Origin of the sequence: Escherichia sp. MOD1-EC6819 (assembly GCF_002965765.1) — a bacterium.
GTDB classification, from domain to species: domain Bacteria; phylum Pseudomonadota; class Gammaproteobacteria; order Enterobacterales; family Enterobacteriaceae; genus Escherichia; species Escherichia ruysiae.
Window position 1 is genome coordinate 171,881 of sequence record NZ_PTRG01000004.1, and the last position, 57,671, is coordinate 229,551.

Genomic DNA, 57,671 nt, shown 5'->3' on the forward strand with positions numbered 1-57,671 from the left:
TTCGTCATCAGGATCTTTTGGCAGCAAGAGAACCTGAAGTTGTTGTTCCAGTTGTTCGCTTTTTTCTTTAGCTTCACGCAGTTCATCCTGCGCCATCTCACGCATTTCAGGATCGTCGAGCATCATCTGTGCGGTTTCGATATCTTCCTGAACCTGTTGCCAGTCGGTGAAACAGCGCGAAACATCACTTAACTGCGCATATTCACGAGATAATGCGCGAAAACGTTCCTGGTCAGCGATGGTTTGCGCATCACCCAGCAGCGCCTGAACTTCTTCATGGCGTTCATGCAGGGCTTCCAGTTTGGCAACGATAGAAGGCTTCATAGGCGTAAATGCACCCTGTAAAAAAGAAAATGATGTACTGCTACTCCAGCCCGAGGCTGTCGCGCAGAATATTCAGGCGTTCGTTATCCCCGTCACGGGCAGCCTGTTGAAGTGATTTCGTTGGCGCATGGATCAGGCGGTTAGTCAGTTTCCATGCCAGATCCTGCATAATGGCTTGCGCGTCGCCGCCCTGTTCAAGGGCTGCTAACGCTTTGGCGGTTAACTCATCGCGAACCTGCTCTGCCTGACTGCGATAATCGCGAATAGTTTCGCTGGCGCTTTGTGCGCGCAGCCACGCCATAAATTCGCTGGTTTCCTGAGCGACGATAGTTTCCGCTTCAACTGCGGCGGCTTTACGCTGCGCCAGGTTATGCGAAATGATGCTTTGCAGATCGTCAACGCTATAAAGGTAGGCATTCGCCAGTTTTCCGACTTCCGGTTCGACATCGCGCGGAACGGCAATATCCACCAACAGCATCGGTTGGTTGCGACGGCTTTTTAATGCGCGCTCCACCATACCTTTACCGATAATCGGTAACGGGCTTGCAGTGGAACTAATGATGATATCGGCTTCGCGCAGACGTTCGTCGATATCGCTCAATGCAATCACTTCTGCGCCGACTTCATCTGCCAGGATTTGGGCTCGTTCGCGAGTACGATTGGCGATAATCATCTTCTGCACTTTGTGTTCGCGCAGATGACGCGCCACCAGTTCGATGGTTTCGCCCGCACCAACCAGCAATACCGTCACCGTAGAAAGCGATTCAAAGATCTGCCGCGCCAGCGTACAAGCCGCAAAAGCGACAGACACAGCACTGGCGCCAATATCCGTTTCAGTGCGAACGCGCTTTGCTACAGAGAAAGATTTCTGGAACATGCGTTCCAGTTCGCTGGCCTTCATATGGCCTTTTTGCGAATCGGCAAACGCTTTTTTAACCTGACCGAGGATCTGCGGCTCCCCCAGAACCAGTGAATCCAGGCCACTGGCAACACGCATTAAATGGCTAACCGCGTCGTTATCCTGATGCCAGTAGAGGCTATTACGCAGATCTTCTTCGTTGAGATTGTGGTAATCGCACAACCAGCGAATGAGCGCCTCTTGCAGGTTATCCTGCTCTTCAACGCTAAGATAAAGTTCTGTGCGGTTACACGTCGACAGCACCACGCCGCCCTGCACCATCGGCTGCGCGAGCAGGCTGTCAAGCGCCTGATCGAGCTTGTCCGGCGAAAACGATACACGTTCTCGTAGCGATACAGGTGCCGTTTTATGGTTAATACCGAGTGCTAAAAGGGTCATGTCTGCGGGAAATAATACCAACGTTGATATGGTTAGTCTGCTCGCATCATACAGGATGCGTGAGATCAATAAAAGAGAGCGCCCCCTTTTGGAGTAATTGCCAAAAGCCGTTAGATTCTGGCAATTAAGACAACTTGAACATAGACGATAGCGGACGGTAACGCTAGCATTAAGGGTTATAACTGCAACGTATCTCAAGGACTTGTCATTATCATGCCCCTGCCCGATTTTCGCTTTATCCGCCTGCTACCGCTGGCTGCCCTCGTGCTCACTGCCTGTTCCGTTACCACACCAAAAGGCCCCGGCAAAAGCCCGGACTCCCCGCAGTGGCGTCAGCATCAGCAAGAGGTTCGTAACCTCAACCAGTATCAGACACGCGGTGCATTTGCGTATATTTCTGACCAGCAGAAAGTGTATGCCCGCTTCTTCTGGCAGCAAACTGGCCAGGATCGCTACCGTCTGCTGCTGACCAACCCATTGGGAAGCACCGAACTGGAGCTGAATGCTCAGCCGGGTAACGTGCAGCTGGTAGATAACAAAGGTCAGCGTTACACCGCCGATGACGCCGAAGAGATGATTGGCAAATTGACAGGAATGCCGATTCCGCTCAACAGTTTGCGCCAGTGGATTTTAGGTTTGCCTGGTGATGCAACCGACTACAAACTGGACGACCAGTACCGCCTGAGCGAAATCACCTACAGCCAGAACGGCAAAAACTGGAAAGTCGTATACGGTGGTTATGACACCAAAACGCAACCTGCGATGCCAGCCAATATGGAACTCACCGACGGTGGTCAGCGCATCAAGTTAAAAATGGATAACTGGATAGTGAAATAATGCGGACACAGTGGCCCTCTCCGGCAAAACTTAATCTGTTCTTATACATTACCGGTCAGCGAGCGGACGGTTACCACACGCTGCAAACGCTGTTTCAGTTTCTTGATTACGGCGACACCATCAGCATTGAACTTCGTGACGATGGGGATATTCGTCTGTTAACGCCCGTTGAAGGCGTGGAGCACGAAGATAACCTGATCGTTCGCGCAGCACGGTTGTTGATGAAAACAGCGGCAGACAGCGGGCGTCTTCCGGCGGGGAGCGGTGCAAATATCAGCATTGACAAGCGTTTGCCGATGGGCGGCGGCCTGGGCGGTGGTTCATCGAATGCCGCGACTGTGCTGGTGGCGTTAAATCATCTCTGGCAATGCGGGCTAAGTATTGATGAACTGGCGGAACTGGGTCTGACGTTGGGCGCAGATGTTCCTGTCTTTGTACGCGGTCATGCCGCGTTTGCTGAAGGGGTTGGCGAAATATTAACGCCAGTGAATCCACCGGAGAAATGGTATCTGGTGGCACACCCTGGTGTAAGTATTCCGACACCGGTGATTTTTAAAGATCCTGAACTCCCGCGCAACACGCCGAAAAGGTCAATTGATACGTTGCTAAAATGTGAATTCGGTAATGATTGCGAGGTTATCGCAAGAAAACGTTTTCGCGAGGTTGATGCGGTGCTTTCCTGGCTGTTAGAATACGCCCCGTCGCGCCTGACTGGGACAGGAGCCTGTGTCTTTGCTGAATTTGATACAGAGTCTGAAGCCCGCCAGGTGCTAGAGCAAGCCCCGGAATGGCTCAATGGCTTTGTGGCGAAAGGTGTTAATCTTTCCCCATTGCACAGAGCCATGCTTTAAGCCGGGCAAGCTGAGTTTCGGTGACAACGTCACCTTGTTCCAGACGTTGCATCGCGCTCTTTAATACACCGCCTGGAAAGAATATTGCCTGGCCCGCACAGTTTTCGGCAGATTCTTTCCACCAATGGACGCATGCCTGAGGTTCTTCTCGTGCCTGATATGAAGCTTTTTGCTGGTAACGCCACCCCGGAACTAGCACAACGTATTGCCAACCGCCTGTACACTTCACTCGGCGACGCCGCTGTAGGTCGCTTTAGCGACGGCGAAGTCAGTGTACAAATCAATGAAAATGTACGCGGTGGTGATATTTTCATCATCCAGTCCACTTGTGCCCCTACTAACGACAACCTGATGGAATTAGTCGTGATGGTTGATGCCCTGCGTCGTGCTTCCGCAGGTCGTATCACCGCTGTTATCCCCTACTTTGGCTATGCGCGCCAGGACCGTCGCGTCCGTTCCGCTCGTGTGCCAATCACTGCGAAAGTGGTTGCAGATTTCCTCTCCAGCGTCGGTGTTGACCGTGTGCTGACAGTGGATCTGCACGCTGAACAGATTCAGGGTTTCTTCGACGTTCCGGTTGATAACGTATTTGGTAGCCCGATCCTGCTGGAAGACATGCTGCAGCTGAATCTGGATAACCCAATTGTGGTTTCTCCGGACATCGGCGGCGTTGTGCGTGCCCGCGCTATCGCTAAGCTGCTGAACGATACCGATATGGCAATCATCGATAAACGTCGTCCGCGTGCGAACGTTTCCCAGGTGATGCATATCATCGGTGACGTTGCAGGTCGTGACTGCGTACTGGTCGATGATATGATCGACACTGGCGGTACGCTGTGTAAAGCTGCTGAAGCTCTGAAAGAACGTGGTGCTAAACGTGTATTTGCATACGCGACTCACCCGATCTTCTCTGGCAACGCGGCGAACAACCTGCGTAACTCTGTAATTGATGAAGTCGTTGTCTGCGATACCATTCCGCTGAGCGATGAAATCAAATCACTGCCGAACGTGCGTACTCTGACTCTGTCAGGTATGCTGGCCGAAGCGATTCGTCGTATCAGCAACGAAGAATCGATCTCTGCTATGTTCGAACATTAATCGAACCCGGCTCAAAGACCCGCTGCGGCGGGTTTTTTTGTCTGTAATATCCATTTGTATGACCTATGCCTCCTTCACCTGCCATTTAGTTGACAGATGATGCGCTCACGGATGAAACATTATTGTGAACAAAATATTCTCCTCACATGTGATGCCTTTCCGCGCTCTGATCGACGCTTGCTGGAAAGAAAAATACACTGCCGCACGGTTTACCCGTGACCTGATTGCCGGGATTACCGTCGGGATTATTGCTATTCCGCTGGCGATGGCGTTGGCAATTGGTAGTGGCGTGGCTCCACAGTACGGTTTATATACCGCTGCTGTTGCAGGGATTGTCATTGCTCTGACGGGGGGGTCGCGCTTTAGCGTTTCCGGTCCGACTGCGGCATTTGTAGTAATTCTCTATCCCGTTTCGCAACAGTTTGGACTGGCAGGCCTGCTGGTTGCGACGTTGTTGTCGGGGATCTTTTTGATCCTGATGGGTCTGGCGCGCTTTGGTCGTCTGATTGAATATATTCCGGTTTCCGTCACCTTAGGTTTTACCTCAGGTATCGGGATCACCATCGGTACCATGCAGATTAAAGATTTTCTCGGTCTGCAAATGGCTCATGTCCCGGAACATTATCTACAAAAAGTCGGCGCATTATTTATGGCGCTGCCCACCATTAATGTGGGTGATGCTGCCATTGGCATTGTGACGCTTGGCATTCTGGTTTTCTGGCCGCGTCTGGGCATTCGTTTACCAGGTCATCTTCCGGCCTTGCTGGCTGGTTGTGCGGTGATGGGCATTGTTAACCTGCTCGGTGGACACGTTGCTACCATCGGCTCGCAATTCCACTACGTTCTGGCCGATGGTTCCCAGGGTAATGGTATTCCGCAACTGCTGCCGCAACTGGTACTGCCGTGGGATCTCCCCGATTCAGAATTCACACTAACCTGGGATTCTATTCGCACACTGCTGCCTGCGGCATTCTCAATGGCAATGCTCGGCGCAATCGAATCTCTGCTCTGCGCGGTGGTACTGGATGGCATGACCGGGACGAAACACAAGGCGAACAGCGAACTGGTCGGTCAGGGGCTGGGGAATATCATCGCTCCGTTCTTTGGTGGTATTACCGCTACAGCTGCCATCGCGCGTTCTGCCGCTAACGTCCGTGCCGGTGCAACTTCCCCTATCTCGGCGGTGATCCACTCTATTCTGGTTATTCTCGCTCTGCTGGTACTGGCACCGCTGCTCTCCTGGCTGCCGCTTTCCGCCATGGCTGCCCTGCTATTGATGGTGGCGTGGAACATGAGTGAAGCACACAAAGTGGTCGACTTGCTGCGCCATGCGCCGAAAGATGACATCATCGTCATGCTGCTTTGCATGTCGCTGACCGTGCTGTTTGATATGGTTATTGCCATCAGTGTGGGTATCGTACTGGCATCGCTGCTGTTTATGCGCCGTATCGCCCGTATGACTCGTCTGGCACCCGTGGCGGTAGATGTTCCTGAGGATGTACTGGTTCTGCGCGTTATTGGTCCGCTGTTTTTCGCTGCGGCTGAAGGCTTATTCACCGATCTTGAATCACGTCTGGAAGGCAAACGAATTGTTATTCTGAAGTGGGATGCAGTTCCGGTTCTTGATGCCGGTGGCCTTGATGCGTTCCAGCGTTTTGTGAAGCGCCTGCCTGAAGGATGTGAACTGCGGGTGTGTAATGTGGAGTTCCAGCCACTGCGCACCATGGCTCGTTCTGGTATTCAACCGATCCCTGGACGCCTGGCATTCTTCCCGAATCGCAGCGCAGCAATGGCTGATCTGTAAGAAAGGCATTAAATTGACCAGTCAGCACAAACTGACTGGTCAGCAAACTGCATTATGCGTTAGCTATGACGACGATTATCGTTACGGCGGCAACGTTTGTCATAATGACGAACCCACCAGTAACGGTCGCACACCTGTTCATGCCCGCCAACACGGGCCCCCGCCAGCCAGAGAATAGCACCGACGAAAATACTCAGCACTGCACCATGTGCGAAATACTGGGGCATATTAAACTGTGGTAACTGGTTGAGGATTGAATACCCCACGCCGACCACCATGACCACCAGACCCAACCCCATGAGCACGTTACCGAGTAACGAAGCGTTTTTGCGTTTCATGTGTCACCTCCGGAACTTTCTGGGTTGTAACAGGGAATACCCCTCTTCCTTATGTGTAAAGTATAGACAACACCCTGTAGGTTATGTGCGGGCGTGATCACAATTACAACCCTTATTTCAACAAAACTTTACAAATAAACGCCTGAACATCCTGACTTTCTAATAGTTCGCAGAGGCAATTATTATGTTGTCTGCGTATAAGGTGCTGTTTTTTGTCAAGCGAGGCCACAACCAGTAAACTACGCGCCAGTTATGCACTCACTCAGGACAAAAGACGTGACGATTAAATTGATTGTCGGCCTGGCGAACCCCGGCGCTGAATACGCCGCAACGCGACACAATGCTGGCGCCTGGTTCGTTGACTTACTGGCGGAGCGTTTGCGCGCTCCCTTGCGCGAAGAAGCTAAATTCTTTGGTTATACCTCGCGAGTTACCCTTGGAGGCGAAGATGTCCGCCTGTTAGTCCCGACCACATTTATGAATCTCAGCGGCAAAGCCGTCGCGGCGATGGCCAGTTTTTTCCGCATTAATCCGGACGAAATTCTGGTCGCCCACGACGAGCTGGATCTGCCCCCTGGCGTCGCCAAATTTAAGTTGGGCGGCGGTCATGGTGGTCACAATGGACTGAAAGACATCATCAGTAAATTGGGTAATAACCCTAACTTTCACCGTTTACGCATTGGAATCGGTCATCCGGGCGATAAAAACAAAGTTGTCGGGTTTGTGTTAGGCAAACCTCCTGTTAGTGAACAGAAGTTAATTGATGAAGCCATCGACGAAGCGGCACGTTGTACTGAAATGTGGTTTACAGATGGCTTGACCAAAGCAACGAACCGATTGCACGCCTTTAAAGCGCAATAAGTCGTTGTCTGCGGCATTTTTGCCGCGTGCCGTGTATAATAGGCAGAGTTATTTCCATTTCTACAATCTGTTTACGATAACAGGTTGATTATTAAGATATTAAGGTGATTTAAATCATGGGATTCAAATGCGGTATCGTCGGTTTGCCCAACGTCGGGAAATCTACCCTGTTCAACGCGCTGACCAAAGCCGGTATTGAAGCGGCCAACTTTCCATTCTGCACCATCGAGCCGAACACAGGCGTTGTGCCAATGCCCGATCCGCGTCTGGATCAACTGGCTGAAATCGTAAAACCGCAGCGTACGCTTCCCACGACCATGGAGTTTGTCGATATCGCTGGCCTGGTAAAAGGCGCGTCGAAAGGCGAAGGTCTGGGTAACCAGTTCCTGACCAACATCCGTGAAACCGAAGCGATCGGTCACGTTGTTCGCTGCTTTGAAAATGACAACATCATTCACGTTTCCGGCAAAGTTAACCCGGCAGACGATATTGACGTTATCAATACCGAGCTTGCTCTGGCGGATCTCGACACCTGTGAACGTGCAATTCACCGGGTACAGAAAAAAGCCAAAGGTGGCGATAAAGACGCGAAAGCCGAGCTGGCGGTACTGGAAAAATGCCTGCCACAACTTGAAAACGCAGGTATGCTGCGCGCGCTGGATTTAAGCGCAGAAGAAAAAGCTGCTATTCGTTACCTGAGCTTCCTGACGCTGAAACCGACAATGTACATCGCCAACGTCAACGAAGACGGTTTTGAAAACAACCCGTATCTGGACCAGGTGCGTGAAATCGCGGCGAAAGAAGGTTCTGTTGTCGTTCCGGTTTGTGCTGCTGTTGAAGCAGACATTGCCGAACTGGACGACGAAGAACGTGACGAGTTTATGCAGGAACTGGGACTGGAAGAGCCGGGTCTGAACCGTGTGATCCGTGCCGGTTATAAACTGCTGAACCTGCAAACTTACTTCACCGCAGGGGTGAAAGAAGTGCGCGCATGGACCATTCCGGTTGGTGCAACTGCGCCGCAGGCGGCTGGCAAAATCCACACCGATTTTGAAAAAGGCTTTATCCGTGCACAAACCATCGCGTTTGAAGATTTCATCACTTACAAAGGTGAACAAGGCGCGAAAGAAGCAGGCAAAATGCGTGCAGAAGGTAAAGATTACATCGTTAAAGATGGCGATGTGATGAACTTCCTGTTTAACGTTTAATACGTTACTACCAGTACTGAAGTCTCCGTACTGGCGCAAAAAATCAGCCATTATGTGTGGATGCACATAATGGCTTTTTTGTTTTTGTCGATCATCCCCGACGCTTAAACTGACCCGCATCAATGCCATATTGTTTCATTTTTCGCCAAAGCGTGGTGCGACCAATTCCAAGTAACGCCGACATTTCCAGAATACGCCCACCTGTCACCTGGGCGGCGTTAATAATCGCTTCTTTTTCGACTTCCGCAAATGACAGACTGGTGGAAAGACGCGTGGCGCTGATATCTTCTGTCGCCTGTTCGGTAAACAGATGCTCAGGCAAATCACTGACGTGAATGCGTCCGTTGTCACTGCTTAGCGCAAGGTTCTCAATGACGCTATACAGTTCAAAATCATTACCGGGCCATGCGCAGGAGACCAAACGAGCAAGCGCATCGTCATCAATCTTTAATCGGGTTGAGAAGCGTTTTTCGAGATTACGTAATTTATTATTCACCAGCGCCGGAATACTGCCGCGCCGCATACGCAGAGGTGGGATGGTAATTTCAAATGCATGGAGGGCGTAATAAAGCTGGCGACTAAAGCGATTTTGTTCCACCAGCATTGCCAGATCTGCGGTCGTCGTGGCAATCACTTTGACATCAATCGGGATTAAACGCCGCGCATCCAACCGCGTGATAACGCCCTGCTTGATGACCTGAAGCAATGCTGACTGTAACTCCACCGCCAGATACTCAATCTTTTCGAGAAACAGCGTGCCGCCGTGTGCCAGTTCCAGACGACTCAAACGACCATTTTTATTCTCCGTGCGATCGCCGCCAATAAACTCTTCCACCAGCGTCGCATCACCATATAACTCGCAATTGACGGCGATATAGGGACCTGCAGCGCGTTCGCTTTCATTATGAATCGCCTGACTTAACAGAGCCTTACCAACGCCTTCTTCTCCACAAAGTAACACCGGAAAACTGCTGCGCGCCGCCTGACGACCAAAATGAATCAAGCGACGGGTTTGCGGCTCATCCTGTGGCATATGAGCAAAAGTATGACTAACTTTGCCTAATTGACTGGTCATCAATTGCCGCATCTGCTCCACCGGATGCAGCAGCAGAATAAAGCTGGTTCCCTGGGGTTCAATTATCGGTTTAAGGGTAATGACCGCATCAATAAACTGGTGCTGACTTTCAAAGGTCGCTTCCACATGTTTGAGCGGATGTGCCTGTTTTATTGCCTGTTGCAGCACGGCAGGTAACGTTAACAGTTCCGTGATTGCTCTTCCCTGGCTGGCCGTTGCGTCCAGACGCAAAACACGCGCCGCCTGAGCATTAATAAATTGCAGATTACCCTGCTCGTCCCAGCTAATCACGCCATCGTCCATACTTTCTAACAGAGCGTTACGTTGATTTAAATGCCGATTAGTTTCAGCCAGCAAACTGTCCGTTAGCAGTAAGTTTCCCACCTCGCGAGCAATTGCCAGCGTCAACGGCAAATCGGCTGCTGTCGATTGTTCCGCTGGACACGCCAGGGCTATCGTCCCGGTCAATCGCCCCTTGCTGTCAAACAGCGGCGTTGCACAAAATGCCCATTTCCAGAGCGCCTGTTTAAAATGTTGATCGGCTATCGTTTTCACCGCCTGACCAGAGATAGCCGCTAACGATAGCGCACAAGTACCGATGATTCCTTCGGCGCAATAAGTGCCGTCATTAAATCCCAACGCACTAAGCTGCTCCATAGTCTGCGGATCACCATAACGGCTAAGGATGCAGGCAGTTTCATCGAGAATAAGCAAAACGCACGCTCGTGGCGCCATATATTCCAGGGCATCTTCCAGCGCCGCCTGCCCGAGTGTCAGCATCGCCTTTTTACGCCGACAGATGGTAGCAAATGTCACGCCCTGGGCCTGGTGCGGTACGCTCCACGACTCCCGTTTCATCAGTTTGCGGCATCGCTCCCAGGATGCTGCAATCCAGGGGGCGTTAGCCTGGTCATCGTTGTGAAAACCGCCTCTCATATTCCGCTCACTTCTGGCAAAAGGTGTTCTGACTCGCAATTTTAAGTATCAGGGCATTCTTATGTTCCATAATGGAACATTTATTAAAACATATGTTTCAGCATGAAACATAATTTGTATGAATTTTCTTTTCCCAAGTCTGATGCACAATGGATTCATCGGCAGTCAGTGGTCGCCGTGTCGTTGAACATCATCCATGCCCTACGATAATTGCTGGAGCAAGATAATGAAAAAATTGATCAATGATGTGCAAGACGTACTGAACGAACAACTGGCAGGGCTGGCGAAAGCGCATCCTTCGCTGACATTGCATCAGGATCCGCTGTACGTCACACGAGCTGATGCACCGGTTGCCGGAAAAGTCGCCCTGCTGTCAGGCGGCGGCAGCGGACACGAACCAATGCACTGCGGTTATATCGGTCAGGGGATGCTTTCGGGGGCGTGTCCGGGCGAAATTTTCACTTCACCTACCCCCGATAAAATCTTTGAGTGCGCCATGCAGATTGATGGCGGCGAAGGCGTACTGCTGATCATCAAAAATTACACCGGCGATATTCTTAACTTCGAAACAGCAACCGAATTACTCCACGACAGCGGCGTAAAAGTGACCACGGTGGTCATTGATGACGACGTCGCGGTGAAAGACAGTCTTTATACCGCCGGGCGGCGCGGTGTTGCCAATACGGTGTTAATAGAAAAACTTGTGGGTGCGGCGGCAGAACGTGGCGACTCACTGGATGCCTGTGCGGAACTGGGGCGTCAGCTGAATAATCAGGGTCACTCAATTGGTATCGCTCTCGGTGCCTGTACCGTTCCAGCCGCTGGCAAACCCTCATTTACGCTGGCAGATAATGAGATGGAGTTTGGCGTCGGCATTCATGGCGAGCCGGGTATCGATCGTCGCCCCTTCTCTTCCCTTGATCAAACCGTCGATGAAATGTTCGACACGCTGCTGGAAAATGGCACATACCATCGCACACTGCGCTTCTGGAATTATCAACAAGGAAACTGGCAGGAAGAGATTCAAACCAAACAGCAGCTACAGTCTGGCGATCGGGTGATTGCGCTGGTCAACAATCTTGGCGCCACACCACTTTCTGAGCTTTACGGCGTCTATAACCGTCTGACTACGCGTTGTCAGCAAGCGGGGCTGACTATCGAACGCAATTTAATTGGTGCGTATTGCACTTCACTGGATATGACCGGTTTTTCCATCACCTTACTGAAAGTTGATGACGAAATGTTGGCGTTATGGGATGCCCCAGTCCACACCCCGGCGCTGAACTGGGGTAAATAAGGAGATAACGATGTCACTGAGCAGAACTCAAATTGTTAACTGGCTTACTCGCTGTGGAGAAATCTTCAGCAAAGAGAGCGATTATCTTACCGGGCTGGATCGTGAAATTGGCGACGCTGACCACGGGCTAAATATGAATCGAGGATTTAGCAAAGTGGTGGAAAAACTACCCGCCATTGAGGACAAGGATATTGGTTTCATCCTCAAAAATACCGGTATGACACTGCTTTCCAGCGTCGGTGGAGCCAGTGGTCCGCTATTCGGTACATTCTTTATTCGCGCCGCGCAGGCGACTCAGGCGCGCCAGAGCCTGACGCAGGAAGAGCTTTATCAGATGTTTCGCGATGGTGTGGACGGCGTAATCAGTCGGGGGAAAGCCGAACCTGGCGATAAAACCATGTGCGATGTCTGGGAACCAGTGGTTGAGTCGTTACGCCAGTCCAGCGAGCAAAATCTCTCTGTTCCGGCTGCGCTCGACGCAGCCAGCAGTGTCGCTGAATCCGCTGCACAAAGCACGATTACGATGCAAGCTCGCAAAGGCCGTGCCAGTTATCTCGGCGAACGCAGTATTGGTCACCAGGATCCTGGCGCGACCTCCGTGATGTTTATGATGCAAATGCTGGCGTTAGCCGCGAAAGAGTAAGGAATTGGTGATGGTAAACCTGGTCATAGTTTCACATAGCGCCCGGCTGGGTGAAGGTGTCGGTGAATTAGCCCGTCAGATGTTAATGAGCGATAGTTGTAAAATCGCCATTGCCGCTGGGATTGATGACCCGCAAAATCCCATTGGTACTGATGCCGTCAAAGTGATGGAAGCCATCGAATCCGTTGCTGATGCCGACCATGTGCTGGTTATGATGGACATGGGGAGCGCGTTATTGAGTGCAGAAACCGCTCTGGAATTGCTGGCGCCAGAGATCGCCGCAAAAGTACGTTTGTGCGCAGCGCCATTGGTCGAAGGAACTCTGGCGGCAACAGTTAGCGCGGCATCAGGTGCCGATATCGACAAAGTTATTTATGATGCTATGTCTGCGCTGGAAGCCAAACGCGAACAACTGGGTTTACCGTCATCCGCCAGTGAGATATCTGACACATGCCCGCCGCACGATGAAGAAGCCCGTTCCCTGGCTGTGGTGATTAAAAACCGTAACGGCCTCCACGTGCGCCCGGCCTCTCGACTGGTCTATACCTTATCGGTATTTAATGCAGACATGTTACTGGAGAAAAACGGCAAATGCGTCACGCCGGAAAGTATTAACCAGATTGCGCTATTACAAGTCCGCTATAACGATACTCTGCGCCTGATTGTGAAAGGGCCAGAAGCTGAAGAGGCGCTGGCCGCTTTCCGCCAGTTGGCTGAAGATAACTTTGGTGAAACAGAAGATATTACGCCGCCAACGCTGCACCAGGTTAATCCTGTTACGGGGAAAGCCTTTTATTATCAACCCGTTTTATGCGCCGTACAGGCGAAATCAGTCCTTACGGTGGAACAAGAACAGGAACGATTACGCCAGGCAATTGATTTTACGTTGTTAGACCTGATGACGTTAACGGCAAAGGCCGAAGCAAGCGGGCTTGACGATATCGCCGCGATCTTTTCCGGTCACCATACTCTGTTAGACGATCCTGAACTGCTGGCAGCAGCAAGCGAACTTCTTCTGCATGAACATTGCACCGCAGAGTATGCCTGGCAGCAGGTTCTTAAAGAACTTAGCCAGCAATATCAACAGATTGATGATGAATATCTGCAGGCGCGCTATATCGATGTGGATGATCTTCTGCATCGCACCCTGCTCCATCTGACACAGACAAAAGAAGAACTACCGCAATTTAGCGCACCAACCATTTTGCTGGCAGAGAACATTTACCCCTCCACCGTGCTGCAACTGGATCCGACGGTCGTTAAAGGCATCTGCCTTAGTGCCGGAAGTCCGGTATCCCATAGCGCCTTAATTGCCCGTGAACTGGGTATTGGCTGGGTTTGCTTACAGGGTGAAAAACTGTACGCGGTACAACCTGAAGAGACGTTAACTCTGGACGTCAAAACACAACGTTTTAGCCATGATGGCTAAACCAGAGTCCGGATGGCGTCGTTACGATGCCATCCGGGAAAGCCTTACGCTATTAGCCAGCGTACTGACCATGTTGTAAATCCTGTACTACTTTGTTCATTTTCGCTTCATTCAACAGATAAAACTTAATAGAAATTGCAGTCAGGAAGTAGAAGAATGCCGGCAGGAGGGTAAACAGTAACACTACGCCCTGTACTGAATTAGCGGATTGAGTTGTGCTACTGGTTGCATAGCCATAATAAGCCAGTACCCAACCAATCACCGCCCCACCTACTGCAACGCCCAGTTTGATGACAAAAATATTCGCAGCAACGTTCATCCCCGTAATACGACGACGCGTTTTCCATTCACCATAGTTATTCGCATCGGTAATCATCGACCACTGGAGTGCGCCATTTCCGCCCTGAATAATCTGAATTGCCAGATGAGCCAGTAATGGAATAACCCAGTATTCCACCGGCAGGAAATAACAGAGCACGCCCAACGCCGCATTAATAATATTAACCCAGAATGAAAGTTTAATTTTACAAAAGCGAGTACCAAATGGTTTCGCCAGTACAGAACCTAACATAGAAGCAAACATTCCGCCGAGCATAAACCAGGTAAGAATATCTGAACCTTTATTTAAAACGGTATTAACATAATAAACAACAGCACCGCCACGGATAACCACCGCCACCAGCATCATAAAATTATAAACAGAGAGGATGCGCCACTGATCATTCTTAAAAAGAATCTTCAAATCGCGCGCAATATTCAGATTTTCTTCCTGAATAGGTTGTACCCGCTCTTTGGTGGTCAGGAAACAGATTAAAAACATAATGCAGCCAATAACGCCAAACACCGCCATCGCAATCTGGATACCAGTAGCCCGATCGCCTGGCGAGAGGAAGTCAGCGACCGGCAGGATAAATGCTGTACCTAACGCACCGCCAATAGGTGTGATGGCAAAACGCCAGGATTGCAATGACAGGTTTTCACGTGGATCGGATGTCAACGCCGCGCCCAATGAGCAGTAAGGAATATTAATGGCCGTATACATTAATGTCATAAATATATATGCAGCAACCGCGTAGACAACCTTACCGCTATCAGAGAAATCAGGAATGGAGTAAACCAGCACGCAACTGACCGCAAATGGTACACAGATGGCCAACAGCCACGGACGGAAACGCCCCCAACGAGATGAGGTTGCATCGGCGATTGCCCCCATAATCGGATCGGTAATTGCATCCAGTAGACGCACCAGTAAAAACATGGTTCCCATTACGGCTGGCGGCAGACCATAAATATCGGTATAGAAATAAGCGAGGATGGCAACAGAAGAATCAAAGACGATATGGCTGGCGGCATCGCCCAGGCTATAGCCTATTTTTTCTTTTATTGGCAATTTTTCCACATTAGACATGTTTTATCCTTATCTATAAATTTACTTCACGGAATACCTTTCACTGGCACAATTCTTCACGGAAGTTTTTGGTCGGTCTATTATGTTTTTTCATTAAATTCTTATGATTTTTTTCTTCTGTGATCACACAACAAAAGTCACTGCCCATTTAATAAACAACATATATTTTATGAATATATTGCAACACTATTTAGGCCGTTAATTACACCGTCCATAATGCCTGACACTTCGCAGAATGAGATTTCAATCATGCAGTTGCCGCGATCCTGAACTAAGGTTTTCTGATACTTGATTACCGTTTTGTTCGGTATCGCCAAAGGAGAATGATTGATGAAACCACGTGTCCCTCGTCACCTGCAAAGAATGGCGTTAATTCCCACCACCGTTTTATTGTGTTTTGCCACGCTATCGGCACAGGCGGAAGAAATCGCCGTCACACCACAATCACCTGATATTTTGTTGGGACCGTTGTTTGACGATGTTCAAAACGCCAAACTTTTTCCTGATCAAAAAACTTTTGCCGACGCCGTGCCCAACAGCGACCCGCTAATGATCCTCGCTGACTATCGGATGCAACAGAACCAGAGCGGGTTTGATTTGCGTCACTTCGTGAAAGTTAATTTCACCCTGCCAAAAGAAGGCGAGAAGCATGTCCCGCCGAAGGGACAGTCGCTGCGTGAACATATTGATGGACTTTGGCCGGTATTAACCCGCACAACGGAAAGCACCGAAAAATGGGACTCTCTGTTGCCATTGCCGAAACCCTATGTCGTGCCGGGAGGTCGTTTTCGGGAAGTGTATTACTGGGACAGTTACTTCACCATGCTGGGGCTTGGCGAAAGCGGTCACTGGGATAAAGTGGCGGATATGGTGGCGAATTTTGGTTATGAAATAGATACTTATGGACACATTCCCAACGGGAACCGCAGCTACTATTTAAGCCGTTCGCAGCCGCCTTTCTTTGCGTTGATGGTGGAGTTACTGGCGCAACATGAAGGCGACGCCGCGTTGAAACAGTATCTGCCACAACTACAAAAAGAATATGCTTACTGGATGGACGGCGTTGAAAATCTGCAAGCCGGGCAACAGGAAAAGCGCGTTGTAAAGCTCAAGGATGGCACGATTCTTAACCGCTACTGGGACGACCGCGATACACCGCGTCCGGAGTCATGGGTAGAGGATATTGCCACCGCGAAAAGCAATCCAAATCGCCCTGCCACTGAAATTTACCGTGACCTGCGTTCCGCCGCCGCATCTGGCTGGGATTTCAGCTCGCGCTGGATGGACAATCCTCAGCAGTTAAATACATTACGCACCACCAGCATCGTACCGGTCGATCTCAATAGCCTGATGTATAAAATGGAAAAAATCCTTGCCAGCGCCAGTAAAGCCGCCGGGGATAACGCGATGGCCAGTCAATACGAAACGCTGGCAAATTCCCGTCAGAAAGGGATCGAAAAATACTTGTGGAACGATCAACACGGCTGGTATGCCGATTACGATCTGAAGAGTAATAAAGTACGTAATCAGTTAACTGCCGCCGCCCTGTTCCCGTTGTACGTTAATGCAGCAGCGAAAGATCACGCCAGTAAAATGGCAACGGCGACCAGAACGCATCTGCTGCAACCTGGCGGACTGAACACCACCTCGGTGAAAAGTGGGCAGCAATGGGACGCGCCAAATGGCTGGGCGCCGTTACAATGGGTCGCTACTGAAGGATTGCAAAACTACGGGCAGGAAGATGTAGCGATGGACATTAGCTGGCACTTTCTGACCAATGTTCAGCACACCTATGACCGGGAGAAAAAGCTGGTGGAGAAATATGATGTCAGCACCACCGGAACAGGTGGCGGTGGTGGCGAATATCCGTTGCAGGATGGTTTTGGTTGGACCAACGGCGTAACGCTGAAAATGTTGGATTTGATCTGCCCGAAAGAAAAACCGTGTGACAACGTTCCGGCAACGCGCCCGACCAGTGCTTCCGCAACGCAGCCAACAAAAGTCACAGAACCCACACCTTAATTTTTCTTCTCCCGACAGCGTCATTCTGCTTATCTGGATGACGTTGCCGTTTTATCTGGTTTTCAAACACCGTGAGGTTTACACATAATTTGAAAGCGGATAGCGATGCCTGCACCGCTATCCGCCAGAAAGATTACGTTATTCTCTTCGCAGGAGGCGGAATACCCCCAGCACCAGGATAGCGCCGACCACCGCCACCAGGAAGCTATGTAAATTAAAACCACTGATGGAGCCGCCAATGCCAAACATGGTCGCCAGCCAGCCGCCGACAACCGCACCGACTATCCCGAGAATGCAGGTCAGGAAAAATCCACCACCATCACGCCCTGGCATGATCAGCTTGGCGATAATGCCGGCTATCAGGCCAAAAATAATCCAGGCAATAATTCCCATGTTCAGGCCCTCGTTTCGATGAATCGGACGCAAGAAATGCTTACGTCAACGCTCTAAGTATAGGCAAGCACAGGATCAATGGAGGGAGGCTGTCGGTTGAATTAGTCGTAAGTTGTAAAAAAAATTCACGCATTTGTATTAAGTTTTGTTAGTCCCTACCGATAAACCAAAGACAGTTTGTCGGTCAGGAGTTTTTCCGCGTGAGTCATTACCATGAGCAGTTCCTGAAACAAAATCCGTTAGCAGTCCTGGGCGTTTTACGCGATTTACATAAAGCCGCAGTGCCACTGCGTATCAGTTGGTCAGATGGTCAGCTGATCAGCAATATACTGGCGATAAGCCCTGATAAACTGGTGCTGGATTTTGGTAGTCAGCAAGAAGACAACAATGCCGTGCTTAAAGCGCGTCAAATCACTATTACCGCCGAAACGCAAGGCGCCAAAATCGAATTTACCCTTGCGCAATTACAGCAAAGTGAATATTTGCAGCTTCCGGCGTTTATCGCCACTCCCCCGCCCGCATTATGGTTTGTGCAACGACGCAGATATTTCCGCATCTCCGCCCCACTTCATCCGCCTTATTATTGTCAGACCAAACTGGCGGATAACAGTACGTTACGTTTTCGCCTGAGTGACTTATCGCTAGGTGGCATGGGTGCATTACTGGAAACGGAAAAACCTGGCGGGTTGCACGAAGGTATGCGCTTCGCACAGATTGAAGTCAACATGGGACAATGGGGCGTTTTTCACTTTGACGCCCAGTTACTGACCATCAGCGAGCGCAAAGTGATTGATAGCAGAAATGAAACGATCTCCACTCCCCGCCTGAGCTTTCGTTTTCTTAACGTCAGCCCGACGGTGGAGCGGCAATTACAGCGGATTATATTCTCACTCGAACGGGAAGCCCGGGAGAAAGCGGACAAAGTGCGCGACTGAGTTACATCGCGTCCAGCGCCTGCTCAAGTTTGTAGATATAGCGTGGTGCCTGCGGTGCAGGATGATTTCTTGCTACGTGATCGAGGAACTCATCAGCATCCAGATCATTGATTTTGCTGATCGCTTTTTTCCGATCTGATGAGAAAGTCCGTAGCAGCGCACCAGCCCCGTTAGCGTATGACACCACCAGCGCATATTGCAGGACCTTCGGATCTTCAATGCCTGCCAGCGGGCCGGTTTCCAGAATATTCAGGTAAGCCGCCCCCATTGAGATATTGCGCTCCGGGTTTTTCAGTTCGCTGGTCGTCGGCTCACCTTTCCAGCCCATGCGTCGATAAACATCACGTCCGGAGGTTGAGGCTTTTAACTGCATCAAACCAATAGCATTCGACTTACTTACCGCGTTCGGGTTACCGCCTGATTCAATAGCGATAATCGCCGTGATCAATTGCGGATCGACACCCCAGGCCGCTCCGGCTTTCTGGCTTATTGGCATCCACTGCATCGCACGTTGTACCGGGACTTTCGCATTCCACGGCGGGTTCGTATAGTCATGCTTTGAAGAACAACCCGCTAATAACACAATCAAAAAGGCAAACCATCTCAATTTCACTTCATCTATCCTTATCGCCTGGAATCGCCGTTGAGGTGACAACGGCACACCTAAGCGGCATGATATACATTTCGTTTCTGTTGTCAGCAAGGAATTGCCATGTATCAGTTTCACTTAATTGCCCCGTCGGGTTACTGCATTAATCAGCACGCCGCACAGCGCGGCATTCAGCGCCTTACCGATGCGGGGCATCAGGTCAATAACGTCGAGGTTATCGCCCGTCGTTGTGAGCGTTTTGCTGGTACGGAAACGGAGCGCCTGGAAGATCTCAATACCCTTGCCAGACTGACCTCACCCAACACCATCGTGCTGGCAGTACGCGGCGGTTACGGTGCCAGTCGCTTACTGGCGGATATTGACTGGCAGGCTCTGGTGGCTCGCCAACAAAATGATCCGTTGCTTATCTGCGGGCATAGCGATTTTACGGCCATTCAGTGCGGTCTTCTGGCACAAGGCAATGTCATCACCTTTAGCGGCCCGATGCTGGTGGCAAATTTTGGCGCGGATGAGCTGAATGCCTTTACCGAGCATCACTTCTGGCTGGCGTTACGCAATGAAACGTTCAGCATTGAATGGCAAGGGGAAGGCCCGGCGTGTCAGACAGAAGGAACACTGTGGGGAGGCAACCTCGCGATGCTGATTTCGCTTATCGGTACGCCGTGGATGCCACAAATTGAGAACGGTATTCTGGTACTGGAAGACATCAACGAACATCCGTTCCGTGTCGAACGCATGTTATTACAGCTTTATCATGCTGGAATTTTACAGCGCCAGAAGGCGATTATTCTCGGCAGCTTTAGTGGCAGCACGCCCAATGATTATGATGCGGGTTACAACCTGGCGTCGGTGTACGCGTTCTTGCGTTCCCGCCTGTCGATTCCGCTGATTACCGGCCTCGACTTTGGTCATGAACAACGCACAGTTACCCTCCCGTTGGGCGCACATGCTATCCTCAAAAACGCCAAAAACGGTACACAATTGACGATTAGCGGTCATCCTGTTCTTAAAGCGTAAAAAAATCACGCTTCCGGGCTAAGTAAAACGCTGTTTCTGCCGTGAATATGGTAGGTTTATAGTACGAGACAGCGTAATCAGGAGTAACCGACCGTTGGATGCCGCAACAATTATTAGCCTTTTCATCTTAGGCTCCATCCTTGTCACCAGTAGTATTTTACTTAGTTCATTTTCTTCCCGCCTTGGCATTCCGATTCTGGTTATTTTCCTGGCGATCGGTATGCTGGCTGGGGTCGATGGTGTCGGCGGCATTCCGTTTGATAATTATCCTTTTGCCTACATGGTAAGTAACCTGGCACTGGCGATTATTTTGCTCGATGGCGGAATGCGCACCCAGGCCAGTTCATTTCGCGTGGCGTTAGGACCTGCTCTTTCACTGGCGACGCTGGGCGTGCTTATCACCTCCGGTTTAACCGGCATGATGGCGGCATGGCTGTTTAATCTTGATTTGATTGAAGGTTTATTAATCGGCGCAATTGTCGGCTCTACCGACGCCGCAGCGGTCTTTTCTCTGCTTGGCGGCAAAGGGCTTAACGAACGTGTTGGCTCGACGCTGGAGATAGAGTCCGGCAGCAATGATCCGATGGCGGTCTTTCTGACAATTACCTTGATTGCGATGATCCAGCAGCATGAAAGCACTATTAGCTGGATGTTCGTTGTCGATATTCTGCAGCAATTTGGCCTGGGGATCGTAATCGGTCTTGGCGGTGGTTATTTACTGCTGCAGATGATTAACCGCATCGCCCTGCCTGCGGGCTTGTATCCATTGCTGGCATTAAGCGGCGGTATTTTGATTTTTGCTTTAACCACGGCGCTGGAAGGCAGCGGCATTCTGGCTGTTTATCTGTGCGGTTTCCTGCTGGGTAATCGTCCGATTCGCAACCGCTACGGCATTCTGCAAAATTTCGACGGCCTCGCCTGGCTGGCACAAATCGCCATGTTCCTGGTGCTGGGACTGTTGGTTAACCCAAGCGACCTGCTGCCTATTGCCATTCCGGCGCTCATTTTGTCCGCATGGATGATATTCTTCGCCCGTCCTCTTTCGGTATTTGCCGGATTGCTACCGTTCCGTGGCTTCAATCTGCGCGAGCGCGTGTTTATTAGTTGGGTTGGATTACGCGGCGCAGTGCCGATCATCCTGGCGGTGTTCCCGATGATGGCGGGGCTGGATAATGCGCGTCTGTTCTTTAATGTCGCCTTCTTCGTAGTTCTGGTTTCACTGCTATTGCAGGGAACATCGCTGTCGTGGGCAGCGAAAAAAGCTAAAGTGGTGGTTCCGCCAGTGGGACGTCCGGTGTCACGCGTTGGACTGGATATTCATCCGGAAAATCCGTGGGAGCAGTTTGTTTACCAATTGAGTGCCGATAAATGGTGCGTGGGCGCGGCGCTGCGCGACCTGCATATGCCAAAAGAGACGCGCATTGCGGCACTGTTTCGTGATAACCAGTTGCTTCACCCCACCGGCAGCACCCGACTGCGTGAAGGCGACGTATTATGTGTGATTGGTCGGGAACGCGATCTTCCGGCACTCGGAAAACTGTTTAGCCAGTCGCCGCCTGTCGCGCTGGATCAACGCTTCTTTGGTGACTTCATTCTCGAAGCCAGCGCGAAATATGCCGATGTGGCGCTGATTTATGGTCTGGAAGATGGTCGGGAGTATCGCGATAAACAGCAAACGCTGGGTGAAATTGTTCAGCAGTTGTTAGGCGCGGCACCGGTGGTCGGTGACCAGGTAGAGTTTGCCGGAATGATCTGGACGGTGGCTGAGAAAGAAGATAATGCAGTGTTGAAGATCGGCGTTCGGGTGGCAGAGGACGAAGCCGAATCTAAAATTTGATGGAGTTTGTATCGCCGGATACGACGTGTGCGTCTTATCCGGCTTGCACAAGTTACACCGTCACAACAGGTACACGTAGCGCCAGCGCGCACATCAACTCATAGCCCACCGTTCCGGCAGCGGCGGCGACATCATCAATTTTGATCTCCTTGCCCCACAGCTCAACCGGCGTACCAATCCCCGCCTGTGGGCAAGGCGTCAAATCGACCGCCAGCATATCCATCGAGACTGTCCCCACCGTCATGGTGCGCACCCCGTCCACTAAAACAGGTGTTCCGGTTGGTGCATGACGCGGATAGCCGTCGGCGTATCCGGCGGCGACAATGCCGATTCGCTGCTCATCGCGCGCAGTATAGCGACCGCCATAGCCCACACGCTCGCCCGCTTTTAGCGTCTGAACACCAATAATCTCACTGCTTAACGTCATGACCGGGCGTAATCCGGTATTGGCGATATCGCGCCACTGACCGGACGGCGAAGCACCATATAAAATAATGCCAGGTCGAACCCAGTCAAAATGCGCTTCCGGATGCCACAGGGTTGCCGCCGAATTAGACAACGAGCGCCGACACTCCAGACCTTCCGCTGCCTGCTCAATACGCGCCATCGCGCCAGAAATCCCATCAGGATGCTCCGCATCGGCAAAATGCGACATCAAAGTCATTTCGCCAACATTCGCCATCGCCCGCAGCTGCTGCCAGACAGTAAGCACGCGATCGGGCTGGAACCCCAACCGATTCATTCCACTGTTCACCTTAAGGTAAACATCCAGCGGCGCTTTTAGCCGCGCATTTTGCAGTGCTTTGAGCTGCCAGTTACTGTGCACGCAGGTGGTCAGACGGTACTGGTCATAAATTTCCAGATCCTGAGCATGAAAAAAACCCTCCAGCATCAGGATTGGCCCTTTCCAGCCGCGCTCGCGCAGGATAATGGCCTCTTCAAGATTAAGTAACGCAAAACCATCGGTCGCCCCGAGCGCGCTCCAGATACGCTCGATACCGTGCCCGTAAGCGTTCGCTTTTACCACCGACCAGACGCGCGCGTGCGGCGCGGCCTGACGGACAATGGTCAGATTTTGTTTTAATGCCTGCAGATCGAGGCTGGCCTGTATCGGACGAGTCATCTCGATTCCTTAACTGTGCGCGCCATGTAAATGGCCTGGACGTGATGGCGTAAATCCACGACTGTAGCGCGCTACACTTAGATCCTCATACGGGATCGCTGGCGTGCGGCCAGAAAGCAGATCGCTTAACAACTGACCAGAACCGCAAGCCATCGTCCAGCCAAGCGTACCGTGACCGGTATTCAGCCACAAATTTTTGAAGCGTGTACGCCCCACAACCGGCGTGCCATCTGGCGTCATCGGACGTAGCCCCGTCCAGAACGTGGCCTGCTCAACATGGCCGCCGCGCGGATAAAGGTCGCGAACCACCATCTCCAGCGTTTCACGACGCGGTTGCAACAGCTCGGTGTTAAAGCCAACAATTTCCGCCATTCCGCCAACGCGGATACGGTTATCGAAACGGGTAATGGCGATTTTGTAGGTTTCATCAAGAATGGTGGACACCGGCGCACCGTCTTCCTGCGCAATCGGAATGGTCAAAGAATAACCTTTCAACGGATAAACCGGGATATCGACAATGCCCTTGAGCATCGCCGTCGAGTAAGAGCCAAATGCCATAACATACGCATCGGCCTTAATTACTTCACCACCACACTTCACACCATAAATCTGCTCGCCGTCACAAAGCAGCTGATCGACTGGTGTATTAAAGCGGAATTTTACCCCCGCCTGTTCAGCCATGCTCGCCAGATTCTGGGTAAAGAGCTGACAGTCACCGGTTTCGTCATTGGGTAGTTGCAGGCCACCAGTCAGTTTGTGCGCAACTTCCGCCAGCGCAGGTTCAACTTCCGCCAGGCGACTGGATTCCAGTAACTTATATGGCACGCCTGCATCTTCCAGCACTGCGATATCGCGAGTGGCGTTTTCATACTGTTGTTCAGTGCGGAACAGTTGCAGCGTCCCGCCCTGCCGTCCTTCATACTGAATATTGGTTTCGGCGCGCAATGTTTTCAGGCAATCACGGCTGTATTCCGCCAGGCGCACCATCCGACCTTTGTTTTCCATATAGTGGCTGGTGTCACAGTTACGTAACATTTGCCACATCCATTTCAACTGGAATTGCGTACCATCGAGACGAACCGCCAGCGGCGCATGTCGCTGGAACATCCATTTAATCGCTTTTAAAGGCACGCCTGGCGCCGCCCACGGCGCGGCATATCCAGGAGAAATTTGCCCGGCATTTGCTGCGCTGGTTTCAAGTGCTGCCCCAGGTTCCCGATCAATGACGGTGACCTCGTGTCCTGCCTGATTTAAATACCAGGCGCTGGCAACGCCTACCACACCACTTCCCAGTATGACAACTCGCATAGCCACTCCGATAACGGTAGATACAGTAAAAGAACAATAATCTAATTACATCTTGATAACCCAGATGAAAATATTATTCAACATATGGCTTTTTTATGGTGAGCTGGCTCACATCTCCCTGACTTTGCGGGAATATGGCGTCTTTGGTATCTCCTGCTGGTCGCGCTTTATATCCAGCAGAAAATTCCGTTCAAAAGCTAATTATTGGCACTCCGATAATAAGAAATCGCAAAGAAAAAAATTCTCCAGCGACGCGGTTTTTAACTGGTGTTCTATGCTTGAAATGAGGTGTTCCACACAGAGAGCGCCGACAACAATGAGGTGCGCGTATGGCGACGATCGATTCTATGAATAAGGACTCCACACGCTTGAGCGATGGACCTGACTGGACATTCGACCTGCTGGATATTTATTTGGCAGAGATAGACCGGGTGGCAAAACTCTACCGGCTGGATACCTACCCGCACCAGATTGAAGTAATTACATCAGAGCAAATGATGGATGCCTACTCCAGCGTCGGTATGCCAATTAACTATCCGCATTGGTCGTTTGGTAAAAAGTTTATTGAAACCGAGCGTCTGTATAAACACGGTCAGCAAGGGCTGGCCTATGAAATCGTCATTAACTCTAATCCGTGTATCGCTTATCTGATGGAAGAGAACACCATTACCATGCAGGCACTGGTGATGGCACACGCCTGTTATGGCCACAACTCTTTCTTCAAAAACAATTACTTATTCCGTAGCTGGACCGATGCCAGTTCGATTGTCGATTACCTGATTTTCGCCCGCAAATACATTACCGAGTGCGAAGAACGCTATGGCGTTGATGAGGTAGAAAAGCTGTTGGATTCGTGCCATGCGCTGATGAACTACGGTGTGGATCGTTATAAACGCCCACAAAAAATCTCGCTGCAAGAGGAGAAAGCCCGGCAGAAAAGTCGCGAAGAGTATCTGCAGAGCCAGGTCAATATGCTCTGGAGAACGCTGCCTAAGCGCGAGGAAGAGAAAACCGTTGCCGAAGCGCGCCGCTATCCGTCCGAGCCACAAGAAAATCTGCTCTATTTTATGGAGAAAAATGCACCGCTGCTGGAATCATGGCAGCGTGAAATCCTGCGCATTGTACGTAAAGTGAGCCAGTATTTTTATCCGCAAAAACAGACTCAGGTGATGAACGAAGGCTGGGCGACCTTCTGGCACTACACCATCCTTAACCATCTGTATGATGAAGGGAAAGTGACCGAACGTTTTATGCTGGAGTTCTTGCATAGCCACACCAATGTGGTCTTCCAGCCGCCCTATAACAGCCCGTGGTACAGCGGAATTAACCCGTATGCCCTCGGATTTGCTATGTTTCAGGATATTAAACGGATTTGTCAGTCGCCAACGGAAGAAGACAAATACTGGTTCCCGGATATCGCCGGTTCCGACTGGCTGGAAACGCTGCATTTCGCGATGCGTGATTTCAAAGATGAGAGCTTTATCAGCCAGTTCCTGTCACCGAAGGTAATGCGTGATTTTCGCTTCTTCACCGTGCTGGATGACGATCGGCATAATTATCTGGAGATTTCCGCCATTCATAATGAGGAAGGTTATCGGGAGATCCGTAACCGTTTATCGTCGCAATATAACTTAAGTAATCTGGAGCCGAATATTCAGATCTGGAACGTGGATTTGCGCGGCGACCGTTCGCTGACGCTGCGTTACATTCCACATAACCGCGCACCGCTGGATCGGGGGCGTAAAGAAGTGCTGAAGCATGTACATCGCCTGTGGGGATTTGATGTGATGCTGGAACAGCAAAACGAAGACGGCAGCGTCGAGTTGCTGGAACGCTGCCCGCCAAGAATGGGGAATCTATAAAAAAACCCCTCCTCATTTGAGGAGGGGTCATTTTTGCCGGATGCGGCGTACACGCTTTATCCGCCTGCAAAGCATCACAAATTCAATAGGCCAGATAAGCATAGCGCATCAGGCAACTATGCGTTAGTCATCAGTATGGATGGATTAACGCCCCTGAATGGCTAAATCACCCGGCAGGTTTTTCTGCATCCGGTGCCAAATCTCGCCACTCTCATGCCCATAACGGCGTACTATTTCGTAAACCTGATCGTGAGCACCTTCATTGCACAACGCAGACAGCTTGTGGTAGAAGCCCAGCGCCAGACTACGCGCTTCCGGATTGGCGAAATAGTGACGACCAATGCGCGTATACAACCCTTTCATTCCGTTAAGGATCAGACCATAAATCGGGTTACCAGAGGCAAACGCCAGACCGCGAAAAATGTTGTAATCCAGATCAGCAAAGGCGTCTGCGTGATCGGCCACTTCATTAGCCGTTGCCAGCACTTCCTGCGCTTTATCAGGATGCTGACGAAACGCGGTGCGAATAAAAATGGTCGAAATATTGGTGCGCACTGACAGCAAATTATCTATGAGTTGCGGCACACTTTCGTGATCCAGTCGCGCCAGCGTCTCAAGAATATTCAACCCGGAGGTTTCCCAGAAATTATTCACCTTCGTCGGTTTGCCGTGTTGAATGGTCAGCCAGCCGTCTCGCGCCAGGCGCTGTAACACTTCGCGTAACGTCGTTCTCGTTACACCAATTAATTCTGAAAGTTCACGTTCTGCGGGCAAAATAGTCCCGGGTGGGAAGCGGTTATTCCAGATACTTTCAATAATGTACTCTTCCGCGAAACCCGCCGGGCTTTGCGCCTTAATGACCATAGTGAGATTTCCATAACACAGCAAAACAAAGTTGGACTCATCATACCAGAGGGCTAACAACGCTGATAGCAGACAAAAAGAAGAAAAAAGGGATCAAGGCTTCATTTTCTGTATCTCTTTCCCCTTGACTATCAAGACTTGCCTCGCTCCCCCCTGACCGTTAAGCTTTGCGTTCTAACATAAAAACATCATTTATTATTTGTAAGGTAAGGGAAACCATCATGGAGATCTCCTGGGGCCGCGCGTTATGGCGCAATTTTTTGGGTCAGTCACCTGACTGGTACAAACTTGCCCTTATTATTTTCTTAATTGTTAACCCATTAATTTTCCTCATCAGCCCCTTTGTTGCTGGCTGGCTGCTTGTCGCGGAATTTATTTTCACTCTGGCGATGGCTCTGAAATGCTATCCGCTGCTCCCCGGCGGTCTGTTGGCTATCGAAGCTGTCTTCATCGGCATGACCAGTGCGGAACACGTCCGTGAAGAGGTGGCGGCAAATCTTGAAGTCTTGCTGTTACTGATGTTTATGGTGGCGGGCATCTATTTTATGAAACAGCTTCTGCTGTTCATATTTACCCGTTTACTGTTAAGCATTCGCTCCAAAATGCTGCTGTCGCTCTCTTTTTGCATGGCGGCGGCGTTTCTCTCTGCGTTCCTCGATGCCTTAACCGTCGTTGCCGTAGTGATCAGTGTTGCAGTTGGTTTTTATGGCATTTATCACCGCGTAGCTTCTTCCCGCACCGAAGATACCGACCTGCAAGACGACAGCCATATCGACAAGCATTACAAAGTGGTTCTGGAGCAGTTCCGTGGCTTTCTGCGTAGCCTGATGATGCATGCGGGTGTCGGCACTGCATTAGGCGGCGTGATGACTATGGTAGGCGAACCACAGAACCTGATCATTGCCAAAGCTGCTGGCTGGCATTTTGGCGATTTCTTCCTGCGCATGTCACCGGTGACCGTCCCTGTCCTGATTTGCGGCCTGTTAACCTGCCTGCTGGTGGAGAAGCTGCGTTGGTTTGGCTACGGCGAAACGCTGCCGGAGAAAGTCCGCGAAGTGCTGCAACAGTTTGACGATCAAAGCCGTCTCCAGCGTACACGTCAGGATAAAATTCGTCTGATTGTCCAGGCGATTATCGGCGTCTGGCTGGTCACCGCGCTGGCTTTGCATCTGGCAGAGGTCGGCTTGATTGGTTTGTCTGTCATTATTCTGGCGACATCACTGACCGGTGTAACTGATGAACATGCTATCGGCAAAGCCTTCACCGAGTCTCTGCCATTCACCGCACTGTTGACGGTCTTTTTCTCGGTAGTGGCGGTGATTATCGACCAACAACTGTTCTCCCCAATTATCCAGTTTGTATTGCAGGCATCAGAACACGCTCAGCTATCGCTGTTCTATATCTTCAACGGTTTGCTGTCTTCCATTTCGGATAACGTCTTTGTAGGGACGATTTATATCAACGAAGCAAAAGCGGCAATGGAAAGCGGCGCGATTACACTGAAGCAATATGAACTGCTGGCAGTCGCCATTAACACCGGAACCAACCTGCCCTCCGTCGCCACGCCGAACGGACAGGCTGCGTTCTTATTCCTGTTGACCTCAGCACTCGCGCCATTAATACGTCTTTCTTATGGCCGCATGGTGTGGATGGCTCTGCCCTACACTCTCGTACTGACCCTCGTCGGATTACTCTGCGTAGAGTTTACGCTTGCTCCTGTAACTGAATGGTTTATGCAAATGGGGTGGATTGCAACGCTTTGATAACAACTTACCGGGCATATTTATGCCCGGTTTGCCTTTCCGCCCGATAATTGTTCAATTACATCCTATTTTTACTCCCTCCTGGTGGCGCAACGAATGAATTGGTTTAAACTGCGCATTCGATGCATATTGCAGGGAAATTATTATGTTGCGATTTTTGAACCAATGTTCACAAGGCCGGGGGGCGTGGCTGTTAATGGCGTTTACCGCTCTGGCTCTGGAACTGACGGCGCTGTGGTTCCAGCATGTGATGTTACTTAAACCTTGCGTGCTCTGTATTTATGAACGCTGTGCGTTATTCGGCATTCTGGGCGCCGCGCTGATTGGCGCTATCGCCCCGAAAACTCCGCTGCGTTATGTGGCGATGATCATCTGGCTGTATAGTGCTTTTCGTGGCGTGCAATTAACTTACGAGCACACCATGCTCCAGCTCTATCCTTCACCATTTATGACCTGTGATTTCATGGTTCGATTCCCGGACTGGCTGCCGCTGGATAAATGGGTGCCACAAGTGTTTGTCGCCTCTGGCGATTGCGCTGAGCGTCAGTGGGATTTTTTAGGCCTGGATATGCCGCAGTGGCTGCTCGGTATTTTTGTTGCTTACCTGATTGTCGCAGTGCTAGTGGTACTCTCTCAGCCGTTTAAAGCGAAAAAACGTGACCTGTTTGGTCGCTAATCAATTCGGCGCTCCTGCGGGAGCGCCTGTCTGGCTTCACCTTGCCGAGAGCTTAATATTGGATGCGGTGCAGACGCCTTGCCCGGCCTACGGCATTTCTGGCGGCGTAATCCCGAAGTGGTTCCACGCACGCACTGTCGCCATACGCCCGCGCGGCGTCCGCTGCAAAAAGCCCTGCTGAATCAAATAAGGTTCCAGCACATCCTCAATAGTTTCACGCTCTTCGCCAATGGCCGCTGCCAGGTTATCCAGGCCAACCGGCCCACCGAAGAATTTATCGATCACCGCCAGCAATAACTTGCGATCCATATAATCGAAACCTTCAGCATCAACGTTCAGCATATCCAGCGCCTGAGCAGCGATATCCGCCGAGATGGTGCCATCATGCTTCACTTCGGCGAAATCTCGCACACGACGCAGCAGGCGGTTGGCGATACGTGGCGTACCTCGCGCCCGGCGAGCCACTTCCAGCGCGCCATCGTCACTCATCTCAAGCCCCATAAACCGTGCGCTACGACTGACGATATATTGCAAATCAGGCACCTGGTAAAACTCCAGGCGCTGCACAATACCGAAACGGTCACGCAGTGGCGATGTCAATGAACCAGCACGCGTTGTCGCGCCAATCAGGGTGAACGGGGGGAGATCGATTTTAATTGAACGCGCTGCCGGGCCTTCACCAATCATAATATCCAACTGGTAGTCTTCCATGGCTGGATACAGCACTTCTTCCACCACAGGCGAAAGACGGTGGATCTCATCAATAAACAACACATCGTGTGGTTCAAGGTTGGTGAGCATCGCCGCCAGATCACCCGCCTTTTCCAGTACCGGGCCGGACGTGGTGCGTAAATTGACGCCCATTTCATTGGCGACGATGTTGGCAAGTGTGGTTTTACCCAGACCCGGAGGACCAAAAATCAATAGATGATCAAGGGCATCGCCGCGCAGTTTCGCCGCTTTGATGAAAATTTCCATCTGTGAACGAACCTGCGGCTGACCAACATACTCTTCCAGTAGTTTGGGGCGAATGGCGCGATCTGCCACATCTTCCGGCAAAGTCGTACCGGCAGAAATCAGACGGTCTGCTTCAATCATCCTTTACCTCATAACGCGGCGCGCAGGGCTTCGCGAATTAATGTTTCACTGCTGGCATCAGGGCGAGCGATTTTGCTCACCATGCGGCTGGCTTCTTGTGGTTTATAGCCCAGCGCCACCAGCGCAGCAACAGCTTCCTGTTCGGCATCGTCGGTTGCCGGGCTTGCCGGTGAGGTCAATACCAGATCGGCAGCCGGTGTGAACAGATCGCCATGCAGACCTTTAAAGCGATCTTTCATTTCAACGATCAGGCGTTCAGCAGTTTTCTTACCAATGCCCGGTAATTTCACCAGTGCCGCAGGTTCTTCACGCTCAACGGCATTTACAAACTGCTGCGCTGACATACCCGAGAGGATAGCCAGTGCCAGTTTCGGTCCCACGCCGTTAGTTTTGATCAACTCTTTAAATAACGTGCGCTCTTGTTTGTTGTTAAAACCATACAGTAGCTGCGCATCTTCACGCACCACAAAGTGGGTGAAAACAATCGCTTCCTGGCCCGCTTCAGGGAGTTCATAAAAACAGGTCATCGGCATATGCACTTCATAGCCTACGCCGCCCACTTCAAGTAACACCAGCGGGGGTTGTTTTTCCAGAATGATGCCTCTCAGCCTGCCTATCACATGACGCTCCTGCGTAATGAATCAAAGATAAGGCTGTATGATAAAAAAATGCTGGATAGATATCCAGCGAAGGATGAAGAAAAATTGCGAGTCGTCTCGATGAACTGAAAAATGGCGCAGTATAATTGATCCGCTAAGCCATATTTATAATAAATATTTTAATGTTAAATATTTAGTGGATAAATCTGCAAAAAAAATAAACCTTTCTGCTCCTACAAAAAAATATTTTTTATGGTATTACGCATATTCATATTTATTTCAATGGAATGACAAAGTGAAAATTAATTACCCTTCTGAATATGAAGTTGGCGATATTGTATTTACATGTATAGGTGCTGCATTATTTGGTCAAATATCTGCCGCATCAAATTGCTGGAGTAATCACGTCGGGATCATTATCGGTCATGACAGCGATGATTATCTGGTCGCAGAAAGCCGTGTTCCCCTTTCCACCATAACCACACTGTCCCGCTTTATTAAACGCTCTGCTAACCAACGCTATGCAGTAAAGCGATTAGGTGCCGGGCTAACAGAACAGCAAAAACAACGGCTGGTAGAACAGGTTCCCTCCCGGCTACGCAAGCTCTACCATACCGGTTTTAAATACGAATCTTCCCGCCAGTTCTGTTCAAAATTCGTTTTTGATATTTATAAAGAGGCGCTATGTATCCCGGTGGGTGAAATAGAGACATTTGAAGAACTGTTAAACAGCAATCCGAATGCAAAACTCACCTTCTGGAAATTCTGGTTTTTAGGTTCGATTCCGTGGGCGCGTAAAACGGTCACTCCAGCGAGTTTGTGGCATCATCCGGATCTGGCGTTAATACATGCAGAAGGAGTAGTAACGCCTCAGCAAGAACTGACCGAGGCGGTATAACTTAACGCAGTCGCCCGCGAGCCAGATTCAGCCTCGATTCGCTCATCTGCATCGCATTCTGGCTGACATGGCAGTGGGTGATGGCAATCGCCAGCGCATCGGCGGCGTCCGCCTGTGGGTTGGCGGGTAGTTTTAGCAAAGTGCGCACCATATGCTGCACCTGGCTTTTTTCGGCACTACCAATACCTACCACCGTTTGCTTTACCTGACGTGCCGCATATTCAAATACTGGCAATTCCTGATTCACCGCCGCCACAATCGCCACGCCGCGTGCCTGCCCCAGTTTCAGGGCAGAGTCGGCATTCTTCGCCATAAAGACTTGTTCGATTGCGAAATAATCGGGCTGGAACTGGGTGATGATTTCCGTCACGCCCGCATAGATGAGCTTCAGACGAGACGGTAAATCATCCACTTTGGTGCGTATGCATCCACTGCCCAGGTAGGACAGTTGCCTGCCCACCTGACGGATAACGCCGTAGCCGGTAACGCGCGAACCCGGGTCAATACCGAGAATAATAGCCATCACGCGTCTCCGTTTTGTTGTTTAGCCGGCCTCATCAGAGGGTCGCTGCAACCTCATCAGAGATCTCACCGTTATGGTAAACTTCCTGCACGTCGTCACAGTCTTCCAGCATATCGATCAGACGCATCAGTTTCGGTGCAGTTTCTGCATCCATATCGGCTTTGGTTGACGGGATCATGGAAACTTCTGCGCTGTCTGCTTTCAGACCAGCCGCTTCCAGAGCATCACGTACTTTACCCATCTCTTCCCATGCAGTGTAGACGTCGATTGCGCCGTCATCATAGGTCACAACGTCTTCTGCACCTGCTTCCAGCGCCGCTTCCATGATGGTGTCTTCATCACCTTTCTCGAAGGAGATCACACCTTTTTTGCTGAACAGATAGGCTACGGAACCGTCAGTACCGAGGTTGCCGCCACATTTGCTGAATGCGTGACGCACTTCAGCAACAGTACGGTTACGGTTGTCAGACAGACATTCAATCATGATTGCAGTGCCGCCAGGACCGTAACCTTCGTAGATGATGGTTTCCATGTTCGCATCATCATCACCGCCCACACCACGTGCAATTGCGCGGTTCAGAGTGTCACGGGTCATGTTGTTAGACAGTGCTTTATCAATGGCCGCACGCAGACGCGGGTTAGCATCCGGATCGCCGCCGCCCAGTTTAGCTGCGGTCACCAGCTCACGAATGATTTTAGTGAAGATTTTACCGCGCTTAGCATCCTGCGCGGCTTTACGATGTCTGGTGTTGGCCCATTTACTATGACCTGCCATAAAAAATATCTCCAAATAGCCCTGCCTGTTCAGGCAGCGTTAATTACATACTCTTCAATCGCCTGCCGGTTGCTCCACGACTTAGTGAGCGCCGCTGCTGCGGGCGCATCAAGCCACTTGTAGGCCAAATGTTCAGTAAAAACAATCTGGCGTTCGTGCGGGAGCGCAAGACAGAACCATGATTCTGTATTGCGCATCACACCCGGCGCATAGCGATGACGCAAATGTGAAAAAATTTCAAACTCTACCGTGCGTTGACAGTCAATTAAGGTCAGTTGTTCAGCGACAACATCAATGGTGACCTCTTCCTTTACTTCGCGCATGGCAGCTTGCGGCGCGGTTTCACCCTCTTCCACGCTGCCGGTTACCGACTGCCAGAAATCGGGATCGTCACGCCGCTGTAACATCAGCACCCGTTTCGTATCTTGTGCATAGATGACCACTAAGATCGAAACGGGACGCTTATAAGTCATATCAATTATTCTCAGCCTTCTTCACAACCTGAATGCTCAGCTCAGCCAGAGCCGTCGGGTTAGCAAAGCTCGGTGCTTCAGTCATCAGACACGCTGCCGCTGTGGTTTTCGGGAAGGCGATAACGTCACGGATGTTGTCAGTGCCGGTCAGCAGCATGGTCAGACGGTCAAGGCCAAATGCCAGACCTGCGTGCGGCGGAGTGCCATATTTCAGGGCGTCGAGCAGGAAGCCGAATTTCTCGCGCTGTTCCTCTTCGTTGATACCCAGAATACCAAACACCGTCTGCTGCATATCACCATTATGGATACGTACTGAACCACCGCCCACTTCGTAACCATTGATGACCATATCGTAAGCGTTCGCCACCGCATTTTCCGGTGCAGCTTTCAGTTCTGCAGCCGTCATGTCTTTCGGTGAGGTGAACGGATGGTGCATTGCCGTCAGGCCGCCTTCACCGTCGTCTTCAAACATCGGGAAGTCGATAACCCACAGCGGCGCCCATTTGCTTTCGTCGATCAGACCAAGGTCTTTACCCACTTTCAGGCGCAGTGCGCCCATCGCGTCGGCAACAATTTTCTTGTTGTCGGCACCGAAGAAAATCATATCGCCATCTTGCGCGGCAGTACGATCCAGGATGGCTTCAATGATTTCAGCATTGAGGAACTTAGCTACCGGGCTGTTGATACCCTCCAGACCTTTCGCACGTTCGTTAACTTTGATGTAAGCCAGACCTTTCGCGCCGTAGATTTTGACGAAGTTACCGTATTCATCGATCTGCTTACGGGTCAGCGATGCACCGCCCGGAACACGCAGAGCAGCGACGCGGCCTTTCGGATCGTTCGCTGGACCCGCGAATACCGCAAATTCAACAGATTTCAGCAGATCGGCAACGTCGGTCAGTTCCATCGGGTTACGCAGATCCGGTTTATCGGAACCGTAACGGCGTTCGGCTTCCGCAAAGGTCATTACCGGGAAATCGCCCAGATCCACGCCCTTCACTTCCAGCCACAGATGACGCACCAGAGCTTCCATTACCTCACGCACTTGCGGCGCGGTCATGAAAGAAGTTTCCACATCGATCTGGGTAAATTCTGGCTGACGGTCAGCACGCAGGTCTTCGTCACGGAAGCATTTGACTATCTGATAATAGCGGTCGAAACCGGACATCATCAGCAACTGTTTGAACAACTGCGGAGATTGCGGCAGCGCGTAGAATTTGCCTTTATGCACACGAGAAGGCACCAGGTAGTCACGCGCGCCTTCCGGCGTCGCTTTGGTCAGCATCGGGGTTTCGATATCGAGGAAGCCGTGGTCGTCCATAAAACGGCGCACCAGGCTGGTAATTTTTGCACGGGTTTTCAGGCGCTGAGCCATTTCCGGGCGACGCAGATCAAGATAGCGGTATTTCAGACGCGCTTCTTCGGTGTTGACGTGGTTAGAGTCAAGCGGCAGAACGTCTGCGCGGTTGATGATGGTCAGCGAGGACGCCAGCACTTCGATTTCGCCGGTCGCCATATCGCGGTTGATATTTTTTTCGTCACGCGCACGCACGGTGCCCGTTACCTGAATGCAGAACTCATTACGCAGTTCAGAGGCCAGCTTTAACGCGTCCGCACGATCCGGATCGAAAAATACCTGCACGATACCTTCGCGGTCGCGCATATCGATGAAGATCAGGCTACCAAGATCACGACGACGGTTGACCCAACCACACAGAGTCACCTGCTGCCCCACGTGGGACAAACGGAGCTGTCCACAATATTCTGTACGCATGAGATATCCCTTAACTTAGCTGCCGGCGGACGTCCCCTGCTGCGCAGGTGACCTAAGTCGCAGCGTTAGCTGTATGTCACAACTGAATGAAAAAAGGCGGCTATTATACTGGAAATTCTGCCGCACCGTAAGAGTCTGGCCCGCTCTGGAACGACTCGTTACCACTTTATATCAGGCCTGAAATCAGACTCTACCCTTGTTTGCTATAAAGGTGTTGCCTGAGCACATAAAAATTAACAAAATTTGTCGTTCTGCCATCGGCTAATCGCATTAAGGTGAGAGGCTCGATTTTGTTTTATCTGGAGTCATCATGCTTGAACTGAATGCTAAAACCACTGCGCTGGTGGTGATTGATTTACAAGAAGGCATCTTACCGTTTGCCGGTGGTCCGCACACTGCTGAAGATGTCGTTAATCGCGCCGGGAAGCTGGCGGCGAAATTTCGAACTAACGGTCAGCCTGTGTTTCTGGTGCGCGTCGGCTGGTCTGCCGATTACGCCGAAGCATTAAAACAGCCAGTTGATGCTCCCTCACCTGCCAGAACGTTACCGGAAAACTGGTGGCAACATCCTGCAGCATTAGGTGTAACCGGCAGCGATATCGAAATCATCAAACGTCAATGGGGGGCGTTTTACGGTACGGATCTGGAGTTGCAATTACGCCGTCGTGGCATTGACACCATCGTCTTATGTGGGATCTCGACCAATATCGGTGTCGAATCAACTGCCCGCAATGCCTGGGAGCTGGGCTTTAATCTGGTGATTGCCGAAGACGCCTGTAGTGCAGCCAGCACCGAACAGCACAATAACAGCATCAACCATATCTACCCGCGCATTGCCCGCGTGCGTCGCGTGGAAGAGATCCTCAACGCATTATGATTTACATCGGTCTGCCGCAATGGTCGCATTCAAAATGGGTGCGTTTGGGGATCTCCAGCCTGGAAGAGTATGCCCGCCACTTTAACTGTGTGGAGGGCAACACCACCCTTTATGCTCTGCCAAAGCAGGAAGTGGTTCTGCGTTGGCGCGAGCAGACCACCGATGATTTTCGTTTTTGTTTTAAATTTCCGGCAACCATTTCGCATCAGGCAGCATTGCGGCATTGCGATGATTTAGTGACTGAATTTTTGACCCGTATGTCGCCGTTAGCGCCGCGCATTGGACAATACTGGCTGCAATTGCCCGCCACGTTTGCTCCACGGGATCTGCCTGCGCTATGGCACTTTCTCGATTCTCTTCCTGGCGAATTTACCTATGGTGTGGAAGTCCGCCATCCGCAGTTTTTCACCAAAGGCGAAGAAGAACAAACGCTTAATCGAGGTTTGCATCAACGCAGCGTTAATCGGGTGATTTTAGACAGCCGTCCGGTTCATGCAGCACGTCCGCATAATGAAGCCATTCGCGATGCGCAACGGAAAAAACCGAAAGTTCCGGTACATGCCGTGTTGACGGCAAAGAATCCGCTGATCCGTTTTATCGGTAGCGATGATATGACACAAAACCGGGAATTATTTCAGGTCTGGTTGCAAAAATTAGCGCAATGGCAACAGACCACCACGCCTTATCTTTTCCTGCATACACCTGATATCGCCCAGGCACCGGAACTGGTACATACTCTGTGGGAAGACTTGCGTAAAACACTCCCAGAGATCGGAGCAGTTCCGGCTATTCCACAGCAATCTTCTCTTTTCTGAAATTGCCACCTATCATAGACAAGTGCCATCGGCCATTTTAAAGGGAGTTTGTATGGTAAGCGCGCTGTATGCCGTTTTAGGTGCGTTGTTATTAATGAAGTTCTCTTTCGATGTTGTTCGCCTGCGTTTGCAATATCGCGTTGCCTATGGCGACGGCGGTTTTAGCGAACTGCAAAGCGCCATTCGCATTCACGGTAACGCGGTGGAATATATTCCCATCGCGATTGTGTTGATGCTGTTTATGGAAATGAATGGCGCAGAAACCTGGATGGTGCATATTTGCGGCATCGTTTTGCTTGCTGGTCGTCTGATGCATTATTACGGTTTTCATCACCGTCTGTTCCGCTGGCGACGTTCCGGCATGAGCGCCACCTGGTGTGCGCTGTTGCTGATGGTGCTGGCGAATCTTTGGTATATGCCCTGGGAGTTGGTTTTCTCCCTGCGTTAGCGCACAATACGCCACTTTCTTTTTCCCGGATTTTTACGTTATGTCTCACCGCGACACGCTATTTTCTGCCCCTATCGCCAGACTGGGCGACTGGACCTTTGATGAACGGGTAGCTGAAGTCTTCCCGGATATGATCCAGCGTTCCGTTCCCGGCTATTCCAATATTATTTCCATGATTGGTATGTTAGCCGAACGCTTCGTTCAACCTGGTACGCAGGTTTACGATCTGGGTTGTTCTCTGGGCGCGGCGACGCTCTCGGTGCGTCGCAACATTCATCATGATAATTGCAAAATTATTGCCATCGACAACTCCCCGGCGATGATCGAACGCTGCCGTCGCCATATTGACGCCTATAAAGCCCCTACGCCAGTAGACGTTATTGAAGGTGATATTCGCGATATCGCCATTGAAAACGCATCGATGGTGGTGCTGAATTTTACCCTGCAATTCCTGGAACCTTCCGAGCGCCAGGCGTTACTGGATAAAATTTATCAAGGGCTGACCCCCGGCGGCGCGCTGGTGCTTTCGGAAAAATTCAGTTTCGAAGATGCCAAAGTTGGTGAACTGCTGTTCAACATGCACCACGACTTTAAACGTGCCAACGGTTACAGCGAACTGGAGATCAGCCAGAAGCGCAGCATGCTGGAAAACGTGATGCTGACCGATTCTGTGGAAACCCATAAAGCACGCCTGCATAAAGCCGGTTTTGAGCATAGCGAGCTGTGGTTCCAGTGCTTTAACTTTGGTTCACTGGTGGCATTAAAAGCAGAGGACGCTGCATGATCGACTTTGGTAACTTTTATTCTCTGATTGCCAAAAATCATCTTTCACACTGGCTCGAAACGCTGCCCGCGCAGATTGCTAACTGGCAGCGCGAGCAGCAGCACGGGTTGTTTAAGCAGTGGTCAAATGCGGTGGAGTTTCTACCTGAAATTAAACCGTATCGTCTTGATTTATTGCATAGCGTGACGGCAGAAAGCGAAGAGCCACTGAGCGCGGGGCAAATTAAACGCATTGAAACGCTGATGCGCAACCTGATGCCGTGGCGCAAAGGGCCGTTCTCACTGTATGGCGTCAACATCGATACCGAATGGCGTTCCGACTGGAAATGGGATCGCGTCCTGCCCCATCTCTCTGATTTGACCGGGCGCACGATCCTCGATGTCGGCTGCGGCAGCGGTTATCACATGTGGCGCATGATCGGCGCAGGCGCGCACCTCGCGGTGGGGATCGACCCGACCCAACTTTTCCTCTGCCAGTTTGAAGCGGTGCGCAAACTGCTGGGTAACGATCAGCGCGCTCATCTGTTACCGTTAGGTATTGAACAGCTTCCGGCACTGAAAGCCTTTGATACCGTCTTTTCGATGGGTGTGCTGTACCATCGCCGTTCGCCGCTGGAGCATCTCTGGCAGTTGAAAGATCAACTGGTGAATGAGGGTGAACTGGTGCTTGAAACGCTGGTTATTGATGGCGACGAAAACACGGTACTGGTGCCGGGCGATCGTTACGCGCAAATGCGTAATGTCTACTTTATTCCCTCGGCGCTGGCGCTGAAAAACTGGCTGAAGAAGTGTGGTTTTGTTGATATCCGCATTGCGGACGTGAGCGTCACTACAACAGAAGAGCAGCGTCGCACTGAATGGATGGTTACCGAGTCTCTGTCCGATTTCCTCGACCCGCATGATCCGGGTAAAACGGTAGAAGGTTATCCCGCGCCTAAACGCGCGGTGCTGATTGCGCGTAAGCCGTAAAAATTTAGCGCCCATTTCCGGGCGCTGAGATTGATGACACACGCAAAAACTGCCTGATGCGCTACGCTTATCAGGCCTACTAATCTCCTGCAATATATTGAATTTGCACAATTTTGTAGGCCGGATAAGGCGTTCACGCCGCATCCGGCATGAACAAAGCACACTTTGTCAGCACTTTAACGCCCGTTTCCGGGCGCTATTCACTTCTTACGCCTGAACAGCTGGCTGATCAAACGCCGTCAATTTCGGCGCATTGCCCGTGTATTTTTCGATATACACCAACGAGGTGTTACCGGCACAGGAATTCGCCAGCTGCGAGCTGGGGATATCCGCCGTTAACACATTTGCGCAGCCGTTTTTACACAAGCCATTTTCCAGATCCGGCCATGCGCCTTCATGGACGCACACTACGCCTTTTTTGATCCCGTCAGTCACCACGGCTCCCGTCAGGATCTGACCGCGTTTGTTCCAGACGCGTACCAGATCGCCGTTCGCAATGCCAAAGCGAGCAGCATCTTCTGTATGAATAGTGATTGGTTCACGATCGGCAACCGCATATTTATTACGCAGTTCCGCATAGTTAAGCTGACTGTGTAAACGGTGTGCCGGATGTGCGGTCAGAAGCTGCAACTGCTTCTCGTCGGCGGTACCTTTCCACTCATCAGGTGCAAGCCAGGTTGGGTGTGCCGGGCAATCCTTATAAGCAAATTTTTCCAGCGTTTTGGAATAGATCTCAATTTTGCCGCTTGGCGTACCCAGCGCATTTTTCACCGGATCGGCGCGGAAATCGCCATAGCGAACATATTGCTCGTTCTTCTCGCTGCGGCGCATTTCAAGCAGTTTATTTTGCTGCCAGAAGGCATTAAACATCGGCATAGTGACGCGTTGCGCACGCGCACCTTTCTGAGCGGCATCATAGAAAAATTTCAGCCACGCCATTTCATCTTTACCTTCGGTATAGATCTCTTTTCCGCCAGGTTTCAGTAATTCAGCAAGATCGGCAAACACGTCAAAATCGTTACGTGCTTCAAACTGCGGCGCAACCACTTGCTTCATCGGTACGATGTGCTGGTTGCTGTAGTCGCCGGTCATCGTCAGGTCATTGCGCTCAAACGATGTGGTGATCGGTAATACGATATCCGCGTGTTTAGCTGCTGCCGTCCAGTAACATTCAGAAACGACGATCAGCTCTGGTTTCTGCCAGGCTTTGATCAGACGATTGGTATCCTGGTGATGGGTGAAATTACCGCCGCCAGCCCACCAGATCATTTTGATATTTGGGTAAGTTTGTTCTTTACCGTTATGCTGATATTTGCCGCCAGGATTTTCCAGCGCATCGACGATACGGGCAACAGGAATCGCCGTCATTCCGCCATCATCAGCGGCCTCGCTGGCCTGTCCGGCAATCGCCGCAGACATTTCCGGCAGCACGCCGCCAACACGCGTCGGGTTGCCACCGTTTGAGTAATGATAAGAGAAACCAAACCCGCCGCCCGGTGTACCAATCTGCCCTAACATCGCCGCCAGCGTCACCAGCATCCAGTGTTTCTGTTCACCATATTGCTGGCGCTGAATTCCCCAGCCAGCCATCAGCATTGTGCGATTCGCCGCCATCAGTTCGGCGAGTTTGACTATCTGCGCTTCCGGCACACCGGTAATTTCCGCCGCCCAGGCCGCGCTCTTCGGGGTATTATCGCTCTTACCTGTCAGATACTCTTCAAACTGCGGATATCCGGTAGTGTATTTTTCAAGGAACACTTTATCGTGTTTGCCTTGTGTCATCAGGGTATGCGCGATCCCTAACATCAGTGCCACGTCGGTGCCCATATTCGGCGCGATCCAGGTGGCATTATCGCCAAAGAATTCGATGGTTTCGGAGCGGATAGGATCAATGGCAATCACTGGTTTGCCAGATTTTTTCAGCTGATGGAAGTATTCCAGCCCTTGCTCATCGGTACTGCTCCAGGCAATTTTTAAGGTATTCAGCGGGTTCATCCCCCACAGCACCACAACCTGGCTGTTTTCCAGAATCAGCGGCCAGGAGGTCTGCTGTTCATAAACCTCCACGGAACCGACAACGTGCGGCATGATCACCTGCGCAGCTCCGGTTGAGTAATCGCCACTATGTCCTGAATAACCACCCGCCAGATTCATATAACGTTGCAGTAAAGTTTGCGCTTTATGCAACACGCCAGAAGAACGCCAGCCGTAAGATCCGGCAAAAATGGCAGATGGTCCATTGGCCTTGCGAATGCGATCGTGTTGCTCATGAATCAGTTTTAATGCTTGTTCCCAGCTCACCTGAACGTAACTGTCGTCGCCGCGACCTTTCGCCGGTTGCAGTGGATTATCGAGATAGCTTTTTCGCACCATCGGATGCTGAATACGCGCCGTGGTATGCACCTGATCCGCCGCCGTAGATTGCAAAGAGTTCGGGATGGTCTTCGCCAGCGCGCCTGTAGAAGAAACAATTTTACCGTCATTCACTTCTACGTTCATCGCTCCCCAACGGCCTGCGGTAAGAATTTTACCGCCCTTCTCTTCTGCCCATGCAGGTAACGGTACAGCCGATGTCACCACCAGCGCCCCTGCCGCAATACCGCTATGTTTAATAAACTCACGTCTTGTTAATGTCATAACTTCCTCCCTGATCAACGAAGATCACTGTTTCTCGGTAATATCTTTAGCGTTGTACTGGAAGTACCGCGTCAAAATATCCAGTTCGTTTTCGCTCATGCTGGTTCGCGCCCCCATCCCTTTGGCAATGGACGGCCATGCATTGACGGTGTAATGATCGGCGGCAATAGGTGCATGGCAACCAGCGCAATAGGTATCGTCGAGTTTTTCAGCGTATTGCCATAGCGGTTTACGGTCCGCTAATGCGGGATCGGTAAGCGGCCCCTGTAATGACGCCTTACGCCATTGATTACCGTATTCGTCAGCTTTCCATTCCCCATTTATCGTTAGCGCCTTGATACCTTCTTCACTCAGTGTGGCTAACGCCAGTCGTTGACCTGCCGCCAGGTAGAGCGTGTTTTCACTGCCCTGCATCTGATAACCCTGCAACAGGACGAGCGGCTGTTTGCCACTGGCATCAACAACCGTAAGATCGGTGCCTGGATTCACAGTAGCCAGTTCACCTATGCGGGAAGGTTTGAAAGGATAAATATGCGCGCCATTAGTCACTGATGTGGCGGCCTGACTTTCCAGTTCATGCGCCGCGTTGTCATCCATTTTTATTTCTGGCGGAAAATGGGCAATCCCTTTGTGGCAATCAATACACGTTTCGCCATCTTTTTGCGCTTTGGTATGCATTTTCTGCGCAGCTTCACTTTGCGATGCAATATCCATGGCATCAAAAGAATGGCAACTACGGCACGTTGCAGAGTCTGAGGCTTTTAATTCTTTCCACACTGTTTCGGCCATTTCCTGACGATGGGATTCGAACTTATCGTCGCTGTCTATTTTGCCGCTAACAAATTCATGATAAATATCTTTAGATGCTTTTAATTTAGCAAATAAATAATCCATTCCTGACTTTGGAATATGGCAATCGGCACATTCAGCACGAATACCTTTTTGATTAGAGAAATGGACAGTCCCCTGATATTCCTCAAACGGTTTGCTCATTGAGTGGCAGGAAAGACAAAATGCCGTTTCCGACGTTTTGTGCAACGTTTTTTGCGCCAACAATAACCCACCGCTACCCACCACTACTGCTATGAGCAGAAAAAATAACCCAATGCGTTTTTTCCCTCGCATAGATTCCTCTAATTAAATTCCAGTACACCGAACCAGCTGTATAAATAAATATACAACGAATTAATAACTCACTAAATTCGGCACAACACTGCCTGAAATAATCGACAAAGAATATGATTTATTGCAATTTTACCATTAATTATTAAAGAAGAAACCAGCCGTTATTTTTTAATATATATTTGGCAGTTTTAATAATTTAAATTACATAGTTAATATGAATATATATAACATTTTTAGTAGCATGATTTGGCGCGCTATTACGAAGTCGATATGACACGGCAACTGTTCATTTTTCATACTTCTCAAGGATAAAAAAAGGCCCCTGTTGAATGGGCAGGGGCCTGGTACGAGCAAGCATCATATTGGGCGACATGATGCAACGGTAAAAATCATTTGGCCTGATGGCGCTCAATGATTCCTTTCATTTCAGCAACCGCCGTCCCGTCTACGACATAACGCGAATACTCGTCCGCGTGTGCATCCGATGACATGGACAATCCCTGATTACGATAACGCATCGGTGAGGCTTGCCACGCTCCTGCAGAGCTATGGACTTCCAGCACCCCGGCATCGAGGAAATGGTGCAGGTTTTCTGCACGGACTCCTGCTCCGGCCATGATGATTGGAGCATCACCATAGGCAATAAGTTCCATAATTTTTGATAAACCTTGCAGTGCATCAGATTTTTGCCCCGATGTCAGCACCCTGGCAATGCCTAATTCAGCAAGGTTATTCAATGTATTTAAAGGGTTAGCGCACATATCGAAGGCACGATGAAAAGTGACGGCCAGCGGACCAGCAGCCGCCATTATTTTTTCCATTCGTGGCATATCGACATTACCATCAACATCCAGAACCCCCGTCACCAGTCCAGGAAATCCTAATTCACGCACTGTGCGGATATCTTCAAGAATGGCGGCAAACTCGCCGTCGCTGTAGCAAAAATCGCCACCGCGTGGACGAATGATCGGATGTACGGGGATCGTAACATGCTGGCGCACGGACTTCAGAACGCCCAGTGACGGCGTTAGCCCCCCTTCTTTCGGTGCCGCACACAATTCTATTCTGTCGGCACCGTTTTGCTGCGCCGTCAGCGCGCATTCCATGCTGTAACAGCAAATTTCCAGTAATGCCATTTTTGCTCCTTAATTACGCCGACTGCTCGCTGGCAACGATCTCTTCAATGGACCATGGATGAAATTTTATCGTCGTTTTGCCATCGGTGACCGCCAGCGTCGGATTCGGTAATCGTTCATGCTCACCTTTTGGCGAACTGGTTTTAACCGAGATCCCCGGCAGGCTTAGTCCTTCATCAGAAAGCAACGCCAGCGCGCGGGCATTCAGCGTTTCCGGCTCTCCTGGCAGAACAATTTCGATATGTTCCCAACCTTCATGCGGGTAGCGTTTTTCCCCTGGCCACGGCAACTCAACAATCGAAAACTGCCAGTGAGCAACCTGTACCGGTTCACGCAATTTAAACAGGCAAATCGGTCTGCCATTGATCATATTTTCTGACAGGAGTTCGCCGCACTGTTCAAACCCGCGACGCCAGCGTTCAGCGGTGGCGTTTTGATGGCACCGCAAAGAAATGTGATCGGCAGTCAGCGGAGTAATATCCAGCCCCAGACGCCGTGAAAGTTCGTCTAATGCGTGGATAAATCGCGGTAAATCCGTTGCAATATCCTGCAACTCGTCGATAGATTGCCAGTTCGCCATAATCACTCTTCGTCTTCGGTAAAAGCGTTAATTTACCCTGTTGCCCTGCGCCAACCAACCGCTGATTTCACGCCGCTCCTGATGCAATAGTGAAAACGGCAATACGCCACGCGCACGTTGCTGACGAAAACAGCCATTTGCAGTATACTCCCGCCCTAATTTCTTTAACTGGTGCGGGCAATTTTTGCTCGCTTCATCAATGTAAGGTATTCCGGTGAATATTCAGGCTCTTCTCTCAGAAAAAGTCCGTCAGGCCATGATTGCGGCAGGCGCGCCTGCGGATTGCGAACCGCAGGTTCGTCAGTCAGCAAAAGTTCAGTTCGGCGACTATCAGGCTAACGGCATGATGGCAGTTGCTAAAAAACTGGGTATGGCACCGCGACAATTAGCAGAGCAGGTGCTGACTCATCTGGATCTTAACGGTATCGCCAGCAAAGTTGAGATCGCCGGTCCTGGCTTTATCAACATTTTCCTTGATCCGGCATTCCTGGCTGAACATGTTCAGCAGGCGCTGGCGTCCGATCGTCTCGGTGTTGCTACGCCAGAAAAACAGACCATTGTGGTTGACTACTCCGCGCCAAACGTGGCGAAAGAGATGCACGTCGGTCATCTGCGTTCCACTATCATTGGTGACGCGGCAGTACGTACTCTGGAGTTCCTCGGTCACAAAGTGATTCGTGCTAACCACGTCGGCGACTGGGGCACTCAGTTCGGTATGCTGATTGCATGGCTGGAAAAGCAGCAGCAGGAAAACGCCGGTGAAATGGAGCTGGCTGACCTTGAAGGTTTCTACCGCGATGCGAAAAAGCATTACGACGAAGATGAAGAGTTCGCCGAGCGTGCACGTAACTACGTGGTAAAACTGCAAAGCGGTGACGAATATTTCCGCGAGATGTGGCGCAAGCTGGTCGACATCACCATGACGCAGAACCAGATCACCTACGATCGTCTGAACGTGACGCTGACCCGTGATGACGTGATGGGCGAAAGCCTGTACAACCCGATGCTGCCGGGTATCGTGGCGGATCTGAAAGCCAAAGGTCTGGCAGTAGAAAGCGAAGGCGCAACCGTCGTATTCCTTGATGAGTTCAAAAACAAGGAAGGCGAACCGATGGGTGTGATCATTCAGAAGAAAGATGGCGGCTATCTCTACACCACCACCGATATCGCCTGTGCGAAATACCGTTACGAGACGCTACATGCCGATCGCGTGCTGTATTACATCGACTCCCGTCAGCATCAACACCTGATGCAGGCGTGGGCGATCGTCCGTAAAGCAGGCTACGTGCCGGAATCCGTACCGCTGGAGCACCACATGTTCGGCATGATGCTGGGTAAAGACGGCAAGCCGTTTAAAACGCGTGCTGGCGGTACGGTGAAACTGGCCGATCTGCTGGATGAAGCCCTGGAGCGTGCACGTCGTCTGGTGGCAGAGAAGAACCCGGATATGCCAGCCGACGAGTTGGAAAAACTGGCCAATGCCGTGGGTATCGGTGCGGTGAAATACGCGGATCTCTCCAAAAACCGCACCACCGACTACATCTTCGACTGGGACAACATGCTGGCGTTTGAGGGTAATACTGCGCCGTACATGCAGTATGCCTACACCCGTGTGTTGTCCGTGTTCCGTAAAGCAGAAATTAACGAAGAGCAACTGGCTGCGGCTCCGGTGATCATCCGTGAAGATCGCGAAGCACAATTGGCTGCTCGCCTGCTGCAGTTTGAAGAAACCCTCACTGTGGTTGCCCGTGAAGGCACGCCGCACGTGATGTGTGCTTATCTGTACGATCTGGCCGGTCTGTTCTCTGGCTTCTACGAGCACTGCCCGATCCTTAGCGCAGAAAACGAAGAAGTGCGTAACAGCCGTCTGAAACTGGCGCAACTGACGGCGAAGACGCTGAAACTGGGTCTGGATACGCTGGGTATTGAGACGGTAGAGCGTATGTAATCGCGTTATACCGCAAAGGCCGATGTCGTTGCAGACATCGGCTTTTTTATCACTAACGGTAATTCACAATCACTTCATTACGTTGTACCTTCAGCGGCGGAATTAACCGCCCACCGCCAGGCACTTCCCAGATAAATCGCAACGGTTCTGCCGCCGGTATACCGGAAAAGGCCACAGTGCTCCCACTCTGCCCGTCTAACTCGACACAACGAGATTGTGAACACAAGCGTACCCGCAGCCCCGATGGTGTCGGGCCGATAAGCTGATAACGCCACGCCACCAGCGTCATCAATCCTGATGCTGGTTGTCGCGAAGAAAGAGGCGCTGACGACATCGACTCACCGCGATGATTTAGCGTAACGCCCACACTACTTGTCTGCCACATCCCCTCCCCGGCGGCTTGTACAACCAGCGGAAACAACAATATCGCCAGTAAGATCCTCATTATTTACCCCCAATAGTCGCCGTCATCCGAATCTGCCGGTTATCAGAGAGTTCGAGATTCGACAGTACCACCAGTTGCGGCAGGCTACGGCGCAGAAAGCGAGACAATAGCGGACGCAGCGCGTGGTTCACCAACAGTACTGGCGGCGCACCCAGCATCTCCTGACGGGATAATGCTTCCTGGGTCTGTGCCAGCAAACGATCCGCCAGCCCCGGTTCCAGTCCGCCACCGCCCTGCAACGCCTGTAACAGTAAACGCTCCAGTGGCGTGTCCAGACCAATAACGTGAACTTCATCTTTACCGGGGAACCACTGCTGAGTAATTGCCCGCCCCAGCGCCACGCGCACGACGGCGGTTAATTCATGCGGATCGCTCTGGATAGGCGCATGTTCCGCCAGTGTTTCAAGAATGGTGCGCATATCGCGGATCGGTACTTTTTCATCAAGCAGGTTTTGTAGCACTTTATGCAGCGTGGTAAGCGTGATAACGCCAGGAACCAAATCCTCCGTCAGTTTTGGCATCTCCTGCGCCACGCGATCCAGTAACTGCTGCGCCTCCTGACGACCAAACAGTTCTGCGGCATGTTGACTAATGAGGTGGTTAAGATGCGTTGCCACCACTGTACTGGCTTCAACCACCGTATATCCCTGAATCTGCGCTTGTTCTTTTAGCGCACTTTCAATCCAGATAGCATTAAGACCAAATGCCGGATCGACAGTCACTTCGCCGGGTAGCGTCCCAGCGGCTGTTCCTGGGTTAATGGCCAGCCAGCGCCCCGGATAAGCATCACCACTGCCAATCTCAACGCCTTTCATCAAGATACGATAGCGGGCAGGCTGTAGATCCATATTGTCGCGGATGTGCACCACTGGCGGTAGAAAGCCCATCTCCTGAGCAAATTTCTTGCGAATACTGCGAATACGACCAAGCAACTCGCCATCCTGCTGAAAATCGACCATCGGAATCAGCCGATAACCCACTTCCATTCCCAGAGAATCTTCCAGTTGCACATCGTTCCAGGTCGCTTCGACAACGGCATTATTTTCCGCCATCTTCACTGGTTTCGGTTCAGCGGGCGCTTTTTGTTCACGTCCACGAACCCACCATGCCAGCCCCAGCAATCCCGCTGTGAACAGTAAAAATACCAGGTTTGGCATTCCCGGCACCAGCCCCAGTAAACCTAGCACTGCGGCACTTAACAACATGACGCTGGGGTTACTGAAAAGCTGATTAACCATCTGCTCGCCAACGTCCTGATCGGTACTGACTCGCGTAACGATAACCCCCGCAGCGGTAGAAATAACCAGCGCAGGTATTTGCGCGACCAGACCATCACCGATGGTCAACAGCGTATAACTTTCCGCTGCATGACCCATACTCATGCCATGTTGCAACACCCCAACCAGCAATCCGCCAACAACGTTAATGACCATGATAAGGATCCCGGCGATGGCGTCACCACGGACAAACTTACTCGCCCCGTCCATTGAGCCGTAAAAATCAGCTTCTTGGGTCACTTCTGAACGTCGCTTTTTTGCTTCATCTTCGCCAATCAGGCCAGCGTTGAGGTCGGCATCAATCGCCATCTGTTTTCCTGGCATTCCGTCGAGAACAAAGCGCGCCCCCACTTCCGCGATACGTCCGGCACCTTTGGTAATGACCATAAAGTTGATGATCACGAGGATGACAAACACCACAATGCCGATGGCAAAGTTACCGCCCACGAGAAAATGACCAAATGCTTCAACCACCTTCCCTGCCGCCGCCGCGCCAGTATGCCCTTCCATCAAAATGATACGCGTGGAAGCCACATTAAGCGCCAGACGCAGCAGCGTGGTAAACAACAGAATGGTCGGAAACGCGGCAAACTCAAGCGTGCGCTGGGTAAACATCGCCACCAGCAACACCATAATCGACAAGGCAATGTTGAAAGTGAACAGCAGGTCGAGAATGAATGCGGGCAATGGCAGCACCATCATCGACAAAATCAGCAGGATCAAAATAGGTCCGGCAAGGATCTGCCACTGTGTCGATTTCAGGTTTGCGGGCAGGCGCAGCATCGCGGCCAGATTACTCATGGGACGGTTTCTCGTTGATAAAATCCAGGGCTTCCGGCACCGGAAGATGAGTGGGTTGTTCAGGACGTTGTCCACCGGCCAGACGCCAGCGTTTCAGTTGCCAGACCCAGGCCAGCACTTCCGCCACGGCGGCATACAGTTGACCGGGAATTTGTTGGCCGATTTCTGCGTGTCGATACAGCGCGCGCGCCAGCGGCGGCGCTTCAAGAGTCGGGACGTTATTTTCAGCGGCGATTTCACGAATGTGTAACGCCACCAGCCCCGCGCCTTTAGCAACGACTTTCGGCGCGCTCATTTTGTTTTCGTCATACTGCAATGCCACTGAGTAGTGAGTTGGGTTATTAACAATGACGTCCGCTTTCGGCACATCGGCCATCATCCGACGCCGCGCGGCAGCACGCTGCATCTGACGAATTCGCCCTTTGACATGCGGATCGCCTTCGCTTTGTTTGAACTCATCACGAATATCCTGCCGTGACATACGCAGCTTTTTCAGGTGGCTGAAAATTTGAAAAAAGACGTCAAATCCCACCATCGGAATGACACCAAGCACCACTAAAAGTGCACACAACCCCACAACATCCATCGCGTTAGCCATTGCGGTAATGGATGACTGCGCCATTAAGCGCATCATCTGCGGCCAGTGATGCCAGAGATAAAAGCCAGTAACGCAGCCAACCAGTGTAGATTTCAGGATAGCTTTCAGCAGCTCCGCGCCAGTTTGCGCCGAGAAAATACGTTTAATGCCCGGTAGTGGGTTGAGTTTGGAAAACTTCGGTTGCAATGATTTACCACTAAATACCAGCCCCCCCAGCATGACCGGCGAAATGAGCGCCACCAGTACCACACCGCTAATCAGCGGCAACAGTGCAAGCATGGCTTCTCTGATCAGCAAAATAATCTGTCCGAGAATGAGGTTGGGGTCATTGATGATGCTGTGATCAAAATGCAGCCCGGCGGAGAGCATCCCCGACAACCGCCGTGCCAGAGACGCGCCACCAAACCAAATAACACACACGCCCACCAGTAAAATGAGCAGTGAGGTCAGCTCACGGGAGCGCGGGATCTGCCCCTCTTCCCGCGCTTTTTCAAGTCGGTGAGGTGTGGGAGCTTCTGTTTTGTCGTCGCTCTCGTCAGACACGTCGCCAATCCTGGAAATGGTAATAAGCGTGAATAATGCCAGAGCGGAAAGCATTCAATGCCTGGAATAAGTGGCAAAACAGGTGGGCTTTAGGGCTTTTACCGCAGTACATCAGACAGGGCGCACGTTTGTCGGATGTGGCGTAAACGCCTTATCCGACCGCCTGATATGACGCGGTCACGTCACATCAGGCAATACAAATCAAAACCCAAGACTATCCAACAAATCGTCCACCTGATCCTGACTGGCAACCACACCGGCTTTGCTGGTATCGACCTGTGGTCCGTTAAGCAAACTCTGGTTTTCACGTTTCGGACGCGCATCCTGTTCCGGGATATTTTCCAGCAGCACCATCAACAGCTGGCGTTCAATTTCCTGAATCACATCCATCATCCGTTTAATCACCTGCCCGGTGAGATCCTGAAAATCCTGCGCCATCATAATTTCCAGTAACTGCGCGTTTGTGAAGCTGGTATGAGCGGGCACATCCGCCAGAAATTGCCGCGTATCTGTCACCAGTTCACGGGCGTCGGCAAGGTCAATCGGATCGGCGAACCAGTCATCCCAGCGTTGGGTTAATGCTTTTGCCGATTCCTCCATTTCATCCTGATGCGGTTGCGACGCCTCAACGCTATTCAGCGCCCGCTCTGCGGCCTGCGCAGTCATCTGCACAACGTAGAACAAGCGATCGCGGGCATCAGGGATAGCTTCCGCAGCTTCGGCTATCGCCTGATCCAGTCCCAGCTCTCGCAGGCTGTCACGCAGCATACGCGTCAGGCTGCCGATGCGCGCGATGATATCGCCGGCAGCATGTTCATCAGCAGGTTTGATTGATGGTTGCATCATAGTCGCATCCTCACATGCCCAGTTTCTCAAAGATTTTGTTGAGTTTTTCCTCCAGCGTCGCGGCGGTAAATGGCTTAACCACATAGCCACTGGCCCCCGCTTGTGCTGCCGCGATAATGTTCTCTTTCTTCGCCTCAGCGGTCACCATCAGCACTGGCAACGCCGACATCGCACCATCAGCACGAATGGTTTTCAGCAACTCCAGACCATCCATATTCGGCATATTCCAGTCGGAAATCACAAAGCCATAACCGCCCGCCTGTAACTTGTTGAGAGCATCAGCGCCATCTTCCGCTTCCTCAACATTGTTGAAACCCAGCTCTTTCAGCAGGTTACGCACAATGCGTCGCATGGTGGAAAAGTCATCCACAACCAAAAATTTAAGTTCTTTATCCGCCATTTCACACTCCTGATTTAAATACGTATCGCCTGTCCGACACTGATTTTCGCCAGCATTTGCTGGCTTACCTGGCTAAGATCGACCACTTCGCAGACGCCCCCCAGATTGATGGCCTCGCGCGGCATACCGAACACCACACAGCTTGCTTCGTTTTGCGCAAGGGTCCATGCCCCCGCCTGACGCATCGCCAACATTCCCGCCGCACCGTCGTTGCCCATACCGGTGAGGATCACTCCAACCGCGTTGCGCCCCGCCTGTCTGGCGACAGAATGAAACAACACATCCACCGACGGTCGATGGCGGTTAACCGCCGGGCCATCGTGAATTTTGATTTGATAGTTCGCGCCGCTGCGCGCCAGTTCCATATGTCGATCGCCCGGTGCGATATAGGCATGTCCCGGCAAAACACGTTCTCCGTCTTCGGCCTCTTTAACACCGATTTGACACAGCTTATTCAGGCGGTCGGCAAAAGAACGGGTAAAGCCAGGCGGCATATGCTGGGTGATTAACAGTGCCGGGCTGGAAAGCGGCAGCGGCTGCAATACGTGCCGAATTGCCTCGGTGCCCCCCGTTGAAGCACCAATCGCAATCAGTTTTTCTGAACTCAACAACGGCCCCGCTTTCAGCGTTGCCGGAGCCGATAATGGTTTATGCGCCGCGAGGCTCGCCCTCGACGCCGTACGCACCTTTTCAGCGATCATTTCGCTGTACGCCAGCATCCCTTCTCGAATACCCAGTTGCGGTTTAGTGACAAAATCAATCGCCCCCAACTCCAGCGCACGCAGCGTCACTTCAGAACCTTTGCCGGTCAGAGAAGAAACCATCACAACGGGCATTGGACGCAAACGCATTAATTTTTCGAGGAAATCCAGTCCATCCATCCGTGGCATTTCAACATCCAGCGTCAGCACATCGGGGTTGAATTTCTTAATCAAATCTCGCGCGACCAGCGGATCGGGCGCCGTTGCCACCATTTCCATATCGCTATGGCTGTTGATGATTTCCGTCATGATCTGGCGCATCAGTGCCGAATCATCGACAGACAACACCCTGATTTTGCTCATGGTTAATCCTTACTTAGCGCATACACCGTCTGCCCACGCAGCGTGAAGCTGCGCTCAAGGTGGCTGAAATTTTCAGAGTGCCCCGCAAACAGCAATCCGTCAGGTTTAAGTAGTGGCACGAAGCGGCGCAAAATCTCCTGTTGGGTCGTTTGATCAAAGTAGATCATGACGTTACGGCAGAAGATCGCATCAAACGGCCCCGGTACGGTGTACTGTTTCGCCAACAAATTCAGCGGGGAAAAATCGACATAGCTCGCCAGTTCCTGGCGCACGCGTACCAGCCCTTCATGCGGCCCCGTGCCGCGCATGAAGTAACGCTGGAGTTGTTGTGGCGTCAGGTTTTTCAGCTCTTCATGGCGATAAATGCCGCTTCTGGCTTTTTCCAGCACTTCGGTGTCGATATCACTGGCGAACACTTTCCAGCGTCCAGGCGCGGTGCCTAATGTGTCCGCCAGCGTCATGGCAATGCTGTACGGCTCTTCACCAGTCGACGCCGCCGCGCTCCATACACGATATTCCCCAGAACGACGGCGAGCGTGAGCCGCGAGCAGTGGGAAATGATGCCCTTCACGGAAAAATGCCGTCAGGTTGGTAGTCAGCGAGTTAATAAATGCCTGCCACTCGCCGCTAAGCTGATTAGATTCCAGCATGTTCAGATAATGACCAAAATCGGCCAGTCCCAGCGAGCGCAAACGGCGTATCAACCGGTTGTAGACCATGTCACGCTTGTGGTCGGCCAGAACAATCCCCGCACGTTGATAGATCAATTGACTTATCCGCCGAAAATGAACGTCGGAAAGCGCAAGGCGCTCGCTCATCTGTAACAATAAAGACGTTTGCCCACAGGGCTGAGATGATGTCATAGCGCCTTCTCAATCACTTCAGGAAACCACTGGCACAGCCTGTAACTGCACCGATTGTGTTGTAATAGCGCCACCAGAAACGATAAGCGCGACGTTCTGTTGCATCATCAGCCTCATCTGGCGGCAATGGCGCTTGAGTAAATACCCATCAAAATGTTTCCCAGTTTGGCTCTTGTTCAGCGATACGCCGCCGCGACTGCGCAGGTGATTGCTCACTGGCAGGCTGGGATTTTAGTGGTGGTTTGTGGTTTAGCTGACTGGCTGCCAGACGAAATGCGGATACTGCCTGCGTTAAACGACCGGCCTGCTCTTCCAGTGCGGCAGCAGCGGCGGCTGACTCCTGCACCAACGAGGCATTCTGTTGAGTGACGCGATCCATTTCCGACACGGCCAGCGCAACTTGATCAATGCCACGGCTCTGCTCATCGGAGGCTGAAGCAATTTCCCCCATAATGTCGGTGACGCGCGTAACCGCATTAACGATATTCGTCATCGTTTCCCCGGCGCTTTCGACCAGCACAGAACCGGTATCAACGCGGGAAACTGAGTCTTCTATCAGAGCTTTGATCTCTTTTGCTGCCTGGGCGCTGCGACTGGCAAGATTACGCACTTCACCCGCCACCACAGCAAAACCACGCCCCTGTTCCCCGGCACGCGCGGCTTCAACAGCGGCATTCAGTGCGAGGATATTGGTCTGGAAGGCAATGCCGTCGATTACGCTAATAATGTCGGCGATTTTCTTCGAACTGTCGGCGATTTCATGCATGGTTTTCACCACGCCATCCACCACTTTGCCGCCGTGCAGCGCGGTGTCGGAGGCACTTTGTGCCAGTTGCGAGGCCTGACGGGCGTTATCGGCGTTCTGTTTCACCGTCGCGGTGAGCTGTTCCATGCTGGCGGCAGTTTCTTCCAGCGCGGATGCCTGCTGTTCAGTGCGTGATGAAAGATCGGTATTGCCCGCTGCAATTTCACGTGTACCGGCATAGATGGCGTCCGACCCCTGGCGCACATGGGTGACTGTGTCGGTCAAAGAACGCTGCATATGCGAAACGCTCTGCGCCAGTTCGCCCATTTCACTGCGCCCATCAATGATGAGGCTATTCGCCAGGTTACCACCGGCAATTTCGCGAATGTGAGCAATGATTTTCGCCAGCGGGGTAAGCAACATACGGCGGATGCCGTACCACGCCACCAGCAAAATCAATACCACCACCAGCGCGATAACCGCCAGTTGCCACTGGGAAAAGCGGTAATCTTCCGCATTGTTAGTGACGATATCGCGGTAAAGTTTTTCACTACTGAGGGCGTACTGAGCAAACGCTTCGCCCATCGCATTTTGCATTCCCTGAGTTGGTTGAGCGAAATAGGCGCCAGTATTGCCATAATCAAGATAATCAATCAGTTCAGTTAACGCTGTGTGATAGTTTTTGTATTTTTCATCAATATTACGACTGGTGGCGACCATTTCAGGTAACGGTGCCATGCTTTTGAATTTTTTAAAATGAGTCGCTGCCTGGGCCAATGTTTTCCTGGCGCTATCAAGCAATTCAACTTTGGCGTTACTTTGTTGATTGGATGAATCCATCATCATCCGCACCGCCGAACGGCTCAAATTAATGCGCGTTTGTAGCATTAAATCCCAGGTTGAGGTTAGCTCACTCTGTTGTTCCCGTAGTTCATTGGAAACGACAAAGCTTTTCTGGCTATGGTGAAGCGAAGAAAAAAACAAACTGCCGGAAATTAGCTGTAACAGTGCGAATACCCCCAGCACCATTACCAACAGCGTGACTACGCGGATACGGTTAATCATAAGGCACCTTCCTGAAAACAAGTTGATCTCGTTATCGGCAAGGAAGGGGGAAACTTTATTGCTGATGCCACCCGCCGCGAAATTGAAATAAAAAACCCGATGCGCAGATCATCGGGTTCATTTCAATTGAGGAAATCAGGAGAATTACGCCACTTCTGACGCCGCGCTATCTAACAGCGCCATCTCTTCGCTATTCAGCAGTTTTTCGATGTTCACCAGAATCAACATACGGTCGCCCAGTGCGCCCAATCCAGTGAGATATTCTGTTGAAAGCGTCACGGCAAATTCCGGTGCCGGACGAATTTGCTCCGCCGTCAATGAAAGCACGTCTGAAACGCCGTCAACCACGATGCCGACCACCCGTTGTCCGAGATTCAGTACGATAACTACCGTGTTGTCGTTATAGTCCACATCCACCTGGCTGAACTTAATTCGTAAGTCAACAATCGGCACAATAACGCCGCGCAGATTCGTGACGCCTTTGATAAACGCTGGCGTGTTTGCAATCCGTGTTACCTGATCGTAGCCACGGATCTCCTGCACTTTCAGAATATCAATACCGTACTCTTCATCACCAAGGGTAAATACCAGAAATTCCTGGCCTGACGGCTCGCTGGCCAGCTTTGTTACATTCGTCATACCGGTCATATTGTTACCTTTTTACTCATTCAGGCGGCGGTGTTCGCCATACGTTGTTCGCGGTTTATCGTCTGCAAGGCAGAAACATCAACAATCAGTGCCACGCTGCCGTCGCCGAGAATCGTTGCGGCGGATATTCCCGGGATTTTGCGATAGTTACTTTCCAGGTTTTTCACTACTACCTGGTGTTGACCAATTAATTGATCCACCAGCAAAGCGTAGCGGCGACCGCCACTTTGCAGGATCACCACAATTCCCTGAGTCGCTTCAGTTTTCGCGCCCGTGACGTTGAACACTTTCCACAGTTCGACGATAGGCAGATATTCACCACGTACTTCCAGTACCCGCTCGCCGCCCGCCAGTGGATGCAGATCGGCTTCATGGGGTTGCAGTGATTCCATGACGGCATTCAGCGGCAGAATGAAAACTTCATCTGCAACACGTACAGACATGCCATCGAGGATCGCCAGCGTCAGCGGCAGTAAAATGCGGATCGTAGTTCCTGCGCCCGGCGTCGATTTGATTTCGACATGACCGCCCATCTCCTGGATATTACGTTTGACGACATCCATACCAACGCCGCGTCCGGAGACATCGGTAACCTGCTCTGCTGTAGAAAAACCAGGAGCAAATATCAGCATTGCCACTTCGTCATCCGTCATGTTGTCGCTGACGGTCAGACCTTGTGAAACAGCTTTTGCCAGAATCCGTTCACGGTTTAGCCCCGCGCCATCGTCGGTCACTTCGATGCAGATGTTGCCACCCTGATGTTCAGCAGACAGAACCAAATTTCCGACGCGGTTTTTACCTGCGGCGAGGCGTTTTTCAGGCAATTCAATACCGTGGTCGAGACTGTTGCGTACCAGATGGGTCAGCGGGTCAATAATGCGTTCTATCAGGCTCTTGTCGAGTTCAGTGGAACTGCCCACCAGCGTCAGTTCTACCTGTTTGCCGAGTTTTCCCGCCAGGTCACGTACCAGCCGGGGATAGCGACTAAAGACATATTCCATCGGCATCATGCGGATCGACATCACCGATTCCTGCAAATCACGGGCGTTACGTTGTAACTGCCCCATGCTGGTAATCAAATCACCATGATTAACCGGGTCCA

Annotated in this window: 53 protein-coding genes and 1 pseudogene (2 of these 54 running past the window's edge); 23 read left to right on the plus strand and 31 right to left on the minus strand. The window is 51.3% G+C overall.

All coding sequences use genetic code 11. The features are described from left to right. Positions 1 to 324 carry the start of a peptide chain release factor 1 gene (gene prfA / locus A7Z06_RS06865; RefSeq protein WP_000804726.1) on the minus strand. 759 nt of this gene lie to the left of the window's left edge, so only the first 324 of its 1,083 coding nucleotides appear in the window; the start codon lies at positions 322 to 324; its stop codon lies off the left edge, out of view. Between the two features lie 40 nt (positions 325 to 364). After that, positions 365 to 1,621, minus strand: a complete 1,257-nt coding sequence (gene hemA, locus A7Z06_RS06870; RefSeq protein WP_010346781.1) for a glutamyl-tRNA reductase — start codon at positions 1,619 to 1,621, stop codon at positions 365 to 367. 213 nt (positions 1,622 to 1,834) lie between these two features. Between hemA and lolB the strand changes: the two genes are divergently transcribed. The 4 genes from lolB to dauA all read left to right on the plus strand — a co-directional run bounded on the left by lolB (position 1,835) and on the right by dauA (position 6,211). Continuing rightward, positions 1,835 to 2,458, plus strand: a complete 624-nt coding sequence (lolB, locus tag A7Z06_RS06875; protein ID WP_001130680.1) for a lipoprotein insertase outer membrane protein LolB — start codon at positions 1,835 to 1,837, stop codon at positions 2,456 to 2,458. Beyond that, on the plus strand, positions 2,458 to 3,309 hold the full coding sequence (ispE, locus tag A7Z06_RS06880; RefSeq protein WP_001260320.1) for a 4-(cytidine 5'-diphospho)-2-C-methyl-D-erythritol kinase: 852 nt from the start codon (positions 2,458 to 2,460) through the stop codon (positions 3,307 to 3,309). The genes lolB and ispE overlap by 1 nt, the downstream gene beginning before the upstream one ends. Positions 3,310 to 3,459: 150 nt before the next feature. Continuing rightward, positions 3,460 to 4,407, plus strand: a complete 948-nt coding sequence (gene prs, locus A7Z06_RS06890) for a ribose-phosphate diphosphokinase (RefSeq protein WP_001298109.1) — start codon at positions 3,460 to 3,462, stop codon at positions 4,405 to 4,407. 124 nt (positions 4,408 to 4,531) lie between these two features. Continuing rightward, positions 4,532 to 6,211 carry a C4-dicarboxylic acid transporter DauA gene (gene dauA / locus A7Z06_RS06900; protein WP_071995177.1) on the plus strand — a complete coding sequence of 560 codons (1,680 nt, stop codon included), beginning with the start codon at positions 4,532 to 4,534 and terminating at the stop codon, positions 6,209 to 6,211. A 59-nt stretch (positions 6,212 to 6,270) separates the two neighbouring features. On the opposite strand, the gene ychH is transcribed toward dauA, so the two are convergent. Then, complete coding sequence (gene ychH, locus A7Z06_RS06905; protein ID WP_000823884.1) at positions 6,271 to 6,549, minus strand: stress-induced protein YchH; 279 nt, start codon at positions 6,547 to 6,549, stop codon at positions 6,271 to 6,273. A 276-nt stretch (positions 6,550 to 6,825) separates the two neighbouring features. Here ychH and pth point away from each other — a divergent pair, with 276 nt between their 5' ends. Further along, entirely contained in the window at positions 6,826 to 7,410 is a 585-nt protein-coding gene (gene pth / locus A7Z06_RS06910) for an aminoacyl-tRNA hydrolase (RefSeq protein WP_000152933.1), read from the plus strand. Positions 7,411 to 7,526: 116 nt separating this feature from the next. Then, complete coding sequence (ychF, locus tag A7Z06_RS06915; RefSeq protein ID WP_000505860.1) at positions 7,527 to 8,618, plus strand: redox-regulated ATPase YchF; 1,092 nt, start codon at positions 7,527 to 7,529, stop codon at positions 8,616 to 8,618. 91 nt (positions 8,619 to 8,709) lie between these two features. Here ychF and dhaR read toward each other — a convergent pair whose 3' ends face one another. Then, complete coding sequence (gene dhaR, locus A7Z06_RS06920; RefSeq protein WP_001213974.1) at positions 8,710 to 10,629, minus strand: dihydroxyacetone kinase operon transcriptional regulator DhaR; 1,920 nt, start codon at positions 10,627 to 10,629, stop codon at positions 8,710 to 8,712. Positions 10,630 to 10,855: 226 nt separating this feature from the next. On the opposite strand from dhaR, the gene dhaK reads away from it, so the two are divergent. Genes dhaK through dhaM form a run of 3 tightly spaced genes read left to right on the plus strand, consistent with a single transcriptional unit; the run spans position 10,856 to position 13,998 of the window. Further along, positions 10,856 to 11,926, plus strand: coding sequence for a dihydroxyacetone kinase subunit DhaK (gene dhaK, locus A7Z06_RS06925; protein WP_105279373.1), 1,071 nt, complete (start codon positions 10,856 to 10,858; stop codon positions 11,924 to 11,926). A 10-nt stretch (positions 11,927 to 11,936) separates the two neighbouring features. Further along, positions 11,937 to 12,569 (plus strand): dihydroxyacetone kinase subunit DhaL, encoded by a 633-nt coding sequence (gene dhaL, locus A7Z06_RS06930; RefSeq protein ID WP_105279374.1) that lies wholly within the window; start codon positions 11,937 to 11,939, stop codon positions 12,567 to 12,569. Positions 12,570 to 12,579: 10 nt separating this feature from the next. After that, positions 12,580 to 13,998 (plus strand): dihydroxyacetone kinase phosphoryl donor subunit DhaM, encoded by a 1,419-nt coding sequence (dhaM, locus tag A7Z06_RS06935; RefSeq protein ID WP_010345024.1) that lies wholly within the window; start codon positions 12,580 to 12,582, stop codon positions 13,996 to 13,998. Positions 13,999 to 14,050: 52 nt separating this feature from the next. On the opposite strand, the gene A7Z06_RS06940 is transcribed toward dhaM, so the two are convergent. Continuing rightward, positions 14,051 to 15,406, minus strand: a complete 1,356-nt coding sequence (locus A7Z06_RS06940; protein ID WP_000072949.1) for a glycoside-pentoside-hexuronide (GPH):cation symporter — start codon at positions 15,404 to 15,406, stop codon at positions 14,051 to 14,053. Between the two features lie 330 nt (positions 15,407 to 15,736). Between A7Z06_RS06940 and A7Z06_RS06945 the strand changes: the two genes are divergently transcribed. Continuing rightward, a complete protein-coding gene (locus tag A7Z06_RS06945; protein ID WP_000804564.1) occupies positions 15,737 to 17,428 on the plus strand; it encodes an alpha,alpha-trehalase in 1,692 nt (563 codons plus the stop codon). Positions 17,429 to 17,566: 138 nt separating this feature from the next. Here the strand turns inward: A7Z06_RS06945 and A7Z06_RS06950 are convergent, their stop codons facing one another. Further along, positions 17,567 to 17,821 carry a GlsB/YeaQ/YmgE family stress response membrane protein gene (locus tag A7Z06_RS06950; RefSeq protein ID WP_000511315.1) on the minus strand — a complete coding sequence of 85 codons (255 nt, stop codon included), beginning with the start codon at positions 17,819 to 17,821 and terminating at the stop codon, positions 17,567 to 17,569. Between the two features lie 200 nt (positions 17,822 to 18,021). Here A7Z06_RS06950 and ycgR point away from each other — a divergent pair, with 200 nt between their 5' ends. Further along, positions 18,022 to 18,756, plus strand: coding sequence for a flagellar brake protein YcgR (ycgR, locus tag A7Z06_RS06955; protein ID WP_000020172.1), 735 nt, complete (start codon positions 18,022 to 18,024; stop codon positions 18,754 to 18,756). Between the two features lies 1 nt (position 18,757). Here ycgR and emtA read toward each other — a convergent pair whose 3' ends face one another. Further along, entirely contained in the window at positions 18,758 to 19,369 is a 612-nt protein-coding gene (gene emtA, locus A7Z06_RS06960) for a membrane-bound lytic murein transglycosylase EmtA (protein WP_000776968.1), read from the minus strand. Positions 19,370 to 19,468: 99 nt separating this feature from the next. On the opposite strand from emtA, the gene ldcA reads away from it, so the two are divergent. Continuing rightward, complete coding sequence (gene ldcA, locus A7Z06_RS06965; RefSeq protein WP_000284197.1) at positions 19,469 to 20,383, plus strand: muramoyltetrapeptide carboxypeptidase; 915 nt, start codon at positions 19,469 to 19,471, stop codon at positions 20,381 to 20,383. Positions 20,384 to 20,477: 94 nt separating this feature from the next. Next, positions 20,478 to 22,148: pseudogene (locus tag A7Z06_RS06970) on the plus strand (potassium/proton antiporter); the annotation flags it as partial. Here A7Z06_RS06970 and A7Z06_RS22410 read toward each other — a convergent pair. Genes A7Z06_RS22410 through dadA form a run of 3 tightly spaced genes read right to left on the minus strand, consistent with a single transcriptional unit; the run spans position 22,086 to position 24,651 of the window. Then, positions 22,086 to 22,271 (minus strand): hypothetical protein, encoded by a 186-nt coding sequence (locus tag A7Z06_RS22410; RefSeq protein WP_432758334.1) that lies wholly within the window; start codon positions 22,269 to 22,271, stop codon positions 22,086 to 22,088. The pseudogene A7Z06_RS06970 and the gene A7Z06_RS22410 overlap by 63 nt on opposite strands. A gap of 1 nt (position 22,272) precedes the next feature. After that, the gene (gene dadX, locus A7Z06_RS06975; RefSeq protein ID WP_000197887.1) at positions 22,273 to 23,343 is read right to left on the minus strand and encodes a catabolic alanine racemase DadX; all 1,071 of its coding nucleotides are present in this window, start codon (positions 23,341 to 23,343) and stop codon (positions 22,273 to 22,275) included. Between the two features lie 9 nt (positions 23,344 to 23,352). Next, on the minus strand, positions 23,353 to 24,651 hold the full coding sequence (gene dadA / locus A7Z06_RS06980) for a D-amino acid dehydrogenase (protein ID WP_001266918.1): 1,299 nt from the start codon (positions 24,649 to 24,651) through the stop codon (positions 23,353 to 23,355). Positions 24,652 to 24,980: 329 nt separating this feature from the next. Between dadA and A7Z06_RS06985 the strand changes: the two genes are divergently transcribed. Continuing rightward, on the plus strand, positions 24,981 to 26,513 hold the full coding sequence (locus tag A7Z06_RS06985) for a SpoVR family protein (RefSeq protein WP_000190825.1): 1,533 nt from the start codon (positions 24,981 to 24,983) through the stop codon (positions 26,511 to 26,513). Positions 26,514 to 26,657: 144 nt separating this feature from the next. Here the strand turns inward: A7Z06_RS06985 and fadR are convergent, their stop codons facing one another. Next, positions 26,658 to 27,377 carry a fatty acid metabolism transcriptional regulator FadR gene (gene fadR / locus A7Z06_RS06990; RefSeq protein WP_010345037.1) on the minus strand — a complete coding sequence of 240 codons (720 nt, stop codon included), beginning with the start codon at positions 27,375 to 27,377 and terminating at the stop codon, positions 26,658 to 26,660. A 221-nt stretch (positions 27,378 to 27,598) separates the two neighbouring features. On the opposite strand from fadR, the gene nhaB reads away from it, so the two are divergent. Together nhaB and dsbB are read left to right on the plus strand one after the other, a co-directional pair. Then, positions 27,599 to 29,140 (plus strand): Na(+)/H(+) antiporter NhaB, encoded by a 1,542-nt coding sequence (gene nhaB, locus A7Z06_RS06995; protein WP_000406374.1) that lies wholly within the window; start codon positions 27,599 to 27,601, stop codon positions 29,138 to 29,140. A 145-nt stretch (positions 29,141 to 29,285) separates the two neighbouring features. Continuing rightward, entirely contained in the window at positions 29,286 to 29,816 is a 531-nt protein-coding gene (gene dsbB, locus A7Z06_RS07000; protein ID WP_000943446.1) for a disulfide bond formation protein DsbB, read from the plus strand. An 87-nt stretch (positions 29,817 to 29,903) separates the two neighbouring features. Here the strand turns inward: dsbB and ruvB are convergent, their stop codons facing one another. Continuing rightward, entirely contained in the window at positions 29,904 to 30,914 is a 1,011-nt protein-coding gene (gene ruvB, locus A7Z06_RS07005; RefSeq protein WP_000568522.1) for a Holliday junction branch migration DNA helicase RuvB, read from the minus strand. An 8-nt stretch (positions 30,915 to 30,922) separates the two neighbouring features. Beyond that, positions 30,923 to 31,534, minus strand: a complete 612-nt coding sequence (ruvA, locus tag A7Z06_RS07010) for a Holliday junction branch migration protein RuvA (protein WP_000580342.1) — start codon at positions 31,532 to 31,534, stop codon at positions 30,923 to 30,925. Between the two features lie 274 nt (positions 31,535 to 31,808). Between ruvA and A7Z06_RS07015 the strand changes: the two genes are divergently transcribed. After that, positions 31,809 to 32,411, plus strand: coding sequence for a YebB family permuted papain-like enzyme (locus A7Z06_RS07015; RefSeq protein WP_000701081.1), 603 nt, complete (start codon positions 31,809 to 31,811; stop codon positions 32,409 to 32,411). 1 nt (position 32,412) lies between these two features. Here the strand turns inward: A7Z06_RS07015 and ruvC are convergent, their stop codons facing one another. The 4 genes from ruvC to aspS are packed head-to-tail and all read right to left on the minus strand — an operon-like array spanning position 32,413 to position 35,956. Further along, complete coding sequence (gene ruvC / locus A7Z06_RS07020) at positions 32,413 to 32,934, minus strand: crossover junction endodeoxyribonuclease RuvC (protein ID WP_001295503.1); 522 nt, start codon at positions 32,932 to 32,934, stop codon at positions 32,413 to 32,415. Between the two features lie 34 nt (positions 32,935 to 32,968). Continuing rightward, on the minus strand, positions 32,969 to 33,709 hold the full coding sequence (locus tag A7Z06_RS07025; RefSeq protein WP_000907234.1) for a YebC/PmpR family DNA-binding transcriptional regulator: 741 nt from the start codon (positions 33,707 to 33,709) through the stop codon (positions 32,969 to 32,971). Between the two features lie 29 nt (positions 33,710 to 33,738). Next, entirely contained in the window at positions 33,739 to 34,191 is a 453-nt protein-coding gene (gene nudB / locus A7Z06_RS07030) for a dihydroneopterin triphosphate diphosphatase (RefSeq protein WP_077629663.1), read from the minus strand. Next, positions 34,184 to 35,956 (minus strand): aspartate--tRNA ligase, encoded by a 1,773-nt coding sequence (gene aspS / locus A7Z06_RS07035; protein WP_001258656.1) that lies wholly within the window; start codon positions 35,954 to 35,956, stop codon positions 34,184 to 34,186. Before aspS ends, nudB begins: the two co-directional genes overlap by 8 nt. Positions 35,957 to 36,266: 310 nt before the next feature. Between aspS and A7Z06_RS07040 the strand changes: the two genes are divergently transcribed. The 5 genes from A7Z06_RS07040 to cmoB are packed head-to-tail and all read left to right on the plus strand — an operon-like array spanning position 36,267 to position 39,848. Beyond that, positions 36,267 to 36,833, plus strand: a complete 567-nt coding sequence (locus A7Z06_RS07040; RefSeq protein ID WP_105279375.1) for a hydrolase — start codon at positions 36,267 to 36,269, stop codon at positions 36,831 to 36,833. Then, entirely contained in the window at positions 36,830 to 37,648 is an 819-nt protein-coding gene (locus A7Z06_RS07045; protein ID WP_085460799.1) for a DUF72 domain-containing protein, read from the plus strand. The genes A7Z06_RS07040 and A7Z06_RS07045 overlap by 4 nt, the downstream gene beginning before the upstream one ends. Positions 37,649 to 37,700: 52 nt before the next feature. Then, positions 37,701 to 38,096 (plus strand): MAPEG family protein, encoded by a 396-nt coding sequence (locus A7Z06_RS07050; RefSeq protein WP_010345040.1) that lies wholly within the window; start codon positions 37,701 to 37,703, stop codon positions 38,094 to 38,096. Positions 38,097 to 38,136: 40 nt separating this feature from the next. Continuing rightward, positions 38,137 to 38,880, plus strand: coding sequence for a carboxy-S-adenosyl-L-methionine synthase CmoA (cmoA, locus tag A7Z06_RS07055; protein ID WP_000019594.1), 744 nt, complete (start codon positions 38,137 to 38,139; stop codon positions 38,878 to 38,880). Further along, the gene (gene cmoB / locus A7Z06_RS07060; RefSeq protein ID WP_000564729.1) at positions 38,877 to 39,848 is read left to right on the plus strand and encodes a tRNA 5-methoxyuridine(34)/uridine 5-oxyacetic acid(34) synthase CmoB; all 972 of its coding nucleotides are present in this window, start codon (positions 38,877 to 38,879) and stop codon (positions 39,846 to 39,848) included. Before cmoA ends, cmoB begins: the two co-directional genes overlap by 4 nt. A gap of 207 nt (positions 39,849 to 40,055) precedes the next feature. Here the strand turns inward: cmoB and torZ are convergent, their stop codons facing one another. From torZ to A7Z06_RS07080, 4 genes are all read right to left on the minus strand, one after another. Then, complete coding sequence (gene torZ / locus A7Z06_RS07065; RefSeq protein WP_105279376.1) at positions 40,056 to 42,485, minus strand: trimethylamine N-oxide reductase TorZ; 2,430 nt, start codon at positions 42,483 to 42,485, stop codon at positions 40,056 to 40,058. A 24-nt stretch (positions 42,486 to 42,509) separates the two neighbouring features. Next, entirely contained in the window at positions 42,510 to 43,610 is a 1,101-nt protein-coding gene (locus A7Z06_RS07070; protein WP_001214269.1) for a NapC/NirT family cytochrome c, read from the minus strand. 389 nt (positions 43,611 to 43,999) lie between these two features. Then, complete coding sequence (cutC, locus tag A7Z06_RS07075; RefSeq protein WP_001185707.1) at positions 44,000 to 44,746, minus strand: copper homeostasis protein CutC; 747 nt, start codon at positions 44,744 to 44,746, stop codon at positions 44,000 to 44,002. Positions 44,747 to 44,759: 13 nt separating this feature from the next. Then, a complete protein-coding gene (locus A7Z06_RS07080) occupies positions 44,760 to 45,326 on the minus strand; it encodes a VOC family protein (RefSeq protein WP_010345044.1) in 567 nt (188 codons plus the stop codon). Positions 45,327 to 45,540: 214 nt separating this feature from the next. On the opposite strand from A7Z06_RS07080, the gene argS reads away from it, so the two are divergent. Continuing rightward, entirely contained in the window at positions 45,541 to 47,274 is a 1,734-nt protein-coding gene (argS, locus tag A7Z06_RS07085) for an arginine--tRNA ligase (protein WP_001025326.1), read from the plus strand. Positions 47,275 to 47,326: 52 nt separating this feature from the next. On the opposite strand, the gene flhE is transcribed toward argS, so the two are convergent. From flhE to cheA, 10 genes are all read right to left on the minus strand, one after another. Next, entirely contained in the window at positions 47,327 to 47,719 is a 393-nt protein-coding gene (gene flhE, locus A7Z06_RS07090) for a flagellar protein FlhE (protein ID WP_001221459.1), read from the minus strand. Then, positions 47,719 to 49,797, minus strand: a complete 2,079-nt coding sequence (gene flhA, locus A7Z06_RS07095; protein WP_000067001.1) for a flagellar biosynthesis protein FlhA — start codon at positions 49,795 to 49,797, stop codon at positions 47,719 to 47,721. The genes flhE and flhA overlap by 1 nt, the downstream gene beginning before the upstream one ends. Then, on the minus strand, positions 49,790 to 50,938 hold the full coding sequence (flhB, locus tag A7Z06_RS07100; protein ID WP_024165089.1) for a flagellar biosynthesis protein FlhB: 1,149 nt from the start codon (positions 50,936 to 50,938) through the stop codon (positions 49,790 to 49,792). Before flhB ends, flhA begins: the two co-directional genes overlap by 8 nt. 201 nt (positions 50,939 to 51,139) lie before the next feature. Next, positions 51,140 to 51,784, minus strand: coding sequence for a protein phosphatase CheZ (gene cheZ / locus A7Z06_RS07105; protein WP_000983593.1), 645 nt, complete (start codon positions 51,782 to 51,784; stop codon positions 51,140 to 51,142). A 10-nt stretch (positions 51,785 to 51,794) separates the two neighbouring features. Then, a complete protein-coding gene (gene cheY / locus A7Z06_RS07110; protein WP_000763855.1) occupies positions 51,795 to 52,184 on the minus strand; it encodes a chemotaxis response regulator CheY in 390 nt (129 codons plus the stop codon). 14 nt (positions 52,185 to 52,198) lie between these two features. Continuing rightward, the gene (gene cheB / locus A7Z06_RS07115) at positions 52,199 to 53,248 is read right to left on the minus strand and encodes a protein-glutamate methylesterase/protein glutamine deamidase (protein ID WP_000036399.1); all 1,050 of its coding nucleotides are present in this window, start codon (positions 53,246 to 53,248) and stop codon (positions 52,199 to 52,201) included. Between the two features lie 2 nt (positions 53,249 to 53,250). Further along, positions 53,251 to 54,111 (minus strand): protein-glutamate O-methyltransferase CheR, encoded by an 861-nt coding sequence (gene cheR, locus A7Z06_RS07120; protein WP_000204525.1) that lies wholly within the window; start codon positions 54,109 to 54,111, stop codon positions 53,251 to 53,253. Positions 54,112 to 54,259: 148 nt separating this feature from the next. Then, on the minus strand, positions 54,260 to 55,921 hold the full coding sequence (gene tar, locus A7Z06_RS07125) for a methyl-accepting chemotaxis protein II (RefSeq protein WP_010345055.1): 1,662 nt from the start codon (positions 55,919 to 55,921) through the stop codon (positions 54,260 to 54,262). Positions 55,922 to 56,065: 144 nt separating this feature from the next. Continuing rightward, entirely contained in the window at positions 56,066 to 56,569 is a 504-nt protein-coding gene (gene cheW, locus A7Z06_RS07130) for a chemotaxis protein CheW (protein WP_000147302.1), read from the minus strand. Positions 56,570 to 56,589: 20 nt separating this feature from the next. Continuing rightward, positions 56,590 to 57,671, minus strand: partial view of a chemotaxis protein CheA gene (gene cheA, locus A7Z06_RS07135; protein ID WP_010345062.1) — the 3' portion only. 883 nt of this gene lie beyond the right edge of the window; 1,082 of the gene's 1,965 nt are visible here — the last part of the coding sequence; its start codon lies off the right edge, out of view — the gene reads right to left on this strand; its stop codon occupies positions 56,590 to 56,592.

Excerpts from the sequence above, each read along its gene's own strand:
- hemA (WP_010346781.1), bottom strand. The coding sequence starts at position 1,621 with ATGACCCTTTTAGCACTCGGTATTAACCATAAAACGGCACCTGTATCG.
- lolB (WP_001130680.1), top strand. The coding sequence starts at position 1,835 with ATGCCCCTGCCCGATTTTCGCTTTATCCGCCTGCTACCGCTGGCTGCC.
- ispE (WP_001260320.1), top strand. The coding sequence starts at position 2,458 with ATGCGGACACAGTGGCCCTCTCCGGCAAAACTTAATCTGTTCTTATAC.
- ychH (WP_000823884.1), bottom strand. The coding sequence starts at position 6,549 with ATGAAACGCAAAAACGCTTCGTTACTCGGTAACGTGCTCATGGGGTTG.
- ychF (WP_000505860.1), top strand. The coding sequence starts at position 7,527 with ATGGGATTCAAATGCGGTATCGTCGGTTTGCCCAACGTCGGGAAATCT.
- dhaR (WP_001213974.1), bottom strand. The coding sequence starts at position 10,629 with ATGAGAGGCGGTTTTCACAACGATGACCAGGCTAACGCCCCCTGGATT.
- dhaK (WP_105279373.1), top strand. The coding sequence starts at position 10,856 with ATGAAAAAATTGATCAATGATGTGCAAGACGTACTGAACGAACAACTG.
- dhaL (WP_105279374.1), top strand. The coding sequence starts at position 11,937 with ATGTCACTGAGCAGAACTCAAATTGTTAACTGGCTTACTCGCTGTGGA.
- dhaM (WP_010345024.1), top strand. The coding sequence starts at position 12,580 with ATGGTAAACCTGGTCATAGTTTCACATAGCGCCCGGCTGGGTGAAGGT.
- A7Z06_RS06940 (WP_000072949.1), bottom strand. The coding sequence starts at position 15,406 with ATGTCTAATGTGGAAAAATTGCCAATAAAAGAAAAAATAGGCTATAGC.
- A7Z06_RS06945 (WP_000804564.1), top strand. The coding sequence starts at position 15,737 with ATGAAACCACGTGTCCCTCGTCACCTGCAAAGAATGGCGTTAATTCCC.
- A7Z06_RS06950 (WP_000511315.1), bottom strand. The coding sequence starts at position 17,821 with ATGGGAATTATTGCCTGGATTATTTTTGGCCTGATAGCCGGCATTATC.
- ldcA (WP_000284197.1), top strand. The coding sequence starts at position 19,469 with ATGTATCAGTTTCACTTAATTGCCCCGTCGGGTTACTGCATTAATCAG.
- dadX (WP_000197887.1), bottom strand. The coding sequence starts at position 23,343 with ATGACTCGTCCGATACAGGCCAGCCTCGATCTGCAGGCATTAAAACAA.
- dadA (WP_001266918.1), bottom strand. The coding sequence starts at position 24,651 with ATGCGAGTTGTCATACTGGGAAGTGGTGTGGTAGGCGTTGCCAGCGCC.
- A7Z06_RS06985 (WP_000190825.1), top strand. The coding sequence starts at position 24,981 with ATGGCGACGATCGATTCTATGAATAAGGACTCCACACGCTTGAGCGAT.
- fadR (WP_010345037.1), bottom strand. The coding sequence starts at position 27,377 with ATGGTCATTAAGGCGCAAAGCCCGGCGGGTTTCGCGGAAGAGTACATT.
- nhaB (WP_000406374.1), top strand. The coding sequence starts at position 27,599 with ATGGAGATCTCCTGGGGCCGCGCGTTATGGCGCAATTTTTTGGGTCAG.
- dsbB (WP_000943446.1), top strand. The coding sequence starts at position 29,286 with ATGTTGCGATTTTTGAACCAATGTTCACAAGGCCGGGGGGCGTGGCTG.
- ruvB (WP_000568522.1), bottom strand. The coding sequence starts at position 30,914 with ATGATTGAAGCAGACCGTCTGATTTCTGCCGGTACGACTTTGCCGGAA.
- ruvC (WP_001295503.1), bottom strand. The coding sequence starts at position 32,934 with ATGGCTATTATTCTCGGTATTGACCCGGGTTCGCGCGTTACCGGCTAC.
- A7Z06_RS07025 (WP_000907234.1), bottom strand. The coding sequence starts at position 33,709 with ATGGCAGGTCATAGTAAATGGGCCAACACCAGACATCGTAAAGCCGCG.
- aspS (WP_001258656.1), bottom strand. The coding sequence starts at position 35,956 with ATGCGTACAGAATATTGTGGACAGCTCCGTTTGTCCCACGTGGGGCAG.
- A7Z06_RS07040 (WP_105279375.1), top strand. The coding sequence starts at position 36,267 with ATGCTTGAACTGAATGCTAAAACCACTGCGCTGGTGGTGATTGATTTA.
- A7Z06_RS07045 (WP_085460799.1), top strand. The coding sequence starts at position 36,830 with ATGATTTACATCGGTCTGCCGCAATGGTCGCATTCAAAATGGGTGCGT.
- A7Z06_RS07050 (WP_010345040.1), top strand. The coding sequence starts at position 37,701 with ATGGTAAGCGCGCTGTATGCCGTTTTAGGTGCGTTGTTATTAATGAAG.
- cmoA (WP_000019594.1), top strand. The coding sequence starts at position 38,137 with ATGTCTCACCGCGACACGCTATTTTCTGCCCCTATCGCCAGACTGGGC.
- cmoB (WP_000564729.1), top strand. The coding sequence starts at position 38,877 with ATGATCGACTTTGGTAACTTTTATTCTCTGATTGCCAAAAATCATCTT.
- torZ (WP_105279376.1), bottom strand. The coding sequence starts at position 42,485 with ATGACATTAACAAGACGTGAGTTTATTAAACATAGCGGTATTGCGGCA.
- A7Z06_RS07070 (WP_001214269.1), bottom strand. The coding sequence starts at position 43,610 with ATGCGAGGGAAAAAACGCATTGGGTTATTTTTTCTGCTCATAGCAGTA.
- cutC (WP_001185707.1), bottom strand. The coding sequence starts at position 44,746 with ATGGCATTACTGGAAATTTGCTGTTACAGCATGGAATGCGCGCTGACG.
- A7Z06_RS07080 (WP_010345044.1), bottom strand. The coding sequence starts at position 45,326 with ATGGCGAACTGGCAATCTATCGACGAGTTGCAGGATATTGCAACGGAT.
- flhE (WP_001221459.1), bottom strand. The coding sequence starts at position 47,719 with ATGAGGATCTTACTGGCGATATTGTTGTTTCCGCTGGTTGTACAAGCC.
- flhA (WP_000067001.1), bottom strand. The coding sequence starts at position 49,797 with ATGAGTAATCTGGCCGCGATGCTGCGCCTGCCCGCAAACCTGAAATCG.
- cheZ (WP_000983593.1), bottom strand. The coding sequence starts at position 51,784 with ATGATGCAACCATCAATCAAACCTGCTGATGAACATGCTGCCGGCGAT.
- cheY (WP_000763855.1), bottom strand. The coding sequence starts at position 52,184 with ATGGCGGATAAAGAACTTAAATTTTTGGTTGTGGATGACTTTTCCACC.
- cheB (WP_000036399.1), bottom strand. The coding sequence starts at position 53,248 with ATGAGCAAAATCAGGGTGTTGTCTGTCGATGATTCGGCACTGATGCGC.
- cheR (WP_000204525.1), bottom strand. The coding sequence starts at position 54,111 with ATGACATCATCTCAGCCCTGTGGGCAAACGTCTTTATTGTTACAGATG.
- tar (WP_010345055.1), bottom strand. The coding sequence starts at position 55,921 with ATGATTAACCGTATCCGCGTAGTCACGCTGTTGGTAATGGTGCTGGGG.
- cheW (WP_000147302.1), bottom strand. The coding sequence starts at position 56,569 with ATGACCGGTATGACGAATGTAACAAAGCTGGCCAGCGAGCCGTCAGGC.